Origin of the sequence: Pseudomonas protegens (assembly GCF_003363755.1) — a bacterium.
GTDB lineage: Bacteria > Pseudomonadota > Gammaproteobacteria > Pseudomonadales > Pseudomonadaceae > Aquipseudomonas > Aquipseudomonas danubii.
In genome coordinates this window covers 4,891,544-4,946,725 of sequence record NZ_CP031396.1, presented here as the reverse complement: position 1 = coordinate 4,946,725, position 55,182 = coordinate 4,891,544, and the positions used below count along the sequence as shown (strand labels likewise).

General features: G+C 61.3%; 60 protein-coding genes and 2 tRNA genes (2 of these 62 only partly in view). 23 read left to right on the top strand and 39 right to left on the bottom strand.

Features of this window, described 5'->3' with window-relative positions:
* The 4 genes in view from DWF74_RS22390 to DWF74_RS22375 are tightly spaced (at most 23 nt apart) and all read left to right on the top strand, a layout consistent with a single transcriptional unit that may run on beyond the window.
* Positions 1–431 carry the 3' portion of an ABC transporter permease gene (locus DWF74_RS22390; protein WP_102861450.1) on the top strand. The gene continues 298 nt to the left of window position 1, outside the view, so the window shows 431 of its 729 coding nt (coding positions 299–729); the start codon falls outside the window, past its left edge; its stop codon occupies positions 429–431.
* Positions 428–1,138, top strand: coding sequence for an ABC transporter permease (locus tag DWF74_RS22385; protein WP_102861449.1), 711 nt, complete (start codon positions 428–430; stop codon positions 1,136–1,138). Before DWF74_RS22390 ends, DWF74_RS22385 begins: the two co-directional genes overlap by 4 nt.
* Positions 1,139–1,161: 23 nt before the next feature.
* Complete coding sequence (locus DWF74_RS22380) at positions 1,162–2,280, top strand: succinylglutamate desuccinylase/aspartoacylase family protein (protein WP_115581734.1); 1,119 nt, start codon at positions 1,162–1,164, stop codon at positions 2,278–2,280.
* Positions 2,281–2,293: 13 nt separating this feature from the next.
* Positions 2,294–3,058: an ABC transporter ATP-binding protein gene (locus DWF74_RS22375; protein ID WP_102861447.1), complete on the top strand. Its 765-nt coding sequence runs from the start codon at positions 2,294–2,296 to the stop codon at positions 3,056–3,058.
* A gap of 69 nt (positions 3,059–3,127) precedes the next feature.
* Here DWF74_RS22375 and DWF74_RS22370 read toward each other — a convergent pair whose 3' ends face one another.
* Entirely contained in the window at positions 3,128–3,340 is a 213-nt protein-coding gene (locus tag DWF74_RS22370) for a hypothetical protein (protein ID WP_115581733.1), read from the bottom strand.
* Between the two features lie 105 nt (positions 3,341–3,445).
* Complete coding sequence (gene dcd / locus DWF74_RS22365) at positions 3,446–4,012, bottom strand: dCTP deaminase (RefSeq protein WP_016965530.1); 567 nt, start codon at positions 4,010–4,012, stop codon at positions 3,446–3,448.
* A gap of 352 nt (positions 4,013–4,364) precedes the next feature.
* Between dcd and DWF74_RS22360 the strand changes: the two genes are divergently transcribed.
* Positions 4,365–4,574, top strand: a complete 210-nt coding sequence (locus DWF74_RS22360) for a cold-shock protein (RefSeq protein WP_002554837.1) — start codon at positions 4,365–4,367, stop codon at positions 4,572–4,574.
* Positions 4,575–4,690: 116 nt separating this feature from the next.
* On the opposite strand, the gene DWF74_RS22355 is transcribed toward DWF74_RS22360, so the two are convergent.
* On the bottom strand, positions 4,691–5,698 hold the full coding sequence (locus tag DWF74_RS22355) for a DUF481 domain-containing protein (protein WP_102861445.1): 1,008 nt from the start codon (positions 5,696–5,698) through the stop codon (positions 4,691–4,693).
* Between the two features lie 159 nt (positions 5,699–5,857).
* Between DWF74_RS22355 and DWF74_RS22350 the strand changes: the two genes are divergently transcribed.
* The 4 genes from DWF74_RS22350 to DWF74_RS22335 all read left to right on the top strand — a co-directional run bounded on the left by DWF74_RS22350 (position 5,858) and on the right by DWF74_RS22335 (position 10,630).
* Positions 5,858–6,211 carry an MGMT family protein gene (locus DWF74_RS22350; RefSeq protein WP_102861444.1) on the top strand — a complete coding sequence of 118 codons (354 nt, stop codon included), beginning with the start codon at positions 5,858–5,860 and terminating at the stop codon, positions 6,209–6,211.
* A gap of 42 nt (positions 6,212–6,253) precedes the next feature.
* Positions 6,254–7,819: an AmpG family muropeptide MFS transporter gene (locus tag DWF74_RS22345; protein ID WP_102861443.1), complete on the top strand. Its 1,566-nt coding sequence runs from the start codon at positions 6,254–6,256 to the stop codon at positions 7,817–7,819.
* A gap of 127 nt (positions 7,820–7,946) precedes the next feature.
* Positions 7,947–9,662 carry a proline--tRNA ligase gene (locus DWF74_RS22340; RefSeq protein WP_115581732.1) on the top strand — a complete coding sequence of 572 codons (1,716 nt, stop codon included), beginning with the start codon at positions 7,947–7,949 and terminating at the stop codon, positions 9,660–9,662.
* Between the two features lie 17 nt (positions 9,663–9,679).
* Positions 9,680–10,630 (top strand): hypothetical protein, encoded by a 951-nt coding sequence (locus tag DWF74_RS22335; protein ID WP_115581731.1) that lies wholly within the window; start codon positions 9,680–9,682, stop codon positions 10,628–10,630.
* Between the two features lie 79 nt (positions 10,631–10,709).
* Here the strand turns inward: DWF74_RS22335 and dinB are convergent, their stop codons facing one another.
* Positions 10,710–11,777, bottom strand: a complete 1,068-nt coding sequence (gene dinB / locus DWF74_RS22330; protein WP_115581730.1) for a DNA polymerase IV — start codon at positions 11,775–11,777, stop codon at positions 10,710–10,712.
* Positions 11,778–12,071: 294 nt separating this feature from the next.
* On the opposite strand from dinB, the gene DWF74_RS22325 reads away from it, so the two are divergent.
* From DWF74_RS22325 to DWF74_RS22305, 5 genes are all read left to right on the top strand, one after another.
* A tRNA-Met gene (locus DWF74_RS22325) sits at positions 12,072–12,148 on the top strand.
* Between the two features lie 202 nt (positions 12,149–12,350).
* Positions 12,351–12,427: transfer RNA gene (locus DWF74_RS22320), tRNA-Met, on the top strand.
* Between the two features lie 278 nt (positions 12,428–12,705).
* A complete protein-coding gene (mprF, locus tag DWF74_RS22315) occupies positions 12,706–15,354 on the top strand; it encodes a bifunctional lysylphosphatidylglycerol flippase/synthetase MprF (RefSeq protein WP_102861439.1) in 2,649 nt (882 codons plus the stop codon).
* Positions 15,354–16,652: a virulence factor family protein gene (locus DWF74_RS22310; protein ID WP_102861438.1), complete on the top strand. Its 1,299-nt coding sequence runs from the start codon at positions 15,354–15,356 to the stop codon at positions 16,650–16,652. Before mprF ends, DWF74_RS22310 begins: the two co-directional genes overlap by 1 nt.
* A 434-nt stretch (positions 16,653–17,086) precedes the next feature.
* Positions 17,087–17,362 carry a DUF3077 domain-containing protein gene (locus tag DWF74_RS22305; RefSeq protein WP_115581729.1) on the top strand — a complete coding sequence of 92 codons (276 nt, stop codon included), beginning with the start codon at positions 17,087–17,089 and terminating at the stop codon, positions 17,360–17,362.
* 167 nt (positions 17,363–17,529) lie between these two features.
* Here the strand turns inward: DWF74_RS22305 and DWF74_RS22300 are convergent, their stop codons facing one another.
* Positions 17,530–19,371, bottom strand: coding sequence for a potassium transporter Kup (locus DWF74_RS22300; RefSeq protein WP_371826180.1), 1,842 nt, complete (start codon positions 19,369–19,371; stop codon positions 17,530–17,532).
* A gap of 381 nt (positions 19,372–19,752) precedes the next feature.
* On the opposite strand from DWF74_RS22300, the gene rimO reads away from it, so the two are divergent.
* From rimO to tsaA, 5 genes are all read left to right on the top strand, one after another.
* The gene (gene rimO, locus DWF74_RS22295) at positions 19,753–21,090 is read left to right on the top strand and encodes a 30S ribosomal protein S12 methylthiotransferase RimO (RefSeq protein ID WP_047284184.1); all 1,338 of its coding nucleotides are present in this window, start codon (positions 19,753–19,755) and stop codon (positions 21,088–21,090) included.
* A 97-nt stretch (positions 21,091–21,187) separates the two neighbouring features.
* The gene (locus DWF74_RS22290) at positions 21,188–21,661 is read left to right on the top strand and encodes a GNAT family N-acetyltransferase (RefSeq protein WP_102861435.1); all 474 of its coding nucleotides are present in this window, start codon (positions 21,188–21,190) and stop codon (positions 21,659–21,661) included.
* Between the two features lie 82 nt (positions 21,662–21,743).
* Entirely contained in the window at positions 21,744–22,454 is a 711-nt protein-coding gene (locus DWF74_RS22285) for an rRNA pseudouridine synthase (protein ID WP_115581728.1), read from the top strand.
* A gap of 66 nt (positions 22,455–22,520) precedes the next feature.
* Positions 22,521–22,982, top strand: a complete 462-nt coding sequence (locus DWF74_RS22280; protein ID WP_047284181.1) for a DUF1456 family protein — start codon at positions 22,521–22,523, stop codon at positions 22,980–22,982.
* Between the two features lie 76 nt (positions 22,983–23,058).
* Positions 23,059–23,754, top strand: a complete 696-nt coding sequence (gene tsaA / locus DWF74_RS22275; protein WP_115581727.1) for a tRNA (N6-threonylcarbamoyladenosine(37)-N6)-methyltransferase TrmO — start codon at positions 23,059–23,061, stop codon at positions 23,752–23,754.
* 119 nt (positions 23,755–23,873) lie between these two features.
* On the opposite strand, the gene fpr is transcribed toward tsaA, so the two are convergent.
* Positions 23,874–24,653, bottom strand: coding sequence for a ferredoxin-NADP reductase (gene fpr, locus DWF74_RS22270; RefSeq protein WP_016966062.1), 780 nt, complete (start codon positions 24,651–24,653; stop codon positions 23,874–23,876).
* A gap of 119 nt (positions 24,654–24,772) precedes the next feature.
* Here fpr and DWF74_RS22265 point away from each other — a divergent pair, with 119 nt between their 5' ends.
* Positions 24,773–25,699 (top strand): LysR family transcriptional regulator, encoded by a 927-nt coding sequence (locus tag DWF74_RS22265; protein WP_102861432.1) that lies wholly within the window; start codon positions 24,773–24,775, stop codon positions 25,697–25,699.
* On the opposite strand, the gene DWF74_RS22260 is transcribed toward DWF74_RS22265, so the two are convergent.
* A complete protein-coding gene (locus DWF74_RS22260) occupies positions 25,696–26,058 on the bottom strand; it encodes a diacylglycerol kinase (RefSeq protein WP_011059587.1) in 363 nt (120 codons plus the stop codon). The genes DWF74_RS22265 and DWF74_RS22260 overlap by 4 nt on opposite strands.
* A gap of 73 nt (positions 26,059–26,131) precedes the next feature.
* On the bottom strand, positions 26,132–26,782 hold the full coding sequence (gene erdR, locus DWF74_RS22255; RefSeq protein WP_102861431.1) for a response regulator transcription factor ErdR: 651 nt from the start codon (positions 26,780–26,782) through the stop codon (positions 26,132–26,134).
* A gap of 237 nt (positions 26,783–27,019) precedes the next feature.
* Between erdR and DWF74_RS22250 the strand changes: the two genes are divergently transcribed.
* Positions 27,020–27,928, top strand: coding sequence for a DMT family transporter (locus DWF74_RS22250; RefSeq protein WP_115581726.1), 909 nt, complete (start codon positions 27,020–27,022; stop codon positions 27,926–27,928).
* Here DWF74_RS22250 and DWF74_RS22245 read toward each other — a convergent pair.
* Positions 27,912–28,622: a tRNA-uridine aminocarboxypropyltransferase gene (locus DWF74_RS22245; RefSeq protein ID WP_102861429.1), complete on the bottom strand. Its 711-nt coding sequence runs from the start codon at positions 28,620–28,622 to the stop codon at positions 27,912–27,914. The genes DWF74_RS22250 and DWF74_RS22245 overlap by 17 nt on opposite strands.
* A 191-nt stretch (positions 28,623–28,813) precedes the next feature.
* Between DWF74_RS22245 and DWF74_RS22240 the strand changes: the two genes are divergently transcribed.
* A complete protein-coding gene (locus DWF74_RS22240; RefSeq protein ID WP_102861428.1) occupies positions 28,814–29,239 on the top strand; it encodes a quorum-sensing-regulated virulence factor family protein in 426 nt (141 codons plus the stop codon).
* Position 29,240: 1 nt separating this feature from the next.
* On the opposite strand, the gene DWF74_RS22235 is transcribed toward DWF74_RS22240, so the two are convergent.
* Positions 29,241–29,435, bottom strand: coding sequence for a hypothetical protein (locus DWF74_RS22235; protein WP_102861427.1), 195 nt, complete (start codon positions 29,433–29,435; stop codon positions 29,241–29,243).
* A 453-nt stretch (positions 29,436–29,888) separates the two neighbouring features.
* On the opposite strand from DWF74_RS22235, the gene DWF74_RS22230 reads away from it, so the two are divergent.
* The gene (locus DWF74_RS22230; protein WP_115581725.1) at positions 29,889–31,007 is read left to right on the top strand and encodes an LOG family protein; all 1,119 of its coding nucleotides are present in this window, start codon (positions 29,889–29,891) and stop codon (positions 31,005–31,007) included.
* A 40-nt stretch (positions 31,008–31,047) separates the two neighbouring features.
* Here DWF74_RS22230 and recX read toward each other — a convergent pair whose 3' ends face one another.
* The 29 genes from recX to DWF74_RS22085 form a co-directional block, all read right to left on the bottom strand.
* Entirely contained in the window at positions 31,048–31,515 is a 468-nt protein-coding gene (gene recX / locus DWF74_RS22225; RefSeq protein WP_102861425.1) for a recombination regulator RecX, read from the bottom strand.
* 8 nt (positions 31,516–31,523) lie between these two features.
* Positions 31,524–32,576, bottom strand: a complete 1,053-nt coding sequence (gene recA, locus DWF74_RS22220) for a recombinase RecA (RefSeq protein ID WP_011059579.1) — start codon at positions 32,574–32,576, stop codon at positions 31,524–31,526.
* An 83-nt stretch (positions 32,577–32,659) separates the two neighbouring features.
* Positions 32,660–33,160, bottom strand: coding sequence for a CinA family protein (locus DWF74_RS22215; protein WP_102861424.1), 501 nt, complete (start codon positions 33,158–33,160; stop codon positions 32,660–32,662).
* A 245-nt stretch (positions 33,161–33,405) separates the two neighbouring features.
* Positions 33,406–33,738, bottom strand: coding sequence for a hypothetical protein (locus DWF74_RS22210; RefSeq protein ID WP_102861423.1), 333 nt, complete (start codon positions 33,736–33,738; stop codon positions 33,406–33,408).
* A 5-nt stretch (positions 33,739–33,743) separates the two neighbouring features.
* On the bottom strand, positions 33,744–33,932 hold the full coding sequence (locus DWF74_RS22205; protein WP_102861720.1) for a Com family DNA-binding transcriptional regulator: 189 nt from the start codon (positions 33,930–33,932) through the stop codon (positions 33,744–33,746).
* A gap of 70 nt (positions 33,933–34,002) precedes the next feature.
* Positions 34,003–34,509 carry a hypothetical protein gene (locus DWF74_RS22200; RefSeq protein WP_102861422.1) on the bottom strand — a complete coding sequence of 169 codons (507 nt, stop codon included), beginning with the start codon at positions 34,507–34,509 and terminating at the stop codon, positions 34,003–34,005.
* A 156-nt stretch (positions 34,510–34,665) separates the two neighbouring features.
* Complete coding sequence (locus DWF74_RS22195; protein WP_060837806.1) at positions 34,666–35,229, bottom strand: glycoside hydrolase family 19 protein; 564 nt, start codon at positions 35,227–35,229, stop codon at positions 34,666–34,668.
* Between the two features lie 49 nt (positions 35,230–35,278).
* Positions 35,279–35,626, bottom strand: a complete 348-nt coding sequence (locus DWF74_RS22190; protein WP_115581724.1) for a tail fiber assembly protein — start codon at positions 35,624–35,626, stop codon at positions 35,279–35,281.
* The gene (locus DWF74_RS22185; protein WP_115581723.1) at positions 35,623–37,395 is read right to left on the bottom strand and encodes a phage tail protein; all 1,773 of its coding nucleotides are present in this window, start codon (positions 37,393–37,395) and stop codon (positions 35,623–35,625) included. The genes DWF74_RS22190 and DWF74_RS22185 overlap by 4 nt, the downstream gene beginning before the upstream one ends.
* A gap of 98 nt (positions 37,396–37,493) precedes the next feature.
* Positions 37,494–37,856 carry a tail fiber assembly protein gene (locus tag DWF74_RS22180; RefSeq protein WP_115581722.1) on the bottom strand — a complete coding sequence of 121 codons (363 nt, stop codon included), beginning with the start codon at positions 37,854–37,856 and terminating at the stop codon, positions 37,494–37,496.
* On the bottom strand, positions 37,853–39,664 hold the full coding sequence (locus DWF74_RS22175; protein ID WP_115581721.1) for a phage tail protein: 1,812 nt from the start codon (positions 39,662–39,664) through the stop codon (positions 37,853–37,855). Before DWF74_RS22175 ends, DWF74_RS22180 begins: the two co-directional genes overlap by 4 nt.
* 15 nt (positions 39,665–39,679) lie before the next feature.
* A complete protein-coding gene (locus tag DWF74_RS22170) occupies positions 39,680–40,279 on the bottom strand; it encodes a YmfQ family protein (RefSeq protein WP_115581720.1) in 600 nt (199 codons plus the stop codon).
* Entirely contained in the window at positions 40,267–41,307 is a 1,041-nt protein-coding gene (locus tag DWF74_RS22165; RefSeq protein WP_115581719.1) for a baseplate J/gp47 family protein, read from the bottom strand. Before DWF74_RS22165 ends, DWF74_RS22170 begins: the two co-directional genes overlap by 13 nt.
* Entirely contained in the window at positions 41,297–41,695 is a 399-nt protein-coding gene (locus DWF74_RS22160) for a phage GP46 family protein (protein WP_102861417.1), read from the bottom strand. Before DWF74_RS22160 ends, DWF74_RS22165 begins: the two co-directional genes overlap by 11 nt.
* Before the next feature lie 2 nt (positions 41,696–41,697).
* Positions 41,698–42,204, bottom strand: a complete 507-nt coding sequence (locus DWF74_RS22155; RefSeq protein WP_115581718.1) for a phage baseplate assembly protein V — start codon at positions 42,202–42,204, stop codon at positions 41,698–41,700.
* A gap of 108 nt (positions 42,205–42,312) precedes the next feature.
* Positions 42,313–43,353: a phage baseplate assembly protein gene (locus DWF74_RS22150; RefSeq protein ID WP_102861415.1), complete on the bottom strand. Its 1,041-nt coding sequence runs from the start codon at positions 43,351–43,353 to the stop codon at positions 42,313–42,315.
* 3 nt (positions 43,354–43,356) lie between these two features.
* Positions 43,357–44,601 carry a DNA circularization protein gene (locus tag DWF74_RS22145; protein WP_102861414.1) on the bottom strand — a complete coding sequence of 415 codons (1,245 nt, stop codon included), beginning with the start codon at positions 44,599–44,601 and terminating at the stop codon, positions 43,357–43,359.
* On the bottom strand, positions 44,591–46,312 hold the full coding sequence (locus tag DWF74_RS22140) for a phage tail protein (protein ID WP_115581717.1): 1,722 nt from the start codon (positions 46,310–46,312) through the stop codon (positions 44,591–44,593). Before DWF74_RS22140 ends, DWF74_RS22145 begins: the two co-directional genes overlap by 11 nt.
* A gap of 130 nt (positions 46,313–46,442) precedes the next feature.
* Positions 46,443–46,739: a phage tail assembly protein gene (locus tag DWF74_RS22135; RefSeq protein ID WP_115581716.1), complete on the bottom strand. Its 297-nt coding sequence runs from the start codon at positions 46,737–46,739 to the stop codon at positions 46,443–46,445.
* Complete coding sequence (locus DWF74_RS22130; protein WP_016965085.1) at positions 46,736–47,083, bottom strand: phage tail tube protein; 348 nt, start codon at positions 47,081–47,083, stop codon at positions 46,736–46,738. The genes DWF74_RS22135 and DWF74_RS22130 overlap by 4 nt, the downstream gene beginning before the upstream one ends.
* A gap of 66 nt (positions 47,084–47,149) precedes the next feature.
* On the bottom strand, positions 47,150–48,646 hold the full coding sequence (locus tag DWF74_RS22125) for a phage tail sheath subtilisin-like domain-containing protein (protein ID WP_115581715.1): 1,497 nt from the start codon (positions 48,644–48,646) through the stop codon (positions 47,150–47,152).
* Complete coding sequence (locus DWF74_RS22120) at positions 48,646–48,828, bottom strand: DUF2635 domain-containing protein (RefSeq protein ID WP_047302105.1); 183 nt, start codon at positions 48,826–48,828, stop codon at positions 48,646–48,648. The genes DWF74_RS22125 and DWF74_RS22120 overlap by 1 nt, the downstream gene beginning before the upstream one ends.
* Positions 48,825–49,409 (bottom strand): phage tail terminator protein, encoded by a 585-nt coding sequence (locus tag DWF74_RS22115; RefSeq protein ID WP_115581714.1) that lies wholly within the window; start codon positions 49,407–49,409, stop codon positions 48,825–48,827. The genes DWF74_RS22120 and DWF74_RS22115 overlap by 4 nt, the downstream gene beginning before the upstream one ends.
* A 197-nt stretch (positions 49,410–49,606) precedes the next feature.
* On the bottom strand, positions 49,607–50,107 hold the full coding sequence (locus DWF74_RS22110) for a fimbrial protein (RefSeq protein WP_115581713.1): 501 nt from the start codon (positions 50,105–50,107) through the stop codon (positions 49,607–49,609).
* A gap of 181 nt (positions 50,108–50,288) precedes the next feature.
* Complete coding sequence (locus DWF74_RS22105) at positions 50,289–51,440, bottom strand: glycosyl hydrolase family 18 protein (RefSeq protein ID WP_115581712.1); 1,152 nt, start codon at positions 51,438–51,440, stop codon at positions 50,289–50,291.
* A 104-nt stretch (positions 51,441–51,544) separates the two neighbouring features.
* Positions 51,545–52,588, bottom strand: a complete 1,044-nt coding sequence (locus DWF74_RS22100) for a phage late control D family protein (RefSeq protein WP_108544501.1) — start codon at positions 52,586–52,588, stop codon at positions 51,545–51,547.
* A 61-nt stretch (positions 52,589–52,649) separates the two neighbouring features.
* Positions 52,650–52,856, bottom strand: coding sequence for a tail protein X (locus DWF74_RS22095; protein ID WP_047302087.1), 207 nt, complete (start codon positions 52,854–52,856; stop codon positions 52,650–52,652).
* Positions 52,831–53,676 carry a phage tail protein gene (locus DWF74_RS22090; protein ID WP_103741615.1) on the bottom strand — a complete coding sequence of 282 codons (846 nt, stop codon included), beginning with the start codon at positions 53,674–53,676 and terminating at the stop codon, positions 52,831–52,833. The genes DWF74_RS22095 and DWF74_RS22090 overlap by 26 nt, the downstream gene beginning before the upstream one ends.
* A 9-nt stretch (positions 53,677–53,685) precedes the next feature.
* Positions 53,686–55,182, bottom strand: partial view of a phage tail tape measure protein gene (locus tag DWF74_RS22085; RefSeq protein WP_115581711.1) — the 3' portion only. 1,077 nt of this gene lie beyond the right edge of the window; 1,497 of the gene's 2,574 nt are visible here — the last part of the coding sequence; its start codon lies beyond the right edge, outside the window; it ends in the stop codon at positions 53,686–53,688.

Below are 55,182 nucleotides of genomic sequence, written 5' to 3'. Positions count from 1 at the left end.
AATACATCGAGATCAACCCTTTCAGCGCCGGGGTGATCACCCTGGGCTTCATCTATGGCGCCTATTTCACCGAAACCTTTCGCGGGGCGATCCTCGCCGTGCCCCGGGGCCAGGTCGAAGCGGCCACCGCCTATGGCCTCAAGCGCGGCCAGCGCTTTCGCTTCGTGGTCTTCCCGCAGATGATGCGCTTTGCCCTGCCGGGCATCAGCAACAACTGGATGGTGATGCTCAAGGCCACGGCCCTGGTGTCGATCATCGGCCTGGCCGATCTGGTCAAGGCCGCTCAGGATGCCGGCAAGAGCACCTATCAGCTGTTCTACTTCCTGGTCCTGGCGGCACTGATCTACCTGTTGATCACCAGCGCCTCCAACTTCGTCCTGCGCAAGCTTGAACGGCGCTATGCCGCCGGCGCCCGGGAGGCCGTGCGATGATCGAACTCCTGCAGGAATACTGGCGTCCCTTCCTTTACAGCGACGGTTACCACATGACCGGGCTGGCCATGACCATGTGGCTGCTCACGGCCTCGATCTGCATTGGCTTTTTGGTGTCGATCCCGCTGTCCATCGCCCGGGTCTCGCCCAAGCGCTACATCCGCTGGCCGGTGCAGTTCTACACCTACCTGTTTCGCGGCACACCGCTCTATATTCAGCTGCTGATCTGCTACACCGGGATCTACAGCATCGCCGCGATCCGCGCGCAACCGCTGCTGGATGCGTTTTTCCGTGATGCGATGAACTGCACCATCCTCGCGTTTGCCCTGAATACCTGCGCCTACACCACGGAAATTTTCGCCGGGGCGATCCGCAGCATGGCCCACGGCGAAGTGGAGGCAGCCAAGGCCTATGGTTTGAGCGGCTGGAAGCTGTATGCGTACGTGATCATGCCTTCGGCCCTGCGCCGCTCGCTGCCCTACTACAGCAACGAAGTGATCCTGATGTTGCACTCCACCACGGTGGCCTTTACCGCGACCATTCCCGACATCCTGAAAATCGCCCGGGACGCCAACTCGGCGACCTTCCTGACGTTTCAGTCGTTCGGTATCGCCGCCATCATCTACCTGTGCGTGACCTTCACCCTGGTGGGCCTGTTCCGTCTCGCTGAACGCCGCTGGCTGGCCTTCCTCGGGCCGACCCACTAGGACTTGCTGCCGGGAAATCATCAATGCGCCACGAGATCCACGACCTGCTCGCTCCGCTGCCGGGCACCGCGCGCCAGGTCCACAGTTTTCATTTCGGCCCCGCCCAGGCCCAAGGCAAGGTCTACATCCAGTCCTCCCTGCATGCCGATGAAATGCCCGGCATGCTGGTGGCCTGGCACCTCAAGCAGCGCCTGACGGAGCTGGAAGCCGCCGGTCGCCTGTTGCATGAAATAGTCCTGGTGCCGGTGGCCAATCCGGTCGGCCTGGAACAGGTGTTGATGGACGTTCCACTGGGGCGCTACCAGCTGGAAAGCGGGCAGAACTTCAATCGCGGCTTCGTCGACCTCAGTGAAGAGGTCGGCAACGCCATCGAAGGGCTGCTCACTCACGATCCGCAGCACAACCTCGACCTGATCCGCCGACACCTGATCGATGCCCTGAGCCGTCAACGACCACAGACTCAATTGCAGTCCCTGCAACTGGCCCTGCAACGGCTGGCCTGCGACGCCGACATGGTGCTGGACTTGCACTGCGACTTCGAAGCCGTGGCGCACCTGTACACCACCCCCGGGGCCTGGCCCCAGGTAGAGCCATTGGCCCGCTACCTCGGCGCCGAAGCCTGCCTGCTGGCCACCGACTCCGCGGCCTGGTCGTTCGACGAGTGCTTCAGCCTGCTGTGGTGGCAACTGCAACAGCGCTTCGGCGAACACTTCGCCATTCCCTCGGGCTGCTTTGCGGTCACGGTCGAGCTGCGTGGCCAGGGCGACGTCAACCACGGCCTGGCCAGCCTCGACTGCCAGGCCATGCTGGACTACCTGACCCGCTTCGGCGCCATCGCAGGCGAGGTTCCGCCGCTGCCTGAGCTGCCCTTTCCGGCCACGCCGCTGGCGGCGGTCGAACCGGTGGCGACGCCGGTGGGCGGACTGCTGGTGTTCGCTGCGCTACCGGGGGAATACCTGGAGGCCGGGCAGTTGGTGGCTGAAATCATCGACCCGATCCATGACCGGGTTACCCCTATCCATTGCAACAATGCCGGGCTCCTGTATGCCCGCTCGCTGCGGCGCATGGCCACCGCCGGCATGGTGATCGCCCATGTCGCCGGCCGCGAGGCCTATCGCAGCGGCTATCTACTTTCGCCTTGAGGATGCAAGCCCCATGTACAAACTGACCGTTGAAGGCCTGCATAAATGCTATGGCGACAATGAAGTGCTCAAAGGAGTGTCTCTGAAGGCCAAGACCGGTGACGTGATCAGCCTGATCGGCGCCAGTGGTTCGGGCAAAAGCACCTTTCTGCGTTGCATCAACTTTCTCGAAACCCCGGACGACGGCGCCATGAGCCTGGATGGCCAGCCGATCCGCATGGTCAGCGATCGCCACGGCATGCACGTGGCCGATCCTGCCGAGCTGCAGCGGATTCGTACACGCCTGGCGATGGTGTTCCAGCATTTCAACCTGTGGAGCCACATGACGGTGCTGGAGAACATCACCATGGCCCCGCGTCGGGTGCTGGGAGTCAGTACCAAGGACGCCGAAGAACGGGCCCGGCGCTATCTGGACAAGGTCGGCCTGCCGGCCCGCGTCGCTGGCCAGTACCCGGCCTTCCTCTCCGGCGGCCAGCAGCAGCGAGTGGCCATCGCCCGGGCACTGGCCATGGAGCCGGAAGTCATGTTGTTCGACGAACCCACTTCAGCCCTGGACCCGGAGCTAGTGGGCGAGGTACTCAAGGTGATCCAGGGCCTGGCCGAGGAAGGCCGGACCATGATCATGGTCACCCACGAGATGAGCTTCGCCCGCAAGGTGTCGAGCCAGGTGCTGTTTCTGCACAAGGGTCTGGTGGAGGAGGAAGGTGCTCCTGAGGAGGTGCTGGGCAACCCGAAAAGCGAGCGCCTGCAGCAGTTTCTCAGTGGCAATCTGAAGTAGCGGCCGCGTAGAACGCCACCGTCCGCGCAAGATTGTCGCGGACGGGGCGACTGACGGTATCCAGTGAGTTCAAGCCACAGGCGCGGGCGGCGGCTCGTCCGGCAAAGTGGGCTCACCAGGTTCGGTAGGTTCTAGGGGTTGCGGAGAGTCAGGGTCGGGCTGACCGGGAATGCCGCCTGCCATGTTGACAGGCGGATGTGCCAGCAGGGTCCAGGCCAATACCCCAACCTGATTGGGTTCCAGCCTGGCCAAGGTGGCGCTGATTCGCGGATCTATCTTCATGGGGCACTCCTGAGCTGTGCCCGGTACGCCTTGCGCATACCGGAAATACACCCAATAGAGTGTGGGTGTGCTCAGGAATTCCCGCTATTTGTCAGACGGACGCAATCAGGTACGCGGCAGGGTCACGCCACGCTGGCCCTGGTATTTGCCGCCACGGTCCTTGTAGGAAACTTCGCACTCTTCGTCCGACTCCAGGAACAGCATCTGCGCCACGCCTTCATTGGCGTAGATCTTGGCCGGCAAGGTGGTGGTGTTGGAGAACTCCAGGGTCACGTGGCCTTCCCACTCGGGTTCCAGCGGAGTCACGTTGACGATGATGCCGCAACGGGCATAGGTGCTCTTGCCCAGGCAGATGGTCAGCACGTTGCGCGGAATGCGGAAATACTCGACGGTACGGGCCAGGGCGAAGGAGTTTGGCGGGATGATGCAGACGTCGCTCTTGATGTCGACGAAGCTCTTTTCATCGAAGTTCTTCGGGTCGACGGTGGCCGAATTGATGTTGGTGAACACCTTGAATTCATCGGCGCAACGCACATCGTAGCCGTAGCTCGACACCCCGAAAGAGATCAGCCGATCCGGGCCTTCGCCACGCATCTGGCGCTCTACGAAGGGCTCGATCATGCCGTGCTCTTGCGCCATGCGGCGAATCCACTTGTCCGATTTGATGCTCATGGCGGGTGTCCTGAAATAACGAGGTGAAAAAATTCTGTCCGGCATCTTACCGGGGCGCGGGGTCGGGTTCAAAGTCCGGGACGTTTTTCTCGCCTGACACCAGGATTTTCAAGGGTTCGGCGACGAACGACGGGCCGTCAGTCACGAAAACCGAGAAACCTTGGCCCTAGCCATTGGCACGTTCAGGAAAAAGGGTTAAGGTGGCGCCACTGTGCTGCTTGTGTCACTGAGAATCTCTACACGATGTTGAATTTCGATCCAACCATCTCCAAGAATTTTTCCTGCTCTTTGCACTCAGTCTCGGCCAGGGCTTTTCCTGAGTCGCAGTTAACTTTGTCCAAGGAGATACACCATGTCTAATCGCCAAACCGGTACCGTTAAGTGGTTCAACGATGAAAAAGGCTTCGGCTTCATCACTCCACAATCCGGTGACGACCTGTTCGTACACTTCAAAGCTATCCAATCCGACGGCTTCAAAAGCCTGAAAGAAGGCCAACAGGTTTCTTTCATCGCTACCCGCGGTCAGAAAGGCATGCAAGCTGAAGAAGTTCAAGTTATCTAACTTGTACTGATCCAGTAAAAAGCCCCGCCCTCAACAGCGGGGCTTTTTTGTGCCCGCAGGTTATTGCGGCGTTCAGCCAAGGCGCATCCTCGCGAATGCACCTGGCTGGTACCCCGTTACCAGGTCACGCCAAAGCCCACGGTATAGCGGGTCTTATCCAGGTCGCTGTCCTCGGTACCGCGGATCAGGTCCTTTTCCGCCTTGAGGTTGAGCGACGCCCAGTCCGTGACCTTGTAGCGCAGCCCCATCTCCGCATCCAGCGCGTAATCGGCGACGCCGGAAAACGGCCTGCCCACTTCGCCATTAGTGAAGAACTCCACCCGCTTGCCGATCAGGTAACGGTTGTAATCCCACTTCATCGCCAGTGAGTAGAAGCTGTCCGTACCGCCATCGGCGTACTCGTAATCCGTGCGGTTGAGCAGCGAGCCCAAGGAGAACGCCCCCAGCTCATCGTCCCAAAACTGGTAGCCGGGACCCGTACCCACCACCCGTTGCCGCGCAAGATCTTCTACTTTGTCGCGCTTGTAGGTCAGGCGTCCTTCCCAGAACCACTTCTCGGTAATGAAGCGGTCCAGAGCGTACTCGGCATTCCAGTTGTCGGTAGTCACCACCTGATTCTGGAACTCACGGTTGTACTCACCCTGGGCGTTGTGACGCCAAGCACCATGGCGCGCCGAAGTCTTGAAGTCGATGTCATAGTCATCGGTGTCCTTTTCAGCACGCTTGTAATCCATGGCCACGTCGACATTGCCCTTCCAGACCACATCCTCCACCAGCGGCTTGGGTTTCATGATCTGCTGGATACTGGCCAACTCCACAGTCTTGGGCGCCTCACCGTTGACCAGGACAACCTTGCCCTCCTCCGCCGCCTGCAGCGACTTGGCCTTTTCCCCGGTGTAGGCATCCTGTTTGACCAGCAACTCCTGATCGCTTTCCAGGGTTTTGACCTGCTTCCAATCAATGGAAATGGCGCCACCGTAATCGGTCTGGATCAACAGCTTACCGCCGTCGAAAACCTTGATCTTGCCGCTCAACCGGTCACCGTTCTTCAACCAGACGGTATCGGCCAGAGCAGGCATGGAGGCGCTGAGCACCGCGAAACACAACAACGTTCTAGGCAACATAGGTAATACAGGGCTCGATCTTGCGAAAAAAAACGGCATTATTCCTGCTGAACACGCCTTAGTCAGGACTGACCCGGGTATTGAGAGTGAGTTCAATATGCATCCCCCCCTCATCCCCTGAACCGACCAACGCCTCTTCATTGATCTGGAACCGCGAATGTGACCGAACACGGCGAAGACTCGCAAAACCCCGCGCAAATCCGACGCACGGCGCTGTACCTGACCCTGGCCCAAGTCCCCGAAGGCAAGGTCGTCAGCTATGGCCAACTGGCAGAAATGGCCGGCCTGGGCCGGGCCGCGCGCTGGGTTGGACGCACCCTCAGTCAGCTACCCGCCGATACCAGCCTGCCCTGGCACCGGGTACTCGGTGCTGGCGGCCGCATCAGCCTGCCCGTCGGTAGCCCATCAGGCGACGAGCAGCGCGCCAGACTGCGCGGCGAAGGCGTGTCTATCCTGAACAATCGCGTGGATATTCAGCGCCATGGCTGGCGCCCGGTAGAGCACAGCGGTTAGAGTGCGCGCTTTGTTTCCGTAATCTGAGGCAGACTTCAGCCCATGCCCCGTAAAACCTGGCGCGCCGCACTTGCCGCCTATGCCAGCCCCTCGACGCTCGTGCTGTTGCTGCTTGGTTTCGCTGCCGGCATGCCTTACATGCTGGTGTTCTCGACTCTTTCGGTGTGGTTGCGCGAGGCCGGTGTGGCCCGCGAAACCATCGGCTACGCCAGCCTGATCGGTTTGGCCTATGCCTTTAAATGGGTGTGGTCGCCACTGCTCGACCAATGGCGCCTGCCTCTATTAGGCAAGCTCGGCCGACGCCGCTCCTGGCTGGTACTGGCCCAGGTCCTGGTGATTCTCGGCCTGATCGGCATGGGCTTCTGCGACCCGCAAAAACACCTGTCTTGGTTGATCGCCATTGCGGTGGTCGTGGCCTTTGCCTCGGCGACCCAGGACATCGCCATCGACGCCTATCGCCTGGAAATCGCCGACGACAGTCGACAAGCCGCGCTGGCCGCCAGCTACATGTCCGGCTACCGGGTCGCGGTACTGCTGGCCACCGCCGGCGCGCTGTTCTTCGCCGAAGGCTTTGGCTCCACCGGCTTCAGCTACAAACATTCGGCCTGGACCGGTACCTACGTGCTGTTCGGCGTGCTGATGATTCCAGCACTGCTCACCACCCTGCTGATGCGTGAACCAGCAGTTCCATTGCGCACTCAACTGTCGGCAGGGCGCTACAGCTTCGCCCACCAGTTGATCTCGGTGTTCGTCCTGATCGTGCTTCTGGTTTCAGTGCCTGCCACCTTTACCCAGCTGTACAACACCGACTTCGCCAGCGTGATCTTCGACGGCGTCAGCCTGCTGGACCTGCTGCTGGAAGACCGGGCCTTCCTGCGGGCGATCCTCTACATCACCCTCAGCACCCTGTGCCTGTCGGCGATGGGCCGTCGAGGCCTGGCGCCGGTGCTGACCCCGGTGAACGACTTCATCCTGCGCTACCGCTGGCAAGCCTTCCTGCTACTGGGTCTGATCGCCACCTATCGCATGTCGGACACGGTCATGGGCGTGATGGCCAATGTTTTCTATATCGACCAGGGTTTCACCAAGGACCAGATTGCCGGGGTCAGCAAGATCTTCGGCCTGATCATGACCCTGCTTGGGGCCGGCATGGGCGGCCTGCTGATCGTGCGCTTCGGCATCCTGCCGATCCTGTTCATCGGCGGTGCCGCGTCCGCCGGCACCAACCTGCTGTTCCTCATGCTCGCCGACATGGGCCCGAACCTGAAAATGCTGATTGCCACCATTTCCCTGGACAATTTCAGTTCGGGAATGGCCACTTCCGCCTTCGTCGCCTACCTGTCGAGCCTGACCAACCTCAAGTTCTCGGCCACTCAGTACGCCCTGCTCAGCTCCATCATGCTGCTGCTTCCGCGCCTGATCGGCGGCTATTCCGGAGTCATGGTGGAAAAATACGGCTATCACGACTTCTTCCTCATCACCGCAATACTCGGGGTGCCGACCCTGATTCTGATCGCCATTCACTGGTTCCAGGAGAGCCGCCGCGACGGACCGAAAGACCCGTCGGAGCAGCCCGCCAAGGGCGCTGTCGTGGGCGAGGAATCCTAGAAAATCCCGGGAGTTGCGGCTTTTCTCCGCGGCTCCCGTCCCCTCAAAGCGCAATCCTGTACGCCAGCGGAACTCGCCCGTACAATGCTCCGTCACTTCCAGTCTAAGCAACCGACAACGGCCTACCATGCGTACCAGTCAATATTTGCTCGCCACACAGAAAGAAACGCCTTCCGACGCGGTCGTGATCAGCCACCAGCTGATGCTGCGCGCCGGCATGATCCGTAAACTGGCTTCCGGCCTGTACACCTGGCTGCCGATGGGCTTGCGAGTGATGCGCAAGGTTGAAGCCATCGTTCGCGAAGAAATGAACGCCGCGGGCGCGCTTGAAGTGTTGATGCCGAGCACTCAACCGGCTGAGCTGTGGCAGGAATCCGGTCGCTGGGAAGAGTACGGCCCTGAGCTGCTGCGCTTCAAAGACCGGCACGGTCGCGATTTCTGCGCCGGCCCGACCCACGAAGAAGTGATCACCGATCTGGCCCGCAACGAGCTGAGCAGCTACAAGCAGCTGCCGCTGAACCTGTACCAGATCCAGACCAAATTCCGCGATGAAATCCGCCCACGCTTCGGTCTGATGCGCGGCCGCGAGTTCATCATGAAGGACGCCTACTCCTTCCACGCCGACCAGGCGTCCTTGCAGGTCACCTACGACCGCATGCACCAGGCTTATTGCAACGTCTTCACCCGCCTGGGCCTGAAGTTCCGCCCGGTTGAAGCAGACAACGGTTCCATCGGCGGCGCCGGTTCCCACGAATTCCACGTACTGGCCGAGTCCGGCGAAGACGATATCGTCTTCAGCAACGGTTCCGACTACGCAGCGAACATCGAGAAGGCTGAAGCCGTGCCGCGCGAAACCTCGCGCCCGGCTCCGACCGAAGAGATGCGCCTGGTTGACACCCCTGACGCGAAAACCATTGCCCATCTGGTGGAAGGCTACAACCTGCCGATCGAGAAGACCGTCAAGACCCTGGTGGTGCATGCCGAAGAAGCCGGCAAGCTGATCGCCCTGATCATCCGTGGCGACCACGAACTGAACGAAATCAAGGCCGCCAACCAGCCTGGCGTTGCCAGCCCGCTGGTCATGGCCTCCGAAGCTGAACTGCGTGACGCCATCGGCGCCGGCGCCGGCTCCCTGGGCCCGGTGAACCTGCCACTGCCGATCATCATCGACCGCTCGGTGGCGCTGATGAGCGACTTCGGCGTCGGTGCCAACATCGACGACAAGCACTACTTCGGCGTCAACTGGGAACGCGACCTGCCGGTTCCGACTGTTGCCGACCTGCGCAACGTGGTGGCCGGCGACCCGAGCCCGGACGGCAAGGGCACCCTGGAAATCAAGCGCGGCATCGAGGTCGGGCACATCTTCCAGCTGGGCAACAAGTACAGCAAGGCGATGAAGTGCGAAGTGCTGGGCGAGAACGGCAAGCCAGTGACCCTGGAAATGGGCTGCTACGGCATTGGCGTGTCCCGCGTGGTGGCGGCCGCCATCGAGCAGAACAACGATGAAAACGGCATCATCTGGAGCGATACCCTGGCGCCGTTCCAGATCGCCCTGGTTCCGCTGCGCTACGAAACCGAGCAGGTTCGCGAAGCCACCGACAAACTCTACGCAGAACTGACTGCCGCCGGTTTCGAAGTGCTGCTGGACGACCGCGACAAGAAAACCAGCCCGGGCATCAAGTTCGCGGACATGGAGCTGATCGGCATTCCTCACCGGATCGTGGTCAGTGACCGCGGCCTCGCCGAAGGCAACCTGGAATACAAGAGCCGTACCGAAGCCCAGGCACAAGCGCTGCCCGTGGCCGACGTCCTGTCCTTCCTCCAAGCCCGTATCCGTCGCTGAAACCAGATAGAGAAGTCATGTTCAAGCGAAACACCTTAAGCCTCGGGGGCGCCGCTCTATGCGGCGCCCTGCTGGTCAGCGGCTGCGCCAACCAGATGTCGCAACGCAGCGAACACGAGGAACGCGTCGAGCGCAAACTGCTCGACCACAGCCTGCAGATCGATGTCGGTGAGCCTAAGGTGCTTGAGCTGCCGCAACGCCGGGTACGCATCCACGAGCAGAAGACCTTCGAAGTGACCGAGTTCGAGGTCACTCGGCGCTACGATCGCTATACGCCTTATCAACCCTGGCGGGAAATCTACGAGATCCCGCTGGGCGCGGTAGCCCTGGTGGCCGGCGTCGGCGCCAATGTGGTCAACGTGTTTGCCCTGGGCAACCTGCCGGACAGCGTCACCAAGGACTGGGTCAGCTATGGCGTGTCCGGGCTCAACCCGTTCATGAACATGCCGTCCCACGGTCGGGCTCAGCAGAACCTGGCAGCCATCGATGAAGTCCAGCGTGACAAGCGCCTGGAGTATTCGAGCCTGCCCTGGAGCGAGCGCCCGGTGCAGGTCAAGGCCGGCAGGCAAACCTACGACATGAGCACCGATCGTAATGGCGTGCTGCGCTTGAACCTGCTGGACGCGCCATTCTCCGAACAGGACCTGAACCACATCGGCAAGTTGCAGATCAGTGTCGAGGATGCTCAGGACGAAGTGCATTCCGACTCGTCCCTGAGCCTGAGCAGCAGCCTGCGCGGCAAGCTACTGGAAGCCCATGCACTGATTTACGACGATCTGGAAGATGACGAAGTAAGCCAGTGGGTACACCGGGTCAAGCGCCTGTCGGAGTTGGGTCTGGAAGAAGAGGCCAGCGAGCTGGAGCAGAGCCTGATCGAGCTGACACGCAACGATCCGGAATTGCAGAGCGAGTTCCTCAAGTCCCTGACCAAGAACGCCGGCCGCCTGGTCGCCGATCCCGGTCACTGATTGCCTCAGGAGCCGGCTTGCCGGCGAATGTCACGCCGCGGATCAATCGCGGTGCTCCCCTTCGCCAGCCAGCCAGCGCCTACAACACGCCCCGAAACAGCTCCAGCTGTTCGTGACCACCGCGTAGATCCTGCAATCGCACGCCAATTCCCAAGAGCCGCACTGGCTTGCCGCCACGCTTGAAGGCCTGGGTCAGCAGTTGCCGATAACTCTCCAGATCCCGTCCGGCCCCCGCCTGCTCAAGAGTGGTCTGGGTAAAGTCGTGGAACTTCACTTTGACGAAGGGTTTGCCCGGCCGATAACTGCTGTCGATACGCGCAATGCGCCCTGCCAGAGTCTCCATCAGCTCCGGTAACTTCTGCAGGCAGCTATCCAGATCGGGAAGGTCCACGTCGTAAGTGTTTTCCACGCTGATGGACTGCCGCCGGCTGTCATTCTGCACCGGCCGATCATCGATCCCCCGGGCCAGGCTCCACAGGCGCTCGCCGAAACTGCCGAACTCGCGCACCAGAGCCAGCTTGTTCCAGTCGCGCAACTGCAGGCAGTCGACAATCCCCAGGCGACCCAGCTTGTCCGCCGTGACCTTGCCCACCCCATGCAACTTGCTCACCGGCAATTCGGAGACAAAATCCTCCACCTGATCCGGAGTGATCACGAACAGGCCGTTGGGCTTTTTCCAGTCGCTGGCAATCTTGGCCAGAAACTTGTTGGGCGCGACCCCGGCCGACACCGTGATATGCAACTGATTGGAAACCCGCCGACGAATGTCCTGGGCAATGCGCGTGGCGCTGCCGGCGAAGTTCGGACTGTCGGAAACATCCAGGTAGGCCTCGTCCAGGGACAAGGGCTCGATCAGCTCGGTGTAATCACGAAAGATCGTATGAATCTCTTTCGACGCCTCGCGATAGGCATCCATGCGCGGCTTGACGATCACCAGGTCCGGGCACAGGGTCAACGCGTGCCGCGACGACATGGCCGAGCGCACGCCATAGGCCCGCGCCTCATAGCTGCAGGTCGCAATCACCCCCCGTCGATCCGCGGAGCCGCCCACTGCCAACGGCTTGCCGGCCAGCTGCGGGTCGTCGCGCATTTCGATGGCGGCGTAGAAGCAATCACAGTCAATGTGGATGATTTTGCGCTGCATCATATAAAGGCAGAGATCATTAAAAGCTGAAGTCGGAATCAAAGCGGACGATCAGTATCTACCGGCACCTGTATATAGCACCAGTACCTTGCACCTCGGATCAATCGGCAAAGCGCCATGAGACATTTATTCTCTTAATGAGCACCAAGCGTTCCATAGAGCTGAAAGCCACGGTCTACCTGGGCCCAAGCCTCAAAAAACGCTCCTGGAAGCACGCTAAGCGATTGAACAGGAAGCCTTTTTTTAAAATTAGTGATTGACAGACGCCAGCGACGCTGTAGAATCCGCCCACACAGACGCGGGATGGAGCAGTCTGGTAGCTCGTCGGGCTCATAACCCGAAGGTCGTCGGTTCAAATCCGGCTCCCGCAACCAAACATCAAAAAAGGCTACTCGAAAGAGTGGCCTTTTTTGTGCGCGCCTGTTTTTGCCCTTCACGCACTCACCACCAGAGCGGCAAAACTCTTTAGCTGTCGATGACTTAAAAGACAGAACCGGCCATTCGACGTTTATTTGACCTGTCGAACCATTAATGGTTGACACTCAGTCGTTCGCCTGTAGAATGCCGCCACACAGACGCGGGATGGAGCAGTCTGGTAGCTCGTCGGGCTCATAACCCGAAGGTCGTCGGTTCAAATCCGGCTCCCGCAACCAAACATCAAAAAAGGCTGCTCGAAAGAGTGGCCTTTTTTGTATCTGTTGAAAAAGTCCTTTCGCAACAATGACCTGGCAAAGTGTTGCGAGCCTTTTAGCGATGCTTCGACCCTTCAAGATGCGAGCTATGCTCTGTCTCGAGCAACCACCCGGCGGCCTTCGCCCAGGGTCGCCGGGCCACGGTGAGACGCGTTAATATTTGAAACTATTTTTTCTACAGGGATTGGTAACTTGGCCGGATACCCCCATCCTGTCGCGCACAATCCACGAGGTGATTGATGCGCGCCAACACGTCTGATTCGCAAGACAGCGATACCACTACCGCCACTCAACCTGTGACAACCACTCGCCTGCGCTGGCTGGACCTGTTGAGCAAGTACCGCCAACCCCTGGGCCTGGCCATAACGCTGCTGCTGTTCGCCATTGCCCTGATCGCTTGCCGTCACCTGCTTAGCGAGCTGGACTTCTACGCCCTGCACGACTCGATCCTCGAAGTGCCCAAGCCGGCCCTGCTCGGCGCCCTGGGCGCGACCATCGTCGGCTTCATCATTCTGCTGGGATACGAGTGGTCCGCCAGCCGCTATGCCGGAGTCAACCTGCCCGGCCGTACCCTGGCCCTGGGTGGCTTCACCGCCTTCGCCATCGGCAACGCCATCGGTCTGTCGCTGCTGTCGGGCGGCTCAGTACGTTATCGCCTGTATGCACGTCATGGGCTGGGGGCCTCCGACGTCGCGCACATGACCCTGTTTGCCAGCCTCTCTCTTGGGTGTGCCTTGCCACCGCTGGCGGCCCTGGCCACTTTGAGTAACTTGCCGGCAGCCTCGGCGGCCTTGCGCCTGCCTGAAAGCCTGCTGGGCGGTATTGCCCTGGCTATCCTGCTGCTGGGCGCGGTACTGGCCGTCGGCATCTATCGCCGACGCCTGCCAGAGCAGCCTCTGCGCGACAACCTGCTGGTCCGGGTCGGACGCCGCACCCTGCGCCTGCCTGGACGGCGCCTGACCTTCCTGCAACTGATCATCACCGCCCTGGACGTCGCCGCAGCCGCCACCGTGCTCTACCTGCTGCTGCCCGAAGCGCCGCCGTTCGGCGCCTTCCTGCTGGTGTACCTGCTGGCCCTGGCCGCCGGTGTGCTCAGCCACGTACCCGGCGGCGTCGGGGTGTTCGAAGCCATCCTGCTGGCGGCGTTCGCCGACAAGCTCGGGGCCGCGCCCCTGGCGGCCGCATTGCTGCTTTATCGCCTGATCTACGTGGTGCTGCCGATGCTGGTGGCCTGCGTCCTGCTGCTGATCAACGAAGCCCAGCGCCTGTTCCAGACCCGACAATCCCTGCGGGTAGCTTCCGGCCTGGCGGCGCCGATCCTGGCGGTGCTGGTGTTTCTCTCCGGCGTGGTACTGCTGTTCTCCGGCGCCACCCCGGAAATCGATACCCGCCTGCAACACATCGGCTTCCTGATTCCTCACCGCCTGGTGGACGCTTCGCACTTCGGCGCCAGCCTGATCGGCGTGCTCTGCCTGCTGCTGGCCCAAGGCCTGCGCCGGCGCCTGTCCGCCGCCTGGATGCTCACCACCATTCTGTTGCTGGTGGGCGCCCTGCTCTCGCTGCTTAAAGGCTTTGACTGGGAAGAAGCCTGCCTGATGACCCTCACCGCCAGCCTGCTGGCCGTGTTCCGGCGCTCGTTCTATCGCCCCAGCCGCCTCACCGAACTGCCCTTCTCGCCGCTGTACCTGGTGGCCAGCGTCTGCGTGCTCGGCGCCTCCACCTGGCTGCTGCTGTTCGCCTATCAGGACGTGCCCTACAGCCATCAACTGTGGTGGCAGTTCACCCTCGACGCCGACGCCCCTCGGGGCCTGCGTTCGCTGTTGGGGGCTGCGGTGCTGTTGCTGGTGGTGTCCCTGACCTGGCTGCTGCGTACCGCACGCCCGGTCATCCACCTGCCCACCAGCGACGAGCTGGACAAGGCTGCGAAGATCCTCATGGCCTCGTCCCAACCCGATGGTGGCCTGGCCCTGACCGGTGACAAGGCGCTGCTGTTCCACCCCAACGACGATGCCTTCCTGATGTACGCTCGCCGCGGCCGCAGCCTGGTGGCGCTGTACGACCCCATCGGCCCGACCCAGCAGCGCGCGGAAATGATCTGGCAGTTCCGCGACCTGTGCGACCTGCACCACGCGCGCCCGGTGTTCTACCAGGTACGGGCGGAAAACCTGCCCTACTACATGGACATCGGCCTGACCGCGATCAAGCTCGGCGAAGAAGCCCGGGTCGATCTCAAGCGCTTTGACCTGGAAGCCAAGGGCAAGGAGATGAAGGACCTGCGCTACACCTGGAACCGCGGCACCCGCGACGGCCTGTCGCTGGAGATCCACGAACCCGGGCAAGCGCCGATGGATGAGCTGAAGGTCATCTCCGATGCCTGGCTGACCGGCAAGAACGTCCGCGAGAAAGGCTTCTCCCTGGGCCGTTTCAGCGACGACTACCTCAAGCACTTCCGCATCGCGATCATCCGTTTTGAAGGACGCCCGGTGGCCTTCGCCAACCTGCTCGAGACCTACAGCCATGACCTGGCCAGCCTCGACTTGATGCGTGCGCACCCGGACGCGCCGAAGCTGACCATGGAGTTCATGATGGTCGGCCTGATCCAGCATTATAAAAATCACGGATACGCCCGCTTCAGCCTGGGCATGGTGCCGCTGTCCGGCCTGCAACCGCGACGTGGCGCGCCGCTGACCCAACGCCTCGGCTCGATGGTCTTCCGCCGCGGCGAGCAACTGTATAACTTCCAAGGTTTGCGCCGCTTCAAAGACAAGTTCCAGCCCGACTGGGAACCCCGTTACATGGCCGTGCCGGCCGGGCTCGACCCGCTGGTGGCACTGGCCGACACCGCCGCCCTGATCGCAGGCGGCCTGACTGGATTGGTGAAACGCTGATGATTCAACGCTCTTGGCGGTATCTGCTGGCCACACTGGTGGTACTGGCTTTGCTTGCGGGTGGTGGCTACTGGTGGTGGAACCGCCCCGCCCCTGAACCGACCCTGGAACAACTGACCCAGGCCGACGGCTCGACCCTGACCCGTGTGACCCCCGGCACCAAGGCCAAGGCCCGGGTGGTGGTGGCGGTGTTGCCTGATTCGACCCTGACCGACAAACAACTGCTGGCCCTGAGCCGCAGCGGCGCGGCGCAGATCGTCCAGGTGATCCTGCCCAAGGACGATTGCAAACTGCAGGAACAAGCCCTGCAAAGCGCCCTGCCCCAGCTCAACGGCCCGGCCACCCTGGTCAGCGGCATCGGCCCGGGCGCGGCCCTGGCCTGGCGCTGGGTCGCCACCCAGAACGACGACAAGGCCCAGGCCGTGTCGGTGGGCTTCACCATTAACCCGGCGCCCGGCTGCACCGATCCACTGCCCAAGACCCTGGCCCACGGCCACTGGCTGGTGGCCTGGAACGACAACCCGGATGACGAAAGTGCCGGCTTCGTGCGTGATACCCCCAACGCCACCACCAGCATCAGCGACTACGACATCCACCTGCCCCAAGTGCTGAACAACGAGCTGCGCAAGCTGCTGGTGGGTTCTGAAAACGGCGGCCTGAACATTCCCGTGGTGGAAGTCCCGGCCGGCCAAGCCAAGGACACCGTGACCCTGTTCCTCTCCGGCGACGGCGGCTGGCGCGACCTGGACCGCGACGTGGCTGGCGAGATGGCCAAGATCGGCTACCCGGTGGTGGGCATCGACACCCTGCGCTACTACTGGCAGCACAAGACGCCTGAGCAAAGCGCCGTTGACCTCACCGAACTGATGCAGCACTACCGGCAGAAGTGGGGCACCAAGCGCTTCGTGCTGACCGGCTACTCCTTCGGCGCCGACGTGCTGCCGGCGATCTACAACCGCCTGCCGGAAGCCGAGCAGCAGCGGGTCGACGCCATTATCCTGCTGGCCTTCGCCCGTACCGGCAGCTTCGAGATCGAAGTCGAAGGCTGGCTGGGCAATGCTGGCAAGGAAGCTGCCACCGGCCCGGAAATGGCCAAGCTGCCCGCCGCCAAGGTGGTGTGCATCTACGGTGAGGAAGAAGTCGACGAAAGCGGCTGCACCGACAAGACTGCGGTCGGTGAAGCCATGAAGCTGCCGGGCGGCCATCACTTCGATGAGAACTACCCGGCACTGGCCAAGCGCCTGGTGGATGCCATCGAAAAGCGCCAGGCCAAGGATCAGGCGACCGCTCAAGAATGAGCTGAGCCTCGCCGCATAAAAGCCCCCGCAGCCTTGAGGTTGCGGGGGCTTTTTTACATCAGCGGTCTCAGTTGCCTCGTTGAAGACCGCGTAATGGCGGATGACTCCCGCGCAGGTTGTAGGCAAACTCCGAGAGTTGTGTAAGGGGTGCGTTTTGGGCACTTTGCTGCCTTGTTGGCCTGCGCTTCGACGGGCTAGGCTCCGGGTGTCGCTGAGCATTCAGCGGCCGGGCTTGGAAACCCGAAGAGTGAAGCGCAACAGCACCCCGTCACGACTGCAGCGGTTTACCACTGCAGTTCTGTGTTATGGCAGCTGTGCGTGGGACGCCTTTGGGCGTGCCGGTTCTTAACTCCCGGTTTTCCAACCCGCGCATAGCTGCCACCCATTCGCTTGGAAACGAACGTGGCAACTTCTTTGAGTTAAGGAGTATGACCATGAGCCAAACAAGTCCACCTGCACCTCGTGAACTGAAAACCATCGGCCTCACACCCTTCATCTACCGTTCCGAACTGCCTCTGTTCCAAGTCAGCCCCGACCTCCCCATCGGCGAAGCCCTGGCCCAAGCCTCCGACCTGTTATCCCTGGCCAAGGCCTTTGCCGAGGACGCCGCCTACAGCAAGGACAGCGATCGTCACGCCTGGGCCGCGCACTACCTGACCGCCATGGGCAAGGCGGTGGTGGACGATGTGGTGCAGGCGCTAGCCGCTTAAAGGCCGGGGCGATCACGGGGCCGGAGGGCTCCGAGAGAAACCGTCCTGTCATCAGCATCGATGTCGATGGCCAGTCCGTCATCGCGAGCAAGCCCGCTCCTACAGAACCGTAGAAACGAAAAGGCCCCCGCTGCCGCAAGGCAACGGGGGCTTTTGTCTGGTCAGGATCACATCTCGACCTGAGTACCCAGTTCAATCACCCGGTTCACCGGCAGCTTGAAGAAGCGCAGGTTGCCGTTGGCGTTCTTCAACATGAAGGCGAACAGCGCTTCGCGCCAGCGGGCCATGCCCACCAGCTTGGAGGCGATCACGGTTTCACGGCTGAGGAAGTAGGTGGTGCGCATAGGGCTGAAGTCCAGCTCGTCCAGGTGACACAGTTTCAGGGCTTCCGGGACGTCCGGTTCGTCGGTGAAACCGAAGTGCAGGATCACCCGGAAGAAACCTTCGCCGTAGGCGTCCACCTCGAAGCGCCGATTTGCAGGCACCCGCGGAATATCCTCGTAGACCACCGTCAACAGCACCACTTGTTCGTGCAGCACCTGGTTATGCAGCAGATTGTGCAGCAAGGCGTGGGGCACGGCGTCTGGACGGGCCGTGAGGAACACGGCAGTACCCTGCACCCGATGCGGCGGCTGAACGCGGATGCTGCCGATAAAGATTGGCAGCGGCAGCCCGCCTTCGTCCAAGCGATCCACCAGCAATTCCTTGCCGCGTTTCCAGGTGGTCATGAGCAGGAACAGCACGATCCCCGCCAGCACCGGGAAGGCACCGCCCTGGAAGATCTTCGGCACGTTGGCGGCGAAGAACAGCCCATCCACCAACAGGAATCCCAGCAGGAGCGGCACCACCAGCATCGGCGGCCACTTCCACAGCAGGAGGATCACCGCCGACACCAGGATACTGGTGATCAGCATGGTCCCGGTCACCGCCACGCCGTAGGCCGAAGCCAGGGCACCGGAGGACTCGAAACCGAGCACCAGCAGGATCACCCCCACCATCAGCGCCCAGTTCACCGCGCCGATGTAGATCTGCCCCTGCTCGGCGCTGGAAGTGTGCTGAATGTGCATCCGCGGGATGTAACCCAGCTGGATTGCTTGGCGAGTCAGGGAGAAGGCGCCGGAAATCACAGCCTGGGACGCGATCACCGTGGCCAGGGTGGCCAGCACCACCAGCGGAATCAGGGCCCAGCTCGGCGCCAGCAGGTAGAAGGGGTTGCGGGCCGCTTCAGGGTTTTCCAGCAGCAGCGCGCCCTGGCCGAAGTAGTTCAGCACCAGCGCCGGCAGCACCAGGGCGAACCAGGCCCGGGCGATGGGCTTGCGCCCGAAGTGCCCCATGTCGGCGTATAAGGCTTCAGCACCGGTCAATGCCAGCACCACCGCCCCGAGAATGGCGACCCCCATGCCCGGATGAACGATGAAGAAACGCACGCCCCACATCGGGTTCAGCGCCTGCAGCACTTCCGGGTGCTGGAGAATGCCGTTGACCCCCAACCCGCCCAGAACCACGAACCAGGCCACCATCACCGGACCAAACAGCTTGCCGATGCGATCAGTGCCGTGTTTCTGGATCAGGAACAAGGCCACCAGTACCACCAGCGCCATCGGCACCACCCAGTGTTCCAGGCCGCTGAATGCCAGCTCCAGGCCCTCGACCGCCGACAACACGGAAATCGCCGGGGTGATCATGCTATCGCCATAGAACAGCGCCGCCCCGATCAGGCCCAGAATCACCAGCATCGAACGCAAGCGCGGATAGGAACCGGCAGCCCGCCTGGCCAGCGCGGTCAAGGCCATGATGCCGCCCTCGCCCTGGTTGTCGGCCCGCAGGACGAACAGTACGTACTTGATCGAGACGACCCAGACCAACGACCAGAAAATCAGCGCGAGGATGCCAAACACCCCGTCATGATTGACCTGAACCCCATAATGGCCGGCAAACACCTCCTTGAGGGTGTAGAGCGGACTGGTGCCGATATCGCCATACACCACCCCGACCGCCGCCACCAGCATCCCCAGAGGCTTGCCCCCGGAGTGCTCGCCACTCGCCGCCTGACTACTTGCCTGACCCATCAATGACTCCCACTACTCAAGACCGGGGCTTCTTATATAGAAAGCGCAAGGTTATACAAGCGCTATTCTCTTAAGTTGCGCAGTTTGCCATGTAATTTGCAGATTCTTATTACCACTAAGGCGCCAACTAACGTCGTATGAAAGCAACCGGGCATAACGGGAAGAAGCATAGTCCAGCGCTGGTCGTATTTCCCCCGTATAAAGCTGGTCAAGCGCCTCGACCATCGCTAGAATTGCGCACTTTTTGATCAGAGGCGCAGCCAGCGCCCAAGCGTCGCACTTGCCCCCCAAGTGATTCGATACCCAATACCGAGGTTAGACATGTCCACCCCCTCCGCGCCGGCCAACCCGAAAGTCGGCTTCGTATCCCTGGGTTGCCCAAAAGCTCTGGTCGACTCCGAGCGCATCCTCACTCAACTGCGCATGGAAGGCTATGACGTGGTGTCCACCTACCAGGACGCCGATGTCGTGGTGGTCAACACCTGCGGTTTCATCGACTCGGCCAAGGCCGAATCCCTGGAAGTGATCGGCGAAGCCATCAAGGAAAACGGCAAGGTCATCGTCACCGGCTGCATGGGCGTGGAAGAAGGCAATATCCGTGACGTGCACCCTAGCGTGCTGGCCGTGACCGGCCCGCAGCAGTACGAGCAAGTGGTCAACGCCGTGCACGAAGTGGTGCCGCCGAAACAGGACCACAACCCGCTGATCGATCTGGTGCCGCCGCAAGGCATCAAGCTGACCCCACGGCACTACGCCTACCTGAAGATTTCCGAAGGCTGCAACCACAGCTGCAGCTTCTGCATCATTCCGTCGATGCGCGGCAAGCTGGTCAGCCGTCCGGTGGGCGATGTGCTCGACGAGGCCCAGCGCCTGGTCAAGTCCGGGGTCAAGGAACTGCTGGTGATCTCCCAGGACACCAGCGCCTATGGCGTGGACGTCAAGTACCGCACCGGTTTCTGGAACGGCGCGCCGGTGAAGACCCGCATGACCGAGCTCTGCGAGGCCCTGAGTACTCTGGGCGTGTGGGTGCGCCTGCACTACGTGTACCCGTACCCGCACGTGGACGAGCTGATTCCGCTGATGGCCGCCGGCAAGATCCTGCCGTACCTGGACATCCCGTTCCAGCACGCCAGCCCGAAAGTGCTCAAGGCCATGAAGCGTCCGGCCTTCGAAGACAAGACCCTGGCGCGGATCAAGGCCTGGCGCGAGATCTGCCCGGAGCTGATCATCCGTTCGACCTTTATCGTCGGCTTCCCTGGCGAAACCGAGGAAGACTTCCAGTACCTGCTCAACTGGCTGACCGAAGCCCAGCTGGACCGTGTTGGTTGCTTCCAGTACTCGCCGGTGGAAGGCGCACCGGCCAACGACCTGGACCTGGAAGTGGTCCCGGACGAGGTCAAGCAGGACCGCTGGGAACGCTTCATGGCGCACCAGCAGGAAATCAGCTCGGCACGCCTGCAACAGCGCATCGGCAAGGAAATCGAAGTGCTGATCGATGAAGTCGACGAGAATGGCGCCGTGGGCCGCTGCTTCTTCGATGCGCCGGAGATCGACGGCAACGTGTTCATCGACGGTGCGGGCGACCTGAAGCCGGGTGACAAGGTCTGGTGCCGGGTCACCGACGCCGACGAATACGACCTCTGGGCCGAAACCCTGTAAGGCGTAAAAAAACTGCCAAGCCCCGCTCTCGCCACGAGATGCGGGGCTTTTTTCGGTCTATCGTTAGCCCTTGCCAATCACCTCAGGGACAAGCGGCATGCGCCACCACTCGGTCATCCACACCCCCAAACTCAGCGACTACCCGGAACTGGTCCGTGTCTGGGAAGACTCGGTTCGCGCCACCCACGACTTTCTCCCGGACAGCTATATAGAGCTGCTGAGAAACCTGGTGCTGACCCGCTACCTGGATGCGGTGATGCTGATCTGTACCCGGGATCAGCGGCAACGCATCACCGGTTTCGCTGGCGTGGCAGCGGGCAAGATCGAGATGCTGTTCATCGACCCGGCCCATCGCGGCCAGGGCCTGGGCCGGCAACTGCTGCACTATGCAGTGGAACACCTGAACGCCCAACAACTGGACGTCAATGAACAGAACCCTCAAGCGCTGGGCTTCTACTTCAAGCAGGGCTTTGAGGTGGTCGGCCGCTCCGAACAGGACGGCATGGGCCAGCCCTACCCGTTGCTGCACATGCGCCTGAAACAACCACAACTGCAGGCCCGACGCGGCTAAAAGCCACAGCGGGCAAATGGACCCGCGATTAACCGGCGCCAGGCAGGTACAATAGCCGCCCTCTTTTGATACGGCCCCTGACATGACTGACCCGATTCGTCTCTCCAAACGCCTCATCGAACTGGTCGGCTGCTCCCGCCGGGAGGCTGAGCTGTTCATCGAGGGCGGCTGGGTCACCGTAGACGGCGAAGTCATCGACGAACCGCAGTTCAAGGTCGGCGCGCAAAAGGTCGTCCTCGACCCCGAGGCCAAGGCTACCGCCCCGGAGCCGGTAACCATCCTGCTCAACGTGCCCGCCGGCCAGGATCCGGACAGCGCCATGCAGTCCATCAGCGCCGACAGCCTGTCGGACGAGCACCGCTACGGCAAACGTCCGCTGCGCGGGCATTTCCTGCGCCTGACCGCCAGTGAAGACCTGCAACCCAATGCCAGCGGCCTGTTGGTGTTCACCCAGGACTGGAAAGTGCTGCGCAAGCTGACGGCCGATGCGGCCAAGATCGAGCAGGAATACGTGGTCGAGGTCGAAGGCGAGATGATCGACCACGGCCTCAACCGCCTGAACCACGGCCTGACCTACAAGGGCCGCGAGCTGCCGCCGGTCAAGGCCAGTTGGCAGAACGAGAACCGCCTGCGCTTCGCCATGAAGAATCCGCAGCCGGGTGTGATCGCACTGTTTTGCCAAGCCGTCGGCCTCAAGGTCGTCGCCATTCGCCGCATCCGGATCGGCGGCGTGTCCATCGGCAAAGTGCCGCTGGGCCAGTGGCGCTACCTGTCGGCCAAAGAGAAGTTCTAAAGCCGCCCCCATTCAGACGCCGTGCCCTGGCGCGGCGCTCAACGCGCATTGATCAGGACTGTAACCATGATTCATAACGATGTACTGCGCAGCGTGCGCTACATGCTCGACATCAGCGACAAGAAGGTCGTGGAGATCATCAAGCTCACCGGCTTCAAGGTCAGCCTGGACGACATCGTCAGCTACCTGAAGAAGGACGAGGAAGAAGGCTTCGTGCACTGCCCGGACGAAGTCATGGCGCATTTCCTCGACGGCCTGGTGATCTTCAAGCGCGGCAAGGATGAAAGCCGTCCGCCGCTGCCGATCGAACTGCCGGTGACCAACAACATCATCCTGAAGAAGCTGCGCGTGGCCTTCGAGCTCAAGGAAGACGACATGCACGCCGTGCTCAAGGCCGCCGACTTCCCAGTGTCCAAGCCCGAGCTGAGCGCGCTGTTCCGCAAGTTCGGCCACACCAACTACCGCCCTTGCGGCGACCAGTTGCTGCGCAACTTCCTCAAGGGCCTGACCCTGCGGGTTAGAGCTTAAGGCAGCTGCAAGCTTCAAGCTGCAAGTTCAAGGCTTGTAGCTTGCGGCTTGAAGCTCAAAGCTTGAGGCTTGCCAAATGACCTACAGCGTTTCGCCCATCGGTTTCGTGCGCTCCTGTTTCAAGGAGAAGTTCGCCATCCCGCGCCAGCCGCAACTGGCACCCGCCGCCCGTGGGGTACTGGAACTGGTGGCGCCCTTCGATCAGGGCGACGCGGTGCAAGGGCTGGAGCAGGTCAGCCACGTCTGGCTGCTGTTCCTGTTTCACCAGGCCCTGGAGGACAAGCCACGGCTCAAGGTGCGCCCGCCGCGCCTGGGGGGCAACAAGTCCATGGGGGTCTTCGCTACCCGAGCAACCCACCGCCCCAACGGCATCGGCCAATCGGTGGTCAAGCTGGACAAGGTCGAGGCCAACCGCCTGTGGATCTCCGGCATCGACCTGCTGGACGGCACGCCGATCCTCGATATCAAGCCCTATGTGCCTTACGCCGACATCATTGCCACGGCGAGCAATGACATCGCCAGCGCTGCGCCGCAGATTATTCCGGTGCAGTGGCAGGATAATGCCCTGCAACAGGCTCAGATCCACGCTCAGCGCCTTAAGGAGCCCCTGGTGGAGTTGATCGAGCAGTGCCTGGCCCAGGATCCGCGCCCGGCCTATCAGGTGCCCACTGCCGAGCGGGAATACGGTGCGCAGTTCTGGGATCTGGATGTGCGCTGGCATTACCCCGAGCCAGGGCTGATCCGGGTGCTGGAAGTGGTCCCGGCGGGCTGAACCCCGGAAACGAAAAAGCCCGCGTTGCCTTCCCAGGCAACGCGGGCTTTTCTGTGTCTGCTAGCCGCCCAGTCAGCACCAATGCGCTGCCTGGACGGTCTTCGCGAGCAAGCTCGCTTCTACTTCTCGACGAAGGCGCGCTCGATCAGGTAGTCGCCCGGTTCACGCATGCGCGGCGAAACGGTCAGGCCGAAGCTGTTGAGCACTTCGCTGGTTTCTTCCAGCATGCTTGGGCTGCCGCACAGCATGGCTCGGTCGTCCTGCGGGTTGATGGGTGGCAGACCGATGTCGCGGAACAGCTTGCCGCTGCGCATCAGGTCGGTCAGGCGGCCTTCGTTCTCGAACGGCTCGCGGGTCACGGTGGGGTAGTAGATCAACTTCTCACGCAGCGCTTCGCCGAAGAACTCGTTCTGCGGCAAGTGCTCGGTGATGAACTCGCGGTAGGCGACTTCGTTGACGTAGCGAACGCCGTGGCACAGGATCACTTTTTCGAAACGCTCGTAGGTTTCCGGATCCTGGATCACGCTCATGAACGGCGCCAGTCCGGTGCCGGTGCTGAGCAGATACAGGTGTTTGCCCGGCTTCAAGTCATCCAGCACCAGGGTGCCGGTAGGCTTTTTGCTGATGATGATCTCGTCGCCTTCCTTCAGATGCTGCAGTTGGGAAGTCAACGGACCGTCTGGAACCTTGATGCTGAAGAATTCGAGATGCTCTTCCCAGTTCGGGCTGGCAATGGAGTAGGCACGCATAAGCGGACGGCCATTGGGCTGTTGCAGGCCGATCATCACGAACTGACCGTTCTCGAAGCGCAGACCCGGGTCGCGGGTGCACTTGAAGCTGAACAGAGTGTCATTCCAGTGATGAACACTGAGGACACGCTCGTGGTTCATGTTGCTCATGTACGGGGGCTCCTAGAAATTGCCTGCGCTAACCATGAGCGCAATTGCACAGCATTCTAATGGCGGCGACAATATCTGTTAACTGGATTATTAAGATAAGGGTTATCGGTTATATCGATATGCGATTTACTCTCCGTCAACTGCAAGTCTTCGTCGCCGTCGCCCAGCAAGAGAGCGTTTCTCGTGCTGCCGGGCTTCTGGCCCTGTCGCAATCGGCGGCCAGCACCTCGATCACCGAGCTCGAGCGCCAATCCAGTTGCCAGCTGTTTGATCGCGCCGGCAAGCGCCTGAGCCTCAACGCCCTGGGCAAACAGCTTTTGCCACAAGCGGTGGCACTGCTGGACCAGGCCAAGGAGATCGAGGACCTGCTCAATGGCAAGTCCGGATTCGGCTCGCTGTCGGTGGGCGCGACCCTGACCATTGGCAACTACCTGGCGACCCTGCTGATCGGCAGCTTCATGCAGGTGCATCCGGAAAGCCAGGTGAAGCTCCATGTGCAAAACACTGCGCATATCGTGCAACAGGTGGCCCACTACGAAATTGATCTGGGTCTAATCGAAGGCGACTGCAGTCACCCGGATATCGAGGTGCAAACCTGGGTCGAGGATGAGCTTGTGGTGTTCTGCGCGCCCCAGCACCCTTTGGCCAAACGCGGCCACGCCACCATGGAGGAACTGACCCACGAAGCCTGGATTCTCCGGGAGCAGGGTTCCGGGACCCGCCTGACCTTCGACCAGGCCATGCGTCATCATCGCAGCGCGCTGAACATCCGCCTGGAACTGGAGCACACCGAGGCCATCAAGCGTGCAGTGGAGTCGGGATTGGGGATTGGTTGCATCTCCAGGCTGGCGCTGCGAGATGCCTTTCGTCGTGGCAGCCTGGTGCCAGTGGAAACACCGGGCCTGGATCTGGCCCGGCAGTTCTACTTCATCTGGCATAAACAGAAGTATCAGACTTCAGCCATGCGCGAGTTCCTCGAACTGTGCCGCTCCTTTACCGCCGGGGTACAGCGCAGCGACGAAATCGTCCTGCCGAGCATTCCTTAGATCAGGATCACGGCCCACACGATGGTGATCATGCTCAGGGCGACAAACTGCGCCGCGCTGCCCATGTCCTTGGCGTTCTTCGACAACGGGTGACGATCCAGGGAAATCCGGTCGATCGCTGCCTCCACCGCCGAGTTGAGCAATTCGACGATCAGCGCCAGCAGGCACACGGCAATCAGCAGCGCGCGCTCGACCCGGCTGACGTTGAGCAGGAAGCTCAAGGGAATCAGGATCACGTTGAGCAACACCAACTGACGAAATGCCGCCTCGCCGGTGAAGGCGGCGCGCAAGCCATCGAACGAATAGCCGGCGGCGTTGAGGATACGTTTGAGACCGGTTTGACCTTTGAAAGGCGACATAAGCTGAGCAACTGAAAAGAGGAGTGGGGAAACTAGTTCAACCAAAGTCAAAAAAGCGTGAACAACCCGTGGGTTAATGGCTGGAAATTGACTCAAGTTGTTGCAAGAGCAAGGCCGCCTGGGTCCGGGTGCGAACCCCGAGCTTGCGGAAAATTGCCGTCACGTGAGCCTTGATTGTCGCCTCGGAAACACTCAGCTCATAAGCGATCTGCTTGTTCAACAACCCCTCGCAGACCATGGTCAGTACCCGAAACTGCTGAGGCGTCAGGCTTGCCAGGCCTTCGCTCGCGGCCTTGGCTTCCGCCGAAACACTGACTTCTTCAAAAGCTTGCGGCGGCCACCAGACGTCACCATCAAGGACGCTGCGCACCGCCTGCTGAATGACTTCCAGGGAGCTGGACTTGGGAATGAAACCGCTGGCCCCGAACTCGCGGGAGCGAACCATGACGGACGCTTCTTCCTGCGCCGAAACCATCACCACCGGAATCTGCGGATACTGCCCGCGCAACAGCACCAGGCCAGAAAAACCGTAGGCACCAGGCATGTTCAGGTCCAACAGCACCAGATCCCAGTCAGCTTTTTCGGTGAGGCGGGCTTCCAGCTCGGCGATGCTCGCCACTTCCACCAGACGCACATCAGGACCCAAGCCCAGAGTGACAGCTTGATGCAGTGCACTGCGAAAAAGCGGGTGGTCATCGGCAATCAGGATTTCGTATGTGGCCATTTTTCAAATGATCCTGTTTTTCATGGCAGGACTGATGCATTCAGCCCTCACCCAGCAACATGGGGGCTCGCCAGAATGCGATACCCAAAGAGCACGAACACCGCGAAAAGCCTGAGCAAAACGGTGGTTCAAAAAGCGCTGGCGCCCTAATCGGCGCCAAGCATGCCCAGCGAAGCCAGGGTGGTCAAGCGTGAAGCTTTGCGGCATCTTAGCCAGCTAACTAATAAGAGAGCCCTCATGCGAAGCCAAGCCTTGCGTGCCGATGTCCTGATGCTGATCACCGCTGTCATCTGGGGGGCTGCGTTTGTCGCACAATCCTCCGGCATGGATCATATCGGCCCCTTCCTCTATTCCGGCCTGCGTTTTGCTCTGGGCTCACTCTGCCTGCTACCACTGGTACTACGCAGAACGCCCGCCGATCGCCACCCCGTCCCCCTGCTCAATCGTGGCCTGTTGCTGGGCGGCGTACTCATGGGCCTGGCCCTTACTCTGGGGATCAACCTGCAGCAGGTCGGTCTGATGTTTACCAGCGTAACCAATGCCGGGTTCATCACCGGGCTCTACGTCATTGTAGTGCCGCTGCTGGGACTGCTGATCGGCCACAAGACGGGACTAGGTACCTGGCTCGGCGCGGTGCTGGCCGTGGTGGGCATGTTCCTGTTGACCGTCAGCGACAGCTTTCACGTTGCGTCCGGCGACTGGCTGCAATTGATCGGCGCCTTTGTCTGGGGCGCACACGTGATTCTGGTGGGCGTATTCGCCAGCCGCCACGACCCGATTCGCCTGGCCTTCCTACAATTTGCCACCTGTTCAGTGGTGAGCCTGATCCTTGCGCTGTGCCTGGAGCCGATTCACTGGAACGCGATTGTCGCCGCCGGTCCGGCCATTCTTTACGGGGGCGTGATTGCTGTCGGCATCGGCTACACCCTGCAAGTGATTGCCCAGAGGGACGCGATCGCCTCCCACGCGGCAATCATTCTGTCCCTCGAAGCCGTGTTTGCCGCCATCGCCGGGGCCTGGCTGCTGGATGAATCACTGCAGCTGCGCGGTTACTTCGGCTGCGCACTCATGCTCAGCGGCATGTTGGTGGCCCAGCTATGGCCGCAAAAACCCCAGGCCAGCGCCGCCACTACACAAAGGGCTTGAGCCGGGAGTGCACTTCATCCAGAGGATCGATGGCCTTCTGGAACTTCGCCGACAGGTAATGAGTGCTGAATACGTCAAGGTAGGCGTCCATGACCTGGCTGACCTGCTCGTCCCCCGCCAACTCCAGGCACAGGGCAGCTACCTCGGCGGTACAGAAATGGTCATCACGCTTGGAGCGCCGCAACTTGTAGCGCGAGAGCTTCTCCGATGACAGGCTAAGCACCGGCAAGTGCTCAAGATAGGGGCTCTTGCGAAACATCTTGCGGGCTTCGCTCCAGGTGGCATCCAGCAGAATGAACAGCGGGCGCTTGCCTTCCTCCTGCCGGACCTCGCTGACCACTCGCTCGGGGGCCACGAACTCTCCGGGAAAGACGATATAAGGCTGCCACTGCGGATCAGCCAGTAAGGCCAGCAATTGCGGATCGACTTCGGTACGGGACCAGTGAAACGCCCAGGTATCGGCAATCACATCAGCGATCAACCAGCCGGTATTACTCGGTTTGAGCGGCTCCACATCGTGCATCACCAGGCACATGGCCGACTCGGCGCTGACCTTGGGCCGCCAGGCACACAGGCAATGGCTGGGAATCACTCGGCAACGCGGGCAGCGCTCAGCGCGTGAGCCCCGCGCAAAAAAGGGTTTGACCGCACGAGCCATGCGCAGATCACGTAGACGGGATACCGCATGGCTCATCGCTGAGCACACCGGCAAAGGACAGGAATAGACACGGAAATAACTCGAAGGGGTAAAAAGTCGGACAAGTTTATCAGAGCCATCTGTTCAAACCTGTACCGCCTTCCTAGCTCTCCCCCTATAATTCGTCGCCACTGAACGCACAGTCGAGTGGCTGGTCGAAGCATCAGTCACTGCACCAGGAGAGTTTCATGTTGCGCTTTACCATCCCTACCGTCGCCCTTCTGCTGGCCTTGCCCCTGGGTGTCCAGGCTGCGTCCTTGCAAGAGTTCGAACTGAGCAAAATGCTGGAGAAGGTCGCTGCGGAAAGCAACGTCGGCACTCCCCGGGAAGTCAACGAGAACATTCTCGATCAGGGTTATACCGTTGAAGGCAAGGAGTTGATCAATCACCTCAGCGTCCAGGCCGGCCACGCCGAACAAATGCGTGCCAACCCCAAGGCCGTCTACTTGCAGCTGGGTGCCAGCGTCTGCCGTAACCCCAACTACCGCAAGCTGATGGCCAAAGGCGCAGTCATGCGCTACGAGTTCACCGAAAACCGCACCAATCGCCCTGTAGCCTCAGCGCGCTTCCAGGAATCGGATTGCCCTTCCCAAAACACGCCCAAGAAGAAGTGAATCAAGGACGGGACGCGCGCCGCTGCTGATCATCGGCGCGCAACTCCGCTACCAGGGCCTGCAGATATCGCGAAGGCCGCTCCTCCCCCGCCAAGCGACGCCGGCACTCTTCCTCAAGACTCAAATGATGGGCTGCCGCCGCAGCTTGCAACAGCTGGTACAACTGCGGATCGACTTCCAACACGACAGTGGTCATCCCTTGCCTCCCTGCCCTCGGCTTGCACGGACGGATGGCCGCGCCCCCTTCCTGGAGCCGGCTCCTGAACCGAGCGCTGCACTTTAGTAAATCAGAGGCTCGAGCCCTTGCCGCGGCGCCTGACCAATGGTGCCAAGGCCGCTAAATTCACTAAGAAGCGGTTGCCAGCCAAGACTTTATGGGCACATGATCAAGTCATGTCCGAAGGTTCCCATCGACTGTTCCAGGACGGTTCAGGAGGCCGTTCTTGTGCGTCTTGCAGTGCAATTTTTTCTTAATAAAGGAAAGCAGAACCTCTGTGGATACCTCGATCGCTGCCCAGCGACGGTCAGCGGTGATCGGGTCAAGAGAGTTGCTCACACGCTGGGCTGAGCAAGCAGCGACACAGGTTGTGTCGTGGCACGTTCGAATACCTCGGCCGTGCACAAGGTTCTGTGCAGAAGGAGAAGCTGAATGCCTTACCAATCGAATGACCTGTTAACTCGTCATTTCCAAAGCAAGGGCGTCGACCTCACAAGCCAGGTCGAAGCGCAACTCAACCAGATTGCCCCCAACAGCCCGAATATCCCCCTCTACCGCGACATGGTTCTCACCGTCCTGCGCATGGCCGAGGACGACCTCAACCGCTGGAACGCCAAGATTACCCTGCAAGCGCTACGCGAGCTGGAACATGCCTTCCGGGTACTGGAACAGTTCAAGGGCCGGCGCAAAGTGACGGTATTCGGCTCGGCGCGAACGCCCAGCGAACATCCGCTTTATGCCATGGCCAAGGAACTGGGAGCGGCCCTGGCCCGCTCGGACCTGATGGTGATCACCGGCGCTGGCGGCGGCATCATGGCAGCGGCTCATGATGGCGCAGGGCTGGAGCACAGCCTGGGCTTCAACATCACCCTGCCCTTCGAACAGCATGCCAACCCCACTGTGGGCGGCACGGAAAACCTGCTGTCGTTCCACTTTTTCTTCACACGCAAGCTGTTTTTCGTCAAGGAAGCCGATGCCTTGGTGCTTTGCCCTGGTGGTTTCGGCACCCTGGACGAAGCCCTGGAGGTCCTGACCCTGATCCAGACCGGCAAAAGCCCTCTGGTACCGGTGGTATTGCTGGACGCACCTGGCGGGCAGTTCTGGCAAGGCGCCCTGGACTTCATCCATAACCAACTGGAGGCCAATCGCTACATCCTGCCCAGCGACATGAAGCTGGTGCGCCTGGTACACAGCACCGAAGAAGCAGTTAAGGAAATCCAGCAGTTCTACGCCAACTTCCACTCCAGCCGCTGGCTGAAACAGGAGTTTGTCATCCGCATGAACCACAGCCTCAATGAGCAGGCGCTGGAACACATGCAGATAGCATTCGCCGACCTGTGCCTGAGTGGCCAGTTTCGGCAACATACCTACAGTGGAGAGGAGCACGACGAAGTTCAGTTCAGCCATCTGACGCGGCTATCGTTCGTTTTCAACGCTCGTGACAACGGCCGTCTGCGGGAACTGATCGACTTTATCAACCTGCCGGAGAACTGGACCAGGCAACAATCCGAGACCCGCCAGCGCGCACGAGAAACCAGCAAAGTCAGCTGACCTGCACCATCACCCGCTGCACCAGGCAGCGGGTACAACTTCAGTCATCCATCCCTCGGCCGCTCAATAGACGGCCGATCATGTCCATAGAATACCCGCGATAACTCAGAAAGCGCCCTTGCTTGGCCCGTTCACGGGCATCCACAGGAAACTGCCCGGCAAACTTGCGCTGCCAGACGTCTCGCAACTGCTCTTGCCAGTCGATACCGCACTCGCGCAGCGCAAGATCGATATCACCTCGCTGCAAGCCACGCTGGCTGAGCTCTTCGCGAATACGCATCGGCCCGTAACCTGAGCGCGCACGATAGGAAACAAAACTTTCGAGATAACGGGATTCGGACAGCAGCCCCTCTTCCGTCAAACGGTCCAGGGCGACTTCGATCATTTCAGGAGGAGCGCCGCGCTGACGCAGTTTACGCGTCAGCTCGACTCGACCGTGCTCGCGTCGCGCGAGCAGGTCCATTGCAGTTCGCCGCACCGCGACGAGGGTATCGAGTACGGCGGTCATTGGATCAATCAGATATCAGCGTCGGCCATATCGTCTTCGGTCTCTTTGACCGGATTGGCTTTGACGTCTGGCGAAGCGGTCAGCAGCTTCTCGCGGATCTGCTTCTCCAGCGCGTTGCCGATTTCCGGATTGTCCTGCAGGAACTTGGCCGAGTTGGCCTTGCCCTGGCCGATCTTGTTGCCCTGGTAGCTGTACCAGGCACCGGATTTCTCCAGGAAACCATGCAGCACGCCCAGATCGATGATTTCGCCGTTGAGGTAGATACCCTTGCCGTAAAGAATCTGGAACTCGGCCTGACGGAACGGCGGAGCCACCTTGTTCTTGACGATCTTGACTCGGGTTTCGCTACCGACCACCTCGTCGCCTTCCTTCACCGCGCCGGTACGACGGATATCCAGACGAACCGAAGCGTAGAACTTCAGCGCGTTACCACCGGTGGTGGTTTCCGGGCTGCCGAACATCACACCGATCTTCATGCGGATCTGGTTGATGAAGATCACCAGGCAGTTGGCATTCTTGATGTTACCGGTGATTTTACGCAGCGCCTGGGACATCAAGCGGGCTTGCAGGCCAACGTGCATGTCACCCATCTCGCCTTCGATTTCAGCCTTGGGCACCAGGGCCGCCACGGAGTCGACGATGATCACGTCAACCGCGTTGGAGCGCACCAGCATGTCGGTGATTTCCAGGGCCTGCTCGCCGGTATCCGGCTGAGAAACCAGCAGGTCGTCGACATTGACACCCAGCTTGCCGGCGTATTCCGGATCCAGCGCGTGCTCGGCGTCGACGAAGGCACAAGTGGCACCGGCTTTCTGCGCCTGGGCAATGACCGACAGGGTCAGAGTGGTCTTACCGGACGACTCAGGGCCGTAGATTTCAACGATACGGCCTTTTGGCAGACCGCCAATGCCCAGAGCAATGTCCAGACCCAGAGAGCCAGTGGAAATGGCCGGGATCGCCTGACGGTCATGATCGCCCATACGCATTACGGCACCCTTGCCGAATTGACGTTCGATCTGACCCAGGGCCGCAGCCAAGGCTTTCTTCTTGTTGTCGTCCATTAAAGTCCTCACGTAATCAATAAGGCCTGACGGCCAACACCTGTATAAGTAGCCAGTATTATTCCACAGCGCTCGAGGATCGCCTACCCCTGATTTGCGATTTCTGCTGCAGCGTGTTGCAGCAACCCCTCTAGCGCGGCCTTCACCGTTTGTCGGCGAACCTCATCGCGATTCCCGGGGAAGTGCCGGCACTCGGAGGTCAACGTCTCTCCCGCGCCCCAGGCCAGCCAAACCGTACCCACCGGCTTCTGCGCAGAACCGCCATCCGGCCCAGCGATACCACTGACCGCCACCGCAAAATGCGCATGACTCTTGGCCTGTGCCCCACGGACCATGGCCTCTACCACTTCACGACTGACCGCACCAACCGAATTGAACAAATCGGCCGGCACATTCAATTGGAGGGTCTTCTGGCGGTTGGAGTAGGTGACATAACCGGCCTCAAACCAGGCCGAACTGCCCGGGATCCGCGTGATCGCCTCGGCAATCCCGCCGCCAGTGCAGGACTCCGCCGTGGTGACGTGGGCATTCAGAACCTGCAGACGCCGACCGAGTTCAGCGGCAAGCTGGGTAATTTCTTTCACAGTTCTCTCCTGATGGGGCTGGCGTGTGCTTACCGTACACCAGGAAAGAAGGCTTGCAAGTGACAAGCTGTCAGGAAAACCAACGGCTCTGGAACAAGGCTTCAGAGGATCTGGCGCGAACAGTCCATCATTGCGTCAGGAACAGCGCCAGCCACCAAGCTGACGCGGCTAGTCCAGCGATCAAAGCCTGCCGAAATGAGCAAAAGCACCGGCGCCTGTTGATCCCTCTTCTCTGCGCAGCAATGTCAGGCCAGCAAGTCCCAAGTCAAAGCGATCGCGCCACCCGGAGTGGATGCGTATGCCCACAATGCCTGGCCTGCGGGAATACGGATCGGGTACGGCATGACAATCTCGGAGTCGCTGCCGGAAATGCTAGAGCCGTTGCCAGAGAAGATGACGGCCGAATTGGAGATGGAAGAGCCGGTCGGTCCCACATACAGATCGACAACACCGGTCGAGGTCTTGATCAACCCCGTCTGGATGATCAAGCCACCGGTGTTTTGAGCGGCCGAAACGATCTCCACAATCCCTTTTGGGAATACGGTAATGAAGTGCTTGCCCATGGTTACTGCGTTCATATTTTTCACCTTTGAGTGGAATGGTCCGTCACTGAGAGTGGCGTTTTCATGTCGCTCAAAGGCGATTGCCCAAGGCTCGAGGCCTTCACATGATTCAAGGTTCCGCAGCGGGAACATTTGATCTGGAGCTCGGTAAAGTCACCCACACGGGCGAGCAGTCGCTTGCAATGACCACATCTGCATTCTTTTAACATCGACAAGTCCATTTGATTTCAACTGCCCCACACCGCGGCAGCGATCCATCTCATAAATGTCTCAAGGCCGTCAGTGCATCGCCGGGGCACCTTGCAACAACGCCTGAGACTTTCGCACCCACTGCTGCAACGCTTTCAGTTGCTCGGCGTTTGCGTGGCATTGGCTGTAGTTGTCGACGACGCTGGCGGCGACGGTAGAGAGTGCAAGGCCCGAGGCGGCGTCATCAGCGACGCCGGGGCCTGCGGCCACGGGCAGGTTGGCGGCACCGGCGTCGTGCACCCGGACAAAACCAGCAGGTACAACGCAGGCGTTATCAGCCGCTTTCGAAACATAGATAGGAACCTCCTTGGTGATAGTGGCGCCCGCCTGATAGACCTTGACGACGCGATCGACGTACTCGACCACCACCTTCTCCTTGACCCTGCCCAACGCCTGGCCCTGCTCGAAGGATTGTTGCAGTCGAGCCTCGTCCAGGCGCTGCTGCTTACTGCGTTCGCTGCCGGCACCGCTGACGAAGCCAAGGGCATAGAGCAACCCAGCTACGACGGCGAGAGCCAGCCAACTGCGGATATTCATCACGCCCTCCCTTGACCGATGTGAAATGCATCAAATGGCCTGCAAAAATCCCTGTAGCCGCTGCCGCAGGCTGCGAAAAGGTCCGCAGGACCTTCCCTCCAGGTCCAATCGAAGCCTACGGCAGCGGCTACAGAAGGTGCCCGCCTCCCCATGAACTCAGACCACGGGCAGGCACAGCACCGCCCGCGCCCTGGCCCAGAGTTGCAGGCGATCCTGCAAGCCGTTCAAACCGCCATTGATGCGACGGGTGATGCTGTTGAACTCATCGCGGTCGGCCAGGGCATTGAGTCCGCCGCGCTCCCAGAACCAGGCCGCCGACTCGGCGGCCCATTGCGGCTGCTCCAGCAGCTCGGGCAACTCCAGCAGGCGCTCATCGCCAAACAGCCCGAGGCTGCACTGGCGATAGTTGCTGCGCCCGGTGATCTGGATCAGCCCACGCCCGCGATACCGCTGGCCGTCGCCATCGGCCTCGGGGGTGTTGCCCAGGCGTGCCGCGAGCGTGCCGGTGTCGTACTTGCTCAGGTATTGATCACTGCCCAGCTCGCGCACGTATTGCAGTTGCCCGGATTCGTGACCGATCTGGGCAAGAAAGGCCGCCTGGCGCTTCGGCGTATCGATCTGCCGATGAGCCATGGCGGTGTTGAGTGGAGAAACAAAAACGCCCGCTTGGCGGCGGGCGTTAGGCATGATTTGTTGCAGTTGTTGTTCGGTGATTGGCATGGTCGGTGTTTGTAAATGGATAAGAAAACGCCCCGGCGATGCGGGGCGTTTATTGAGCGGGGATTTGATCGGGCGATTGCGGCCAATCGACATCGGAGGGAAATCCTGGTTGCTGCTGAAGTCGATTCAACGCTATCCGGTAAAGCTTCCAGAGTTTCAGCTGTTCAACTTCGCCGGCATTGGCGATATCAGTATCAATCGCGTCCTGCAAAGGCCCCATGCGGTTTGTCGCAATTGCCAGGAGCTGATCTCGCCGCCCCAGCACGTCATCAATCGAAGAAGGAGGAAACACAGTTTCCAACGGTGCCTGTTCCGAGAAGTACTCTCCTGGAAGAAGATCCTCTTCAACATTGACCGCACGCCAGCCTTGACCATCATTGCGTACTGCAAAGCTCATAAAACCTCCTCATACCCATGAATTGCTACGGCCCCTGCCGCGGTTTGAGACACGACGTAAATACTCATGCCCTCAAGTACAACTTCTGCCGACATGACATCCGGAGCAGTCCCCGTACCACCGGCAATAGTCGTCGATATCTGCGAAGCCGAGGAGCTGCGAGTCCCCAGGTAACTTGAGTTGGAAGCGATACAGACATTCGACTGAGCGCCGCCGTTGTAACTGGTAATAGCTGTAAGAGAGACAGATACCGCAGTGGGCGGTACAAAATTGACCAACGACACTTCCCCCCAAGTTGGTGCAGTGGAGTTCCAACTGCCAACAACCCCAGCCGCCACAAATCGGTTAGACACAACATTGGTGCCTGCCGCCAACAGCCACTGCACCTTAGACCCGCGTTGCCGGTATCGAAGCGGATACTTGTTGGCAGCATCAGTAAAAAACGAAGTTACCCGCACTGCGGTAAAACCAGCAGGAAGCATTGGTTCATAAACAAACAACACAGGTGTCGCACCAAGCGTCTGCGTCGCCGGATGACTGGCTGTAATCTGATTGGCAGAATCGACCGACTGGACCACGGTTCCAGGAGGGAAAGCCCCCCCCGCAAAAGCCATTCCCTTGCGCATCAATGCAGTGCTGGTAATGCCGGTAACCACATTCGAACCAGCAGTTGCGTTCACCTTGATGGTAGGCATCAGAGCCGCAATTCCGGCTACTACCTCACCATTGGTTGCTACCCACCCGCTGTACCAACTTGAGGCTGCAACCACTCCCTGATCAAGTCCATTCAATCCGTTGATCGCGAGGTTAATGCTTACATTGACATCACTTGACACTGATGCTGCCCCAGCAGTTCCAACAATGAGCCGCTGCGCTCTAATACCGACTATGGAGTTATGACCAGAAGCAGAAACAAAAAGCTTTTGAGGCTCCCCAACAGCAGCCATTGCTTTGACTCGCTGAAGTTCCAAAAGCAAGGTCGAGATATCCACTGCCCCCTCATTGACAGGAGCATTCCAAGCTTTGATGCACCACATTACAGCCAGATTTCGAGGCCGTGACTCGTCCCCCCCAGACGCGCTAGTTGTTGCGTCCAGCTCTCCAACCCAACACACACTAGTAGAACCGCTTTGAGGCATCGCCGTTTGCTTGGTTTTATAAGAGTGTGTATGGCTCTTGTTTTCACTAAGTTGATAACTGCCAATTACTCGACCGCCATCCACCCCCCGTCCATGATCCCAACCCCGCAAAAACTCCCCCCGCGACTCCGGCAAACGGAAGTTACCCGCGCCCTCGCCCCCGGTGTTGAAGGTCGTCCCCAGATAAGCCGCCAGATCCGGATAGGTCGCAGCACTCTGCACACTGCCGTCCACCTCCAGGAATCCCGGCGGCACCGTGCCCTTGGGAAACGGCACCATGGCCCCCACCGGCAAGGCCGACATGTTCTTCAGCAACGCTTCGATCTCGGCCTTGGTGTAGGTCACCGACTTGGTGTACGCATCGGTGATCCCATACTCGGCCAAAGTCGTGCGGATCTTTTCCGGCGGAATCGAATCACGGACGATCGCCTTGATCGCCGCCAACAACTGGTCATGCTCGGCCTCGGCCGGCTCCTTCCCACCCGCACGAATCACGTTGAGCAATTCATCGGTCACCGCATTTCCCCAGTCGGAAGAAATCAGTGAGCCGACTTGCCCCGTGACCGGGTTCTCGTCGACAAACTTCCCATTAACCAACCCAACACTTGGCACACTCTTTGGATAATCCACTCGTCTGTCCTCTCGTTGTCATTCATCCACACCGACACAGCTCGGTGTGGACATAGTTAGAAAACTGGAAAAGAAAACGCCCCGGCGAGGCGGGGCGCTTATTGATTCAATATTTCATCTGGAGATAGAGGCCACTGAAAATCACTCGAAAATAAATCCTGCTCCTCAATCCTATTAAGACTGATTCGATAGTTTTTCCACAGCAAAAGCTGCCTTGCTTCTACGTCTGTAATACAACCGATATCCATTGCATCCTGTAATGGGCCCATCCTGTATGCAGCTAACGTCAGCAACTCACTTCGTTGTGCCTTCGCTAGAACAGAAAGCTCTTCAATACTAGGAGGGGAAGGCATCACCTGCACGGGCTCAAATTCTGAATAAACTTCATTCGGAAAAAGCTCATCAGCCCCCTCTATCGCACGCCCCCCCTGAACACCATCATTTCGTACAGCCCAACTCATACATCGTCCTCCCAGCCATAACACATCAGCCCTGCGGCGCCTGCTCCCCAGTAGTAAACTCTTGGCTCCTCCAGCACAAACCGCCCCTGGGTATTGTGCTGCGTATTAGTAGAGCCGGTGCTATTGAGCGGTGGACTATTGGGCCCAATGTAACCACCGATGTAACTTGCGTTTGGCGCAGCTGAAGAGTTGCTGTTGGTTGCCCCAAGTAGTTGAAGGCAGATACCTGTGGCCGTTGGCGGAACAAACTGGAAAATGCTGACAGCAACAAGAGCTGTGGCGGTCCCCATGGCCCCCGACGCCATCATTGGAAGTGATGCCAGGTTCGAACCTGACGCAACTTTGTAACGACTGCTCCGACCGGCCTGTACATATGACAGTGGGTATCGGTTTGCCGTAGCGTCTGTGAAAAATGCGCTCACGCGTGCCGCAATGAAACCTGCGGGAATAATCGGTTCAAACACAAACCTCAGCGTTGTATCTACGGCGGTCATGAGCGCAGGCACGCTCGCCGTGATCTGACTCGACGAGTCAACAGACTTGATGAAAGTTCCTGGCGGAAAGCTTGCTCCACCGAACGGCATTCCAACACGCATTGAAGAAGTGCTGGCAATGCCGGTAACGACTGCCGAACCGACGATGGTCGAACACTGGACTGCCGGCATCAAGGCAGCAATACCGGCGACTTGAGTGCCATTGGATACAACCCAGGCGCTGTACCAACTGGAAGCCGCAAGCACACCGCTATCGAGACCGTTCAGACCTATGGTTTGCAGGTTGATACTCAGGTCCACGGCATTCAATGCCTGTGCCGCACTACCTTTACCGACAATCAGGCTGCGAGCCTTCACCGAGATCAGTGCATTGGTTCCCGAAGCAGAAACGTAGAGTCCCTGATAGCTGCTACCCGATAGAGCTTTGAGCTTCTGAACTTCGGCAGCTAGAGCAGCGACATCGATGTTTCCCTGATTGCTCGGTGCGTTCCAGGCTTTGATGCACCACATGACTGCCAGGTTGCGCGGGCGGACATACATAGCCGAGTAAGGAGTAGCATCAGATCCAGTGGCCCCTGCATTAATATCTAAAATACCGGTCAGAGGGAACGAAGGTGTGCCATCAGAGTTAAGCCTCGACTTATGGGCTTCAATGCTGTCATCAGCGCCGTTGTAAAACGAAACAACAGCAGCAGATGTCTTCGTCCCATCACCCGCACTGACAATTGTTGCGGCCTGTCGACTGCCAATACTCCGTCCACTATCGACGCCACGACCATGGTCCCAACCTCGAAAGAACTCCCCCCGCGACTCAGGCAACCGGAAGTTACCCGCGCCCTCGCCCCCGGTGTTGAAGGTCGTCCCCAAATAAGCCGCCAGATCCGGATAAGTCGCAGCGCTCTGCACACTGCCATCCACCTCCAGGAACCCCGCCGGCACCGTGCCTTTAGGAAACGGCACCATGGTCCCCACCGGCAGGGCCGACATGTTCTTCAACAGTGCCTCGATCTCGGCCTTGGTGTAGGTCACCGACTTGGTGTAGGCGTCGGTGATGCCGTACTCGGCCAAGGTGCTGCGAATCTTCTCTGGCGGTATCGAATCCCGGACGATCGCCTTGATCGCCGCCAGCAACTGGTCGTGCTCGGCCTCGGCCGGCTCCTTCCCACCCGCACGAATCACATTGAGCAATTCATCGGTAACCGCGTTTCCCCATTGCGAGGAAATCAGTGAGCCGACTTGCCCCGTGACCGGGTTCTCGTCGACAAACTTGCCGTTCACCAGCCCTACGCTGGGAACACTTTTCGGATAATCCACTTGTTCTTGTCTTCTCTAGTCATAGTTGATGTACACCTGGGTATGCGCCGGTGTACTGCGATGGATAAGGCACTCCAGGGCGCTCCCCGGATTCATGCCAAAACGTTCGCCCCAATAGCTCGCGCCGAAACGCCGGCCCAGTTGCCGGCGGCCGCCGGTATTGAGGGTCCACATGAAGTTCGCGCGCCAGGTGCCGAAATGCGCATGACCAAAGCGTGAGCGGCCCATGCGCGGGGTACTCAGCTCAGTGACGCTGGCATTGGGGTAGCCCTGGCTGCGGGCGATTTCGACGAAGTAGGCAGCGCGCTGGCTGCCCACCGCCAACAGGCGGCGGCGCACGGCCAGGCGCCGGTCTTCGAACAGCGGGGTCAGGCCCAGGCAGGGATCGGGCAGGTTCATGACCTTTTCCCAATCGGTCACCAGTTCGCTGACGCTGGCCGGGTCCATTTCGTTTTGCAGGTCCACGGCCCGGGCGTCGATGCGCGCCAGCTCCTGGGAGACGCCCTGCAACACTCGCTCAAGCTCCGGCACCCGCTCCGGGTCCCAGGCCGGGCCGCTGGGCAGCAGGCTGCGCAACTGATCCTGGTACTGGGCGGCGCTTCTTATTGCTGCCATTGGCAACCTCCGAATACCAGCAACTGATTGTTCGCCGCCGGCACATCGGCCAAGGGCGCCAGCAGTTGGTGATCCTGCTCGCCGGTGGCGCTGCTGATGGCTTCGCGGATATGGCTGAGCAACAGGGTCTGGCCCAGGCCGGCCTCGCGGCTGTGCAGATCGCGCAGCTGGTCCTCGACCGCGGCGCGCACCGCGCTGGTGTCGGGGGTCAGGCGCAACGTGTAGGTCACCGGCAGCATCACCGGGGCCAGTACATGCACTTCGGCGGTCACCGGGCGCAGCGGCTCGATATACGCCTGAACCTGCGCCAGTTGCTCGGCGTTGGGGATCGGCTGCGGATCATCGTCACGCATGACGAACAGGCCCACAGTGCCCGGCCCCAGGTAATTGCGCCGGCACCAGGCACGGGTGATCCCCGGGCATTCCAGGGCCCAGGTTTCGTAGTCGTCCGCCGAGCCGCCGTGGGGAATGATCCGGTAGGAACGGATCACCCGGGAGCGCAGGGATTCGAGGCTTTCCCGGGCTACGCCACCGGTCAGCCCCGGGGCCAGGACGGTGAATGCGTTGCCGATGCCTTGCACCGGCTGTACCGCGGTCAATTCCAGGCCCGCATCGGCATTGCCCAGGGTCCCGCCATCGACCGCCTGGATAGTGGTGCTGTTGAGCCCCGCGATGGCGGTGCGGGCGGCCGTCACCTTGTAGCTGCGACCGTCGCTGCTCTGCAGCAGGGTGTCGACATCCAGCACGGCACCGGCCGCGGCGTTGAAGCTGACGCTGCCACGGGCCGCCTGGGCGGCCTTGCGCGGCTGGTTCAGGCGCAGGGCAGCGATGCGTTCCAGGGTCGACTCATCGGCCTTGTCCGGGAGGATCTGCTCGGCGATCCAATCCAGGTAGCCATACAGGCCAAAGGCGGCACCGCTCAGGGTGCGGGCCAGCACTTGGGCATCGGACTGGCGCAGCGAGTCGCTGGCCAGGTCGCTTTGGGTGCGCTGAATCAGCACCGGCAGCGAAGGGGTTTCAAACGGCATAGGTCACCTGCCAACTGTGAGTGGGGTTGAGGTCCAGGCGTTCGCCGTCGGCCAGGATCAGCACCGTGCGCAGGTTCAGACGCTGGGCGTCGAGGCGCTCGGTCATGATCTCCACGGCGTTGCAGTGGCCATCGTCGATCAGCCACTGCAAGGCCTCGCGGGCATAGAACTCGGCGTCGAGCTGGGTCTGCCGGCTGAGCTTGACCCGGCGCAGCAGCCACAGCCGCGAGCCGATGCGGTCGTCGGCCACCGTGGGAAAACTGTCGCCCCACCAGCCGTAGCGCTGGTCATCGTCCAGAGCGTCGTCATCAGCAGCACGGCGCCAGGTGAACAGGCTGATTTCCACGGCCCGGGTCAGGGCGTTCTTCAGGTCATAGGTGGCGAACATGCTTAACCTCCCACCGGCGCGCCGGTCTGCGCCGGGCCGGGTTGCACGCCGCTGTGGACGTGGTTGATCTGGCTGATGCCGGCGGCGACCTGATCGCCCTGGGAGACGATCTTGCCGCTCATGCTCAGGGTCGGGCTGTCGATGTTGACGCCGCTGCTGGCGCGGATATTCAAGGTCGCGGTGTCGATATCGATGACCCGCCCGCGCTTGAAGTGGATCTTGTCGCCCTCGTCGGTGTAGATCGCCACTTCGCCGGCAGCCAGGGCCTTGAGGCGATAGCGCCGGTCCGCCACCACCAGCACCACCGCGTGTGACCGGTCGCCGCCGAGGAAGGTGGCGATGCCCTCGGCGCCGGCCAGGGGATTGCTGGTGAAACCGTAAGGCTCGAAATGCTCCATGTCGTCGTTGACCTCGCCGGCGGTAAGGCGCATTTGCAGCGATTGCAGTTTGTTGGCCGAGTTGGCGAGCACCACGGTGCCCCGCGCCAACAGGCGTGTCAGTAGGCTCATGCTGAGTTCCTTGGAGGGTAGGAGCCGGCTTGCCGGCGAACAGGGGTTGCGCGGTTTCGGGCCGGATGCCTTCGCCGGCCACCCGGCGCCTACGGATGGGCGCGGGTTTCAGGTGTTGCCGGGTGTCGGGTTGGCGTCGAAGGTCTGCGGCGGCGCCACCTGCAGGGTGGTGATCGAGCCCTGCTCGGACAGCGACCAGGTGACCTTGGAGATCAGCATGTCCCGGTCGAACCCCAGCACCGGGTCGATCACTCGCACCAGGGTGTTGTGGCGCCACAAATCGCCATTGCTCTGGCGCCAGCCCTGCACCTGGTAGGTGGTGGTCAGGGCCTTGCCGGTGCGGGTGCCGCACTCCCAGTCAGCGCGCTGCTGAGCCAGCTCGGCACTCAGTTGCGCCGCCTCGCTGATCACCGTCACCCGTTTGCGTGAAGCACTGGCATCGCTGGACTGGCCGGATACTTCGCTGACTGCAGCCCCACTGCTCTGGTCGCTGCCCTTGTGCTGGCCGATCACCCGGTACTCGGAAAACACCGCGGAAAAATCCATCGGTGCATTGGCCGAGAGGATGTTCTTGCCCAGCTCCAGGGCATCGCTGGCGCGCCCACCACTGCCCGGCGCCGCCAGCAGCAGGTAACCGTCGGCGTCGTCGGTGGAAAATACCCGGTACAGGGTCAGCAAACGGTCGATGGAGGCGAACACCGTCTCCCCCGGCACGATGCTGTGGGTGTGCAGCTTGCTGGTTGGAGCGATCTCGCTGCGCACCCCGACCCCATAGGAGCCGGCCAGGGCGCGGACGATGCTCAGCACGTCCTGCTGGCGCCACTGACTCGGCCGGTTGATGGCCGCGCAATCCACCAGATCCTGGGTCAAGGAACTGCCCTGGACGCTCAGGCTGATCTGCTGGCCGTCATAGCTGATCGGCGCCTTGTAGACATGCCCGGTGAGCACCAGGTCGCAACCGATGCGCACCTGGCAGCGAGCGCCCGGGCGGATGCGTACCTGCGCATCCTGCCCCGGCCATTGCCAGGTGATGTTGAGGCTGAAGGTGCGGAACTGACGCTCCAGGTCGGCGCTGATCTCCACGCTCTTCCAGCCGCTGTAGTCCAGCCCGTCCACCGTCAGGGTGACGATATTTGCCAATTCGTCCATGGGTCACTCCCGAGCGATTTGCAGATCAGCCGGCGGCAGGAAGCCCGGATGAGCCACCCGGTTGCGCTGCACCACTTCGCCGACCCGCGTCGCATCGGCAAACCGCTGATAGGCCAGCACCAGCGCCGGCAGGCTGCTCTTGGGGCTGAGGCTGACCAGCCGCACCCCCGAGGACGCCACCGCATTGAGGTGCCCCTGCACCTGCTGACGCAGGGTGTTGAGCGCCTGGTAATGCACCGCGTCGGCCTTGAGCGCGGCTTGCCAGATCAGCTCATTGAACTGATCGCGCAGCGCCAGCACATCGTCGGCCACCGGCACTTCCAGGCGCTGCACCGGCCGGCTGGCCTGCTGCGCCAGGGGCGGCGTGTTCTTGAGCTTCACCACGGGCGTGGCCACCGGTAACGCCGACACCAGCCGGGCGATCTGCACCAGCAGCGCATCCTGCACCAGGTTGGCCACCGCCTCGGCCGCCGCCGTGGTGTCCTTGCCGGTGGTCAGCTTCGGCGCATCAATGCGCCGGGCCGCCTCCACCTGTTGGGAAATATCGGCGAGCATCTGCCGATAGCCGCTACGGGCAAAGTCCTTGAGCCCGCGTACATCGTCCAGCAACCCCTTGAACTCCGTGCTCAGCTCCTTGGGTATTTCCTTGACCGCTTTGACCAGGGTGTTGAGATCGCCATAGAACTCGATCAACGGCTTGAACTCGTGCTCGATGACCTGATACACGTCCGCCAGCCCCTGGCGCAAAGACGCCACGCCGATCCGCGCCTGCTTGATCAGGTTGGTGGCAAACTCGAACCGCAGCACCGCCGCCCCCAGCAAGGTATCGCTGGCCACCAGCACCTGCTGCTGGGTATTGACCACCGCCGAGGGAAAGCGCAACGGCTGGTCCGGGTAGAACTTCAGGCTGAAAGTCACCAGGCCGCCGTCCTGGCGGCTCTGGGTCATCTCGCATTCGCCGACCTTGACCTGCATCCGCCCGAGCCAAGGGTGCACCAGCTCGCCGCTGCCCTCTTCCAGAGCCTTGAGCAGCCTGTCGCGCTGCGCCAGGCAATCGGCGCCGACGATAAAGGCCGTCAGATCGTGGATTTTCGCCTGCTGGCCAAGGCCCTCGAAAAACGGCTGATCGCGCTGCGGGTACTCGTGCAACTGACCTTTCTGGCCCACCGGGGTTTTCGCCTGATCGACCCAGAACGGCACGCCGCGAAAGGACGCGGGCAACAAACGATCACGCCAGTTATCCGCCATTGGAACCTCCTAGGGAAAGTGAGCGATAGCCCAGGGTCGAAGCCACGTTCAGGCCTGGTTGATTGGTCTTGGCTTGTTCGGCACGCAGGCCTGCCGGAGCGTTTTCGAAACGCACGGTCAACCCGCCTTCGAGTTGCGTGCGGTTGTTGGCAGCGTTCTGTTGGATCAGGGCACTGGAGTTCTGGGTCAGCGAGCTGCCCTGGGTTGCGGCAAAGGGTGATGCCAGCCCGCCTTTACCCTCGGCGTTGATTTGCCTTTGCGCCTCGGTAAAGCCTTCGACCTTGCCGGTGACCGTGGCAATCAGCCCTCCGAAACCGCCCTCGAACAGCTCCTTGATCGGCACCATCAGCTCTTGAAGCTTGCTCCACAGCCCGGAAAACCAATCGGCGATGGGGGCCCAATTGGTCATGATCAGCTCCATCGGCGACCAGTCGAACAGGGCTTCAATGGCCTTCCTGATCGAGTCGATACCCGGTTGCAATTCGGCCCAGATCGAACTGAAAAAGCCCGTAACCGCGCCCCAGTTGTTGTAAAGAATCACCAGCGGAGAGAAGTCGAACAGGGTTTGCAGGACCTTCTTGACCCCGTCGATACCCGGTTGCAGCGCCGCCCAGATCGAGCTGAAGAAGCTGCTGACAGCGCCCCAGTTGTTGTAAAGCAACACGGACGGAGAAAAGTCGAACAGCGTCTGGAACACCGTTTTGATCGCCTGAATGCCCGTTTGCAACACTCCCCAGATCGACGCGAAGAAACCGGTGACCGCGCCCCAGCTCTTGGTGATCATGTCCATCGGCACCCAGTCGAACAGGCCTTTTAGAAAGGCCATCGCCGGTACCGTCAAGGCCTTGAGCGACTCCCAGATGGATGCGAACAGGCCCGTCAGTCCAGCCCAGTTATCGATGATCAGTCCCAGAGGTGACCAGGAGAACACTTCTTTGAGGAAGCCAACGACCGAAGCCGTCATCGCCTTGATACTGTCCCAGAGCCCGGCAAAGAACGCCGTGATGGTCCCCCAGTTGCCGATCAGCATGCCCAAGGGCGTCCAGCTGAACAGGGTTTTCAGCCCTTCCAACGCCTGCGCCGCAAGATTCTTTACGCCCTCCCAGAGACTGACAAAAAAGGCCGAGATCGGCCCCCAGTTGGCAATGATTACACCGGCCGCCAGGGCAATGCCCATAGCAATCAGCATCACCGGGTTGGCCTTGGCCACGGTGCCCATCAGGTCGAGCACCTGGGTCGCACCCGTCACGGCGGTTTGCATCGCCGAGAAGGCAATGGCACCCATCGCCAGCCCCTCAACCAGCTTGGGGTTGTCGTCGAGCAGCGTCCCCACGCTGTTGAGCATGGGCTCCAGACCGACCACCAGTGCCCCCACCGCCGGCGCCAGCGCAGCATCAATGGCCGAGGACACCTTGGCCATGGACTGACTGAATACATTCATGCCTTTGGCCGCGTCGGCCGACGCGCTGGAGTCACCGACCTCGGCCAGTTTGCCCTTGAACGCGTCGCAGGCCTTGATCCCGTCGAGAAACGGGGTAATCAGGCTACCGCCCTTGAACAGACCACTGATGTCCAGCTTGCCCAGCCCGGTCTGCTCAAGTTTTTTCTTGAAAGAGTCGACCTTGCCTTGAAGGGCGACGAGTTTGGGTGACAGTTCGTCGATGCCGGTCAACAGCACCGACTTCTTCTCTACGGTTTGTGTGTCTGCCATCACTGCACCTGCTGCATCGCATTGATCCGTTGCGCGTGCTCCAGGGATTCCCGGAGCACATCCAGTGGCCTGGCCATCATCTGTTCGGGGTCGACCTTCCAGAACCAGGCCAGGTCATAGGCGACAGCGATCAGGTCGGCGATGGCTGCGATGCCGCACTCATGAAAAAACTCGCCACCGCCCAGCTCAGGGCGTTGAGGTCCAACAGGTCCAGTTGGTTCACCGAAGACGGTGGAATACCGGCGCAGACCGCGATGTATTTGGCCGCGACGTCCATGTCGAGGCTGACTTCTTCGCTCTTGTCGATCTTGTACGGCAGCGCCTTGATCGCCCGCACTTCCTGCACCGTCGGACGGCGCAGGGTGAGTTCGGCCAGAGGCTCGCCGTGGGCCTCGATGGGTACTTGCAGCTTGACCAGGTTGCTCATTGCCAGGTCCCCTTCTGCCCTTCGAAGTTCAGCTCGATGCTGGCGTCATCGCCCTTGGCAATAGGCTCGTCCACCAGGTAGGCGCCAGCCAGCACGTAGACCTTGCCGTTGGCGAACTCGCAGGTGACGGTCATGTCGGAGCCGGCAATCAGCTGCTTGAGCGGAAAGTCCGGGGTGTGCAGCGCAGTGACTTTGAACGACGGGGTGAGGTCGGTTTCCTTGTAGAAACCCGGAACCACGGTTTCCCGCTTGACGGCCATCAGCGGTGCTTCGCAGCCGCCGCTGATGGTCAGTTGAGCGCCGTCCACTTTGACGTAGCAGGTGCCCGCAATCAGTTGACCCATGATGTTTCTCCCAAAAAATAAGCCCGCTCAAGGCGGGCTGAAAAAGCGCAGTGATGCAGGTCCGGCTCAGGCCGCGGCGTCGTACTGCAGACGGAATTGGTTGAGCAGCGCGAACACCCGCAGGCCGTTGATGTAGTCCGGCGGGAACAGCACGTTGACCCGGCTCGGGTCCTGCACGTCGCGCTCGACGATCAGGTGCTCGGCGAACAGGTCGGCGTTCTCCACATGGCCTTCCAGCTCCAGCTTGGCGTACTGGGCGATCAGCTCACCGCGAATGGTGCTCGGGGTGACGATCGGCTGGCCGGCGCCGAAACGGGTGCCGTCGGCGGCCAGCTTGTGGCGCCCGTACTTGCTGGTGATCACGCTTTGCAGGCGACGCACGATGAACGCCGACTGGTGCATGGTTTCGCTGTCCAGGTAGGAGTTGTCGGCCTGGCCGTAGGCGTTCTTCTGGTAGGTGGTGATCGCCCGCTGAATGCGCATGTAGCCGCCTTCGTAATAGGCAGTAGCAATGCCGTAGCTGAGCAGCGACTGGCGCTCGGTCAGGGTAAAGCGTTCGCTGGCCGGCGCCGGATCGATCCCCGGCAGGCTGCCGCTCTGGGTCGGACGGCTGGCGTCAGCGGAGATGAACACCGAGGTCCGCGCCGCCAGGGCTGCGGCCTGAACCCACACGGGCTGGGGCACGCCGGTTTCCAGGGCCTGGATGGTGATGTGCTGGTCGTTGCGCGCCTGACCGGCCGCCACCAGGGTGCCGACGGTGCCGCGCTTGGCGCTATAGACATGGCCGAACAGCTGCTTGGCCCAGGACCAGCGGCCGGTGTTGTCGTCCATCACCGCTTGCCACGCATTGAGGCTGGCGGTGTCGGTCCAGGGCATGCAGATGAACTCGAACGGCTCATCGCCCAGGGCCGCCAGGGCCGCGACCTGATCCGGCACGCCGGTGCCGCCGGCCATCTTGCCCAGCACCAGGGTCAGGCCTGCCGGGGTTTCTTCACCATTGCTCTTGCCCAGGCGATTGAGTTGCAGGCTGATGTCATTGCCGCTGTCGCCGGTCCACTTGGCGCTCAGGGTCAGCGTGCCGTCGACGGCTGCTGCGGTCACCGGCAGATCCACTGCCGCATTGACCTTCAGCGCCAGGGCGCTGGCCGCCTGAGCGGCAGTGGCGCCGCTGACGATCGAGGCCTGCACCCGCACACCGCCGACGTACAGATTGAGCAGGCCGGCGGCGCTGGCGCTACCGGTGAGCTTCAGCTCGGCCTTGGCCACGCTGCCTTCAGTGATGTGCAGCGGCAGGCACCAGATCTCGCCCACCGGGTCGGTCTTGCGCCAGGTTTCATACATCGAGGCGAGCATCGAACCTTGCCCGCCGATGCTCTTGGCCAGGGCCACGCTGGACACCAGCACCAGCTTGCCGAGGTCATCGCCGGCCTGGTTGTCATTGACCTGGGCGACGATCAGACGGCGCATGGCCGAAGACGCGCTATTGGCCGCCGAGTTGTCCATCTCGGCGTAGAATAGCGGAACACGGATGTCCGCCGGGATATTGCTGAAACCGATCGCCATTATTTGGCTCCTTGAGATTTCGCCGCTTTCACGGCTTTGCTAGTGATATCGCCATCGGCCAGACGCCGGCGCCACCAGGCGTTGTCCGGCACTTCACGGCCGGAGGCGGGCAGCAGATCGCCTGCTTCCGGGTCCGGTACGGCGCGGCCAGCGACCGGCAGCACGGTGATGCGTTTGCTCATTGCTTCAGCTCTCCTGAAAAAGTCAGCTCCAGGCGCCCGTCGGGGCCCGGTTTCTTCAAATTGGGGTCCGCCGGATCGATGGCATCGACCCGCACCGTGACCCCGGTAAAGGACGGCAAGCCGTCGAGTTCACGCTCATGCCAGGTTTCCGCCGGCTGCCCGGGCAGATTGCGCCCCAGCTGGAATTCGGCGAAGAAGCGCAGGCGGTAGAGCAGGCGGGTGGCGTCGAACGACACCAGTTCACCGCCGTCGTATTGGATCGGGTTGTACTCGGCGCCGGGTTTGAAACCGACCAGGGCGCGCCAGAGTTCGGCGCGCAGGTCGTGGAGTTGGTCCAGGGCTTGTTGTGGGTCGGTGGCGTCGAGGAGCAAGGCGACTTCGAAGCGGTCGCGGATGGTCTGGCGGTGGACGTTCTGGGCAGTGTTGCCGGAAGCCAAGTCGTTGATCGGAGCCCAGTACGCAGCCGGTAGGGGTTGGCTGGTGTTACCGCCCAGAGTATCGAGGTTGATGCCCGCCAGAATGCGCCCGCTGAGACGGGGACACTGGCTGTGCAACTGGTTGATAACAGCGCTGAGTTTCATCGAGTGGCTCCAGGACCGGGACCGATCCAGGTCCGTTGCGGGCTGCCACGATCGAGCATCAGGGCCTCTCGGGAAGCAGTTGCCATAGGTTTCTCCAAGGCACAAAAAACCCGCCGCAGCGGGTGGGAGAGAAGTAGCCTGAAGCATCCGCCCCAGGCCGATGACAGGGTCCTGCGAATGCCCGCAGGACCCCAGGTTCAGGCATAAACGATCACGCACTCGGACAGCGCGGCGTAGAGTCCGGCCGTGACCGGCCCTTGAGTTCCGACCAGTCGAGCCATGAACTGCAACCTGTCGGTATCCGCGGGGTAGTGCGCAGCGGCTTGCCCCAGGGTCAGGGCATTGCCGAGCGCGTCCAGGATCTGCACACCGACATTTCGCGCCGCGCTCGCTCCGCTGCGCTCGTTCTCCAGTGTCAGGCCGTCATGGCTAACACCATCGAAATAGACCTGAACCGTCTTCGCGCCGTGGCACTTTTGCGGGTCAAGCAAGACCTCGAACATGACCGCCGGGCCGCCCCCCTGGTCAATCTGCGAGACCGATGTCGCTCCCAGATCGACAAACCGCTCCCACTCCACGGCGCGAGCACGCAATGGCAGAAGCTCCACACCGGTACACAGATCGTCGTCAATGCTGCAGGCAGGCGCGACAACCCTTGCCAGGAAATTCATGAACTGAAGATGCTTTTGCGAAGCCATTGATCTATTCCTTCACGTCAACAGGAGCCGATAGACGTTGATCCGGCACCTGTATGGTTAAAGCTAAGGCTCCCGGCAACTCCCGGGACATTACGCGCAACGCATAGACTCCCGCCGGCAAGAACTGCGATGCCGCAGGAAACGCGGTTCTACGGCCGCTGTTTTTTCGCTGATCGACCTCTCACTCCTGCCCGACAGGCAGCAGTGCTCGACCTTCATTGAGCCCCGCCTGCAGCGCCGTCCAGAACTCGGCATTTTCATAGCCCATGGCCCAGACGCTGGTGCCACCCAGGCCCAGCTTGGTCACCAGTGCGGTCTTGGTCTTGATGCTCGTGGCATCGTCGTACCAGAGCACCGGTTGCGCGCGCTCCGGGGTCCACTCCACGCCATCGGCGAAGTTCTTCACTGGCCCCCAGCTGGCGTAAGGCGTTGCGGAAGCGGCGTCCCGGTGGGTGACGGCGCGGTGCTCGGCAATGATTTCCTGATAGGCCGACCAGTGCACCCGGTTGCCAATGCTGTAGTCCTGACCGTAGGCCGGCAGCCCGGCCAGGACCTTGCCCGACGCGACTCGCGATACCGCGTAGCCGAGCACAGCCCGTTGCCAGTCGGCGCCGGAGCCCGGGCCGGGCCAGACTTCGTCATGGAAACCGCCGCTGCTCCAGCCGGGGCCGACCTGGTCGTAGGTCATGACCTGGACGTAATCCACCGCCGCGCCCAGGGCCTTGTAGTCGTAGCCTTGCAGGTACTCGGGCTCGCGGTCGCTGGACTTGGGCGGGACGCTGATGATCAGTTTCTTGCCACTGGCATGCAGGGCATTGCCCAGGGCTTTGACATAGGTGGAAAAGGCCTTGGCATTCCTCGGTTCGACCTGTTCGAAGTCCAGGTTGATGCCGGCAAAACCGCCCTCCCTGGCCAGCCTCACCAGTTGCTTGATGCTGCCGGCACTCAAGGTCTTGTCGTTGACGATGGAGTGGGAAATGGCCGGGTCGAAATCCGCAATGCCCTGGTTGTAGTCGGACACGGTGGGGTACAGCGGCAGCGATTTGGACTGGGCGAAGCGAATGATGTTTTCGCTGGTCGGGTTCATCCCTTCCTGGTGCAACTGGCCGGTGACGGTCAGCCCGTAGATGCTGCCCAGGCCCACTGCGGACAGGTTGCCGTGGAACGCTTGCAGGTTGCTGTAGGAGGCTTCGACCTGGCCGTCGGTGTAGGCCAGGACAAAGGGCCCGGCATGGGCTGTGGCCGCCAGCAGCAAGCTGCAGCCGACGATCAATGTCTGGAACAGAAAGCGCAGGCCTCGCTTCGAGGCCGGGCTGCTGATGCCTGGGTTCATGACTACTCCTGCGGATTGTCCGCGTACTTGAAAAGGCAGAGTGGGTTGCAGCGCAACGCTGCGCATGGGGTGGCTACGGCAAAGCTCGCGGGGCTGACGCAGCGTCAAAGCTGCACCACTCTGAGTGGTTTTTTGGCGGGGGTTTTCTTGGCCTTGGCTTTGGCCTTACCTTGCTTGCCGCCGTTGCATTCGACCGTGGTGCTCCAGCCCGACGGGTTGAACAGTTGCTCTACCGAGTCCACCAGGTATTCGCCGTCCAGTCCGGCCTTGAAGCCCTGGGCATTGATCAGGCGCTCGGCAAACAGATCGGTGCGCCCGGGCATCTCCAGGCGCAGGCTGGCGCTGCTGCGGTTGAAGGCCGCCAAGCGGGCCTTGGCCGCTTGCTCGGCGGCGGACTTGTTGGGGTACAGGTGCCGATCGGTGTGCACCGCCGGCACGCTGGCCGGTGAGTCGCTGTTGCCCAGGTCGATGACCTTGAGCGTGCCGCTCTTCGGGTCCTGATGCTTGGTCTGCACCGCCTTGTGGGTGCTGCTGTCACTGAGGCGGAACTGATAGCGGCTGACGTCGCGACGGCTGAGGCTGACAACGCCCAGGGCCTTGCCGCTGGCACTCAACCCGGACTGACGGGGCAGCACCAGCAACCTGCCTTCGGCCACCTTGGCGGTGCAGTCGTACTGTCGGGCCAGGCGGGTGATGAAGTTGAAGTCGGATTCGTTGAGCTGGTCGATCCGCGGCACCTTGGTCGCCACCGGACAGACCGGCTGCCAGCCGTTGCGGGCCGCCAGATCGCGGACGATCTGCGCCAGCGCCACGTTCTCCCAACTGCCGCTGCGGGTGGTCTTGCCACTACCGCGCATGTCGCTGGCCTTGCCGCGGATCTCGATGGAATCCGGCGGCCCGTTGACCACCACTTCATCCACCGTGTAGCGCCCCAGGCGAGTCAATGCCTGCCCGGCATAGCCGAGGAACACTTCGATGGCGGCGCCACGACCGGGCAAGGCGACCGCACCGTCACGGTCGTCGATGCGCAGTTCGAACTCGTCCGCTTCCATGCCCGGTTTGTCCAGGGTGCGCAGGGTCAGCAGCCGGTCATTGATCTGCGCGGTGATGTCGCGGCCATCGGCGAGGATGCGAAAGACCGGGGTCATGGCCTGTGCTCCAGAAAATGAAGACCCCGCACGCAGCGGGGTCTGTTGAGTGGAGGCCAGGTCAGTCCCATAGCTGAACCATCGCCTCTGTGCGGATCGGCAGCTCCGGTAGCAGGATCAGTACCCCGGCCCGAAAGGGTTGTGGCTCATCGGCCAGGCCCTGGTTGGCGTCCAGCACCGCCTCGACGCTGCCATTGAGGTGCCCGTAGTAGCGATGACACAGGGTGTCGAGCAGATCACCGTCAGAGGTTCTGCAGGTCGTTGCCATAGCTCACAAACTCCAGTGAAAACCCTTGTTTGCGGGGAATGCCACCCGCCAGCAGGTGGCTCTGTTCCTCGTCGATGCTGGTGAGGCACCAAGTGCCCAGCACTTCACCGTAGCCCGTGGTCAGGCTCAGGGGCTGCAAGCGCCGGCCAATGCTGCGCAACGCCTGCAACTGCCCCAGCCCGCCCTTGAACCCGGGAAAGATCGCGCCCTTGAGGGAGATCTTGTCGTCGCCCTGCCCCACCGCCTGCTGCGCAATGCTGCGGCTCAGGCGCTCCTGGGCCGCCCAGCGAAAGCCGGTTTGCCGGCGCAACTCATCGAAGGCCGCGGTATCGAGGTTGAAGTAGAACGGCTCGGCCGCGGCCCCCAGGGGCTGCAGGATCAGCAGGTGCGGGAAGGGTTTCACCGCCTCCGCCGCCGGGGTGTCCTGAGGCGCCAGCGCGCCGGAAGGAAAGATATTGCCCAGGGCCGGGCTGATCTGCCCGCCGATGCGGTTGATCGCCGCGCCGGCCTTGGCCACCTGCTCCTGCAGGGCGCCAAGACGCTGCTGCATCTGCCCCGCCACGGTCACGGCCTGGCTGTACTTGGCCGCGACTTCACCCACCGCCGACTGCGCCGCGCCGATGCTGCGCATGGTGCGTTGCAGCTTGGCGCCCAACACCGGGCCGACCCAGGGCAGATTTTCCAGCTCCGAGGCGGCGCCGGTGATGTCGCTGATGGCGCCGTTCATGGGCCCCAGCATTTCATCGGCGCTGCGCCGCCCTGCCTCTGCTGCCGCCACCAGGGACGTAAGCCCCGATTGCAGCTGTTCCATATAGGCCATGCCGCCTCCTTAAACGTGTGCCGCGTCGAACAACTGACGACCCGCCGCCTGACGGCTGTATTCGTCGAACTGAAAGCGCAGATAGGGTTCCAGCTCCCGGGCCAATTGCGCCGGATCTCTGACATCGCCCTGCACCGAAATCGACAGGTAAGGCGCGAAGCTGAACTGCTGTTCAATCGCCGGTAGTGCCGCCGATTTGAACGGCTCCGGAGGATTGCTCAGCGAAAGGCTCGACGCCGACGGTGCCGGACTGGCCAGCGAACGCGCGGCCTGCCCCATCAGCGGAGGCGTCTGGCCCGGCTGGAAGGACTTGGCGATATCGCCCATCACCGGCGGGATGTTCTGCCCGGCGTTGCGCATCATCAGCGGACCGGCTGCGGGCATTTGCTTGAGCGAGTCGTCGGAGCCGAACATCGCCTTGCCAGCATAGGAGCCCAAGGCTCCACCGCCCCAGTAACCAAGAGCGCCACCGATGAAGGAACCTATGGCGCCGCCAATGGCTGTTCCAAGGCCGGGCACGACAGAGCCAATGGCAGCCCCGGCAACAGCCCCCCCTTTGGCCCCGGCCAATGTGCCAGCTAAACCTCCGAGCGCACCGCCATAGCCTTCGGCCTTCTCATCGCGGGTCTTGGCATTCTGATAGGTGTCTGCGATCTGCATACCGGCATCCAGTATCGACAGGGCACCACCCCGCTTGAATAACTTCTTGCCGTTACTCCACAGAGACTTCAAGCCGCTTCCAACAACCTGGGCGACTCTCGTCCCAGCATTGGCAAGGCGACTCAAATTGCCAGGGCTGAATACATTTTTCAGTGTCTGGACAATGCGACCGAGCACGCCACGCTTGGGTCTTGCGCCACCGGGGCCATTGCCGCCTTTGTTGCCCTTCTTGTTCCTACCACCGTCCACGTCGAAATCACCCGCGCCCATTCCCAGCGCATTGGTGACAAACACACGCTGGACAACGTTGGGGTCAATCTTCAACCCACCCCGCAAGACATTGATCAGGCCCTTGCCCATGGTGTAGACCGCCATGAGCTTTTTCACCGCGACATACGCGGCGCCCAAAGCGACCACACCCTGCACCAAAGATGGGTTGTGCTCCGCCAGCTCGGTCAGCTTGCCGACCACCACGGTGATGCTTTTGGCCACCAGATCCGTCACCGGTTGCAGGGCCTGCCCCACGACCCGCTGGCCTTCATCGATGGAGTGACCGGCTTCAGCCCACAACTGCTTGGAGGCTTCTCGACGCTCCGCGAGGTTCCTGGCGAGAACGCCAGAGGCGCTCAACGAGTCCTTCTTCACTTGCTCATACTGCTGCCGACCCTGGGTCTGGGCCAGCAAGGCCGCCTTGATCTGCATATCGGTAAACAGGTCACCGGTACGCAGGGACTCTTCCAGAGCCTCAAGCATCGCCTTGGCCTTGGCCGGGTCGGTTTCCTGGCTGATCTGCGCCTGGGCCTCGGCCATCTTCGCCGCCTTGGCCGGGTCGATGGCCCTGACGTA

Coding starts and splice junctions, on each gene's coding strand:
- DWF74_RS22110 (WP_115581713.1), bottom strand. CDS start 50,107: ATGGCTTCGCAAAAGCATCTTCAGTTCATGAATTTCCTGGCAAGGGTT.
- DWF74_RS22105 (WP_115581712.1), bottom strand. CDS start 51,440: ATGAACCCAGGCATCAGCAGCCCGGCCTCGAAGCGAGGCCTGCGCTTT.
- recX (WP_102861425.1), bottom strand. CDS start 31,515: ATGACCGCCGTACTCGATACCCTCGTCGCGGTGCGGCGAACTGCAATG.
- DWF74_RS22230 (WP_115581725.1), top strand. CDS start 29,889: ATGCCTTACCAATCGAATGACCTGTTAACTCGTCATTTCCAAAGCAAG.
- DWF74_RS22095 (WP_047302087.1), bottom strand. CDS start 52,856: ATGGCAACGACCTGCAGAACCTCTGACGGTGATCTGCTCGACACCCTG.
- DWF74_RS22195 (WP_060837806.1), bottom strand. CDS start 35,229: ATGCCAATCACCGAACAACAACTGCAACAAATCATGCCTAACGCCCGC.
- DWF74_RS22265 (WP_102861432.1), top strand. CDS start 24,773: ATGCGATTTACTCTCCGTCAACTGCAAGTCTTCGTCGCCGTCGCCCAG.
- DWF74_RS22115 (WP_115581714.1), bottom strand. CDS start 49,409: ATGAAACTCAGCGCTGTTATCAACCAGTTGCACAGCCAGTGTCCCCGT.
- DWF74_RS22240 (WP_102861428.1), top strand. CDS start 28,814: ATGTTGCGCTTTACCATCCCTACCGTCGCCCTTCTGCTGGCCTTGCCC.
- DWF74_RS22290 (WP_102861435.1), top strand. CDS start 21,188: ATGCGCCACCACTCGGTCATCCACACCCCCAAACTCAGCGACTACCCG.
- DWF74_RS22370 (WP_115581733.1), bottom strand. CDS start 3,340: ATGAAGATAGATCCGCGAATCAGCGCCACCTTGGCCAGGCTGGAACCC.
- DWF74_RS22125 (WP_115581715.1), bottom strand. CDS start 48,646: ATGGCGATCGGTTTCAGCAATATCCCGGCGGACATCCGTGTTCCGCTA.
- DWF74_RS22355 (WP_102861445.1), bottom strand. CDS start 5,698: ATGTTGCCTAGAACGTTGTTGTGTTTCGCGGTGCTCAGCGCCTCCATG.
- DWF74_RS22120 (WP_047302105.1), bottom strand. CDS start 48,828: ATGAGCAAACGCATCACCGTGCTGCCGGTCGCTGGCCGCGCCGTACCG.
- rimO (WP_047284184.1), top strand. CDS start 19,753: ATGTCCACCCCCTCCGCGCCGGCCAACCCGAAAGTCGGCTTCGTATCC.
- mprF (WP_102861439.1), top strand. CDS start 12,706: ATGCGCGCCAACACGTCTGATTCGCAAGACAGCGATACCACTACCGCC.
- DWF74_RS22150 (WP_102861415.1), bottom strand. CDS start 43,353: ATGGACGAATTGGCAAATATCGTCACCCTGACGGTGGACGGGCTGGAC.
- DWF74_RS22205 (WP_102861720.1), bottom strand. CDS start 33,932: ATGTTAAAAGAATGCAGATGTGGTCATTGCAAGCGACTGCTCGCCCGT.
- DWF74_RS22090 (WP_103741615.1), bottom strand. CDS start 53,676: ATGGCCTATATGGAACAGCTGCAATCGGGGCTTACGTCCCTGGTGGCG.
- DWF74_RS22180 (WP_115581722.1), bottom strand. CDS start 37,856: ATGAGTTGGGCTGTACGAAATGATGGTGTTCAGGGGGGGCGTGCGATA.
- DWF74_RS22130 (WP_016965085.1), bottom strand. CDS start 47,083: ATGGGTCAACTGATTGCGGGCACCTGCTACGTCAAAGTGGACGGCGCT.
- DWF74_RS22145 (WP_102861414.1), bottom strand. CDS start 44,601: ATGGCGGATAACTGGCGTGATCGTTTGTTGCCCGCGTCCTTTCGCGGC.
- DWF74_RS22250 (WP_115581726.1), top strand. CDS start 27,020: ATGCGAAGCCAAGCCTTGCGTGCCGATGTCCTGATGCTGATCACCGCT.
- DWF74_RS22170 (WP_115581720.1), bottom strand. CDS start 40,279: ATGGCAGCAATAAGAAGCGCCGCCCAGTACCAGGATCAGTTGCGCAGC.
- DWF74_RS22360 (WP_002554837.1), top strand. CDS start 4,365: ATGTCTAATCGCCAAACCGGTACCGTTAAGTGGTTCAACGATGAAAAA.
- DWF74_RS22190 (WP_115581724.1), bottom strand. CDS start 35,626: ATGAGCTTTGCAGTACGCAATGATGGTCAAGGCTGGCGTGCGGTCAAT.
- DWF74_RS22155 (WP_115581718.1), bottom strand. CDS start 42,204: ATGAGCCTACTGACACGCCTGTTGGCGCGGGGCACCGTGGTGCTCGCC.
- DWF74_RS22340 (WP_115581732.1), top strand. CDS start 7,947: ATGCGTACCAGTCAATATTTGCTCGCCACACAGAAAGAAACGCCTTCC.
- DWF74_RS22200 (WP_102861422.1), bottom strand. CDS start 34,509: ATGAATATCCGCAGTTGGCTGGCTCTCGCCGTCGTAGCTGGGTTGCTC.
- DWF74_RS22245 (WP_102861429.1), bottom strand. CDS start 28,622: ATGAGCCATGCGGTATCCCGTCTACGTGATCTGCGCATGGCTCGTGCG.
- DWF74_RS22135 (WP_115581716.1), bottom strand. CDS start 46,739: ATGAGCAACCTGGTCAAGCTGCAAGTACCCATCGAGGCCCACGGCGAG.
- DWF74_RS22160 (WP_102861417.1), bottom strand. CDS start 41,695: ATGTTCGCCACCTATGACCTGAAGAACGCCCTGACCCGGGCCGTGGAA.
- dcd (WP_016965530.1), bottom strand. CDS start 4,012: ATGAGCATCAAATCGGACAAGTGGATTCGCCGCATGGCGCAAGAGCAC.
- DWF74_RS22300 (WP_371826180.1), bottom strand. CDS start 19,371: ATGCTGGTGGCGGCGGTCGGGGTGGTGTATGGCGATATCGGCACCAGT.
- tsaA (WP_115581727.1), top strand. CDS start 23,059: ATGACCTACAGCGTTTCGCCCATCGGTTTCGTGCGCTCCTGTTTCAAG.
- DWF74_RS22335 (WP_115581731.1), top strand. CDS start 9,680: ATGTTCAAGCGAAACACCTTAAGCCTCGGGGGCGCCGCTCTATGCGGC.
- DWF74_RS22305 (WP_115581729.1), top strand. CDS start 17,087: ATGAGCCAAACAAGTCCACCTGCACCTCGTGAACTGAAAACCATCGGC.
- DWF74_RS22310 (WP_102861438.1), top strand. CDS start 15,354: ATGATTCAACGCTCTTGGCGGTATCTGCTGGCCACACTGGTGGTACTG.
- DWF74_RS22375 (WP_102861447.1), top strand. CDS start 2,294: ATGTACAAACTGACCGTTGAAGGCCTGCATAAATGCTATGGCGACAAT.
- fpr (WP_016966062.1), bottom strand. CDS start 24,653: ATGAGCAACATGAACCACGAGCGTGTCCTCAGTGTTCATCACTGGAAT.
- DWF74_RS22140 (WP_115581717.1), bottom strand. CDS start 46,312: ATGGCAGACACACAAACCGTAGAGAAGAAGTCGGTGCTGTTGACCGGC.
- recA (WP_011059579.1), bottom strand. CDS start 32,576: ATGGACGACAACAAGAAGAAAGCCTTGGCTGCGGCCCTGGGTCAGATC.
- dinB (WP_115581730.1), bottom strand. CDS start 11,777: ATGATGCAGCGCAAAATCATCCACATTGACTGTGATTGCTTCTACGCC.
- DWF74_RS22100 (WP_108544501.1), bottom strand. CDS start 52,588: ATGACCCCGGTCTTTCGCATCCTCGCCGATGGCCGCGACATCACCGCG.
- DWF74_RS22280 (WP_047284181.1), top strand. CDS start 22,521: ATGATTCATAACGATGTACTGCGCAGCGTGCGCTACATGCTCGACATC.
- DWF74_RS22380 (WP_115581734.1), top strand. CDS start 1,162: ATGCGCCACGAGATCCACGACCTGCTCGCTCCGCTGCCGGGCACCGCG.
- erdR (WP_102861431.1), bottom strand. CDS start 26,782: ATGGCCACATACGAAATCCTGATTGCCGATGACCACCCGCTTTTTCGC.
- DWF74_RS22385 (WP_102861449.1), top strand. CDS start 428: ATGATCGAACTCCTGCAGGAATACTGGCGTCCCTTCCTTTACAGCGAC.
- DWF74_RS22345 (WP_102861443.1), top strand. CDS start 6,254: ATGCCCCGTAAAACCTGGCGCGCCGCACTTGCCGCCTATGCCAGCCCC.
- DWF74_RS22210 (WP_102861423.1), bottom strand. CDS start 33,738: ATGAACGCAGTAACCATGGGCAAGCACTTCATTACCGTATTCCCAAAA.
- DWF74_RS22260 (WP_011059587.1), bottom strand. CDS start 26,058: ATGTCGCCTTTCAAAGGTCAAACCGGTCTCAAACGTATCCTCAACGCC.
- DWF74_RS22165 (WP_115581719.1), bottom strand. CDS start 41,307: ATGCCGTTTGAAACCCCTTCGCTGCCGGTGCTGATTCAGCGCACCCAA.
- DWF74_RS22235 (WP_102861427.1), bottom strand. CDS start 29,435: ATGACCACTGTCGTGTTGGAAGTCGATCCGCAGTTGTACCAGCTGTTG.
- DWF74_RS22285 (WP_115581728.1), top strand. CDS start 21,744: ATGACTGACCCGATTCGTCTCTCCAAACGCCTCATCGAACTGGTCGGC.